This is a genomic window from Aristophania sp. ESL1142 (assembly GCF_058107345.1).
The window spans coordinates 341,805-399,475 of sequence record NZ_JBYLUH010000002.1; the positions used below are offsets into that span (position 1 = coordinate 341,805).

The following is a 57,671-nucleotide window of genomic DNA, read 5'->3' on the forward strand; positions in this document are numbered from 1 at the left end:
GTCCTCATTATCTTTGGTGCTGATGAATGTGGCTGCAAGGGCAGATAATGGTCTGCATGTTACTTCTGGGACTTCATATGATCTGAATACTGTCCAGGTTTATACTGGAGATACAGTTATTGATGAAGGAGCTGCACTAAATCTGATAGGTGAGGCGGCGATCGATAGATCACATAATGTTATTAATGATGGTACATTAAATATTTCCGCTATTAATGACATAGCTCAGATTAATGCTCTTTCAGGGAAAGGGTCAGTAGATCTTGGAAATAAAGTCCTGCATATAAGTGGAAATTCTTCAGAGAGTCATTATTTTTCAGGAGTAATCTCAGGAGATGGAGACTTATTAATCTCTCGAGGTGAAGAAATATTTACAGGACATAGTAATTATACTGGAAAAACAACCATAAAAGATGGTGCAAATCTTGCCCTTAATGATGGTGGATCATTAAATGGTGTTTCTGCTATTACGAGTCAGGGGGATCTATCCTTAAATAACGGTCATATTATAATGCCTTCAGCACCTACGGGTCATACAGGTGATGATTCAGGTTTATTCTATATAGGCGCACAGGGTGGCAATGTAGCCCATCTGACACTGACCAATGGTAGTTCCATAGAGGGTGTTAGGAACGATGGAAGCGGGGTCGCTCTTACATTTGGTAATTTAAAGGGAGATTCTGGTGAAGCTATAATTGATCATTCTACGGTTGAGGTTAGTCAGCTTACAATAGGGGAAGAGGGACAGGGCAAAGTTACCGTTACTAATGGGGCGAATGTTGATGTGCATAACGGTTTGGTGTTAGGCAACCATGGTGCAGATGAAGGTGCCCATGGTGAGCTTGACATCACGGGAAATGGAACGGTTTTCTCTACTGAAAATGGTGAATTGTCAAAAAATCTTGCCGCAATTTATATGGAAGGAAGCTCTATTGTTAATGTTGGTGATGGTGCATCTTTTTTAATTACACAAAATTATAAAAATAATAGTGTAAGTTTATCTGACCATAGCTCTATAAATATTGGAAATGGTGGTTATGTGCAGATAAACTCAGCGTCAGGTAATCAGTCTGTAATTAACCTGCAAAATGGCAGTCATATAAATGTTAATAATGGTTCGCTATTATCCTATCAGGGAAATGACAGGATTAATACGGACTCTGATAGTTCCATACAAATTAATCGTGGTGGTGTGTTTGATGCGAGTGGAAGCTTAACGTCTATTGGTTCTTCTAGTAGTGCCGACATTGTAATGAATGGTGGCACTTTTGAGAATAGAAATGATTTTGATACTAACGCTAAAATAGAACTCGCTTCCGGAACTAAAAATACATTTGATATTGAGAAAAATTCTGCATTTTCTGGAGTTATTAATGGTGCTGGTGGAATCGACAAAATCGGTTCTGGTACAATGAACCTGAGCGGTAATAATACTTATACAGGCGAGACTGATATTGATAAAGGAAAGTTATCTCTTGTATCTGGCTTGGATTTGCAGAATAACTCTGTTGATGGAAGTATAAGTCAGTCTAGTGTTATTAATATAGCAGCTGCTGGTGAATTTGATATTCAAGGGATACAGAATAGTGGGACATCTGTTAAAGGGATTGCTGGTCACGGGGAGGTAATACTCGGCAATAAAATATTAACAATTACTGATGCAAATCCTGCTAATGTCTATTCAGGTACTATATCGGGAGCTGGTGGTTTAACCATCGCGGGTGGCACAGAAGTTATAGCTGGTGTTAACCGCTATACAGGCCAGACGACAGTTAATGAAGGAGCAACGCTTTCATTGACAGATCGTGGAGATATCAGCAAGTCATCAGGTGTTCAGGCTGATGGAATATTGGATGTATCAGGTAAAATGGGCAAAACTGATGTCATATTGAACTCTCTTTCAGGGGGTGAAAATGGTCAGGTTATAATTGGCGATCATAATCTGATTCTTACTGGGGAAACATTACATAATGGAAATCAGTTTACTGGTGTAATCTCTGGTAATGGTGGCGTAACCATCGGAGATAGTCGTTCGACACATAGTGAAGAGAAAGAGGTTTTCTCTGGAAAGAATGAATATCTAGGCCAGACAACGATTAAAAATAATGGGACACTAGCTTTATCGGGAGATGGGTCTATTGACCGGTCATCGGCTGTTAAAATCGATGGTATATTTGATATTTCAGGTGTAACTCGAGACAATGTTGAGATTAATTCCATTGCAAAAAGTGGAGGGAAAGTCTTCCTGGGGGATAAGACTTTAGTCCTCACTCATGCTAATGGGACTGGTAATAATTCATTTAATGGTAGTTTGTCAGGTTCTGGAGGGCTTATAATTGCCGGCGGTGAGCAGGCTCTCAAGGGGGTCAGTAGCTATACTGGTAAAACAAAAGTCAGTCAGGGGGCGGCGCTTTACTTAACTAATGATGGGAATGCCATTAGTGCATCATCTGGTGTGCAGGTTGATGGTAAATTTGATGTTGCCGGTGTGAATTCTTCTGGTCACGTATACCCTAATGGCAAGGATTATTTAATATTACCTAACGACGTTAATATCAATTCACTTTCAGGCAACATGAATGGTAATGTTGAGCTTGGAAGGCATAATCTGGTTATTAATCATGCGAATGAAGAAGCTGGAAATGAATTTGATGGCGTAATTTCTGGTAGTGCCTATCACATAGGGAACATTGAGGTTGGTGGTGTTACCATTGCTGGTGGGAAAGAAATACTTGGTGGAATTAATAGTTATACTGGTTCTACGACAGTTAAGGATGGTGCTGTTTTAGCACTTACGGGACGTGGTTCCATAAGTCATTCCTCCAATCTTCAGGATGATGGTCATTTTGATATATCAGGTTTAACAGGTAATGCAGAAATTAAATCACTTTCTGGTTCGGCAAGTGGCTCTGTGAATCTGGGTGAGAACAACCTCATAGTGACAGAGGCAGGTGGTCAGTTTGACGGCAGTGTGTCTGGTAATGGCGGTATTACCATTGCTGGTGGGCGCGAGGCATTTACTGGTGTCAATGATTACCATGGGGAAACGGTTATTGAAAATGGAGCAACATTTGCACTCTCTGGTAATGGCTCTATTGCCCGGTCAAACAATGTTCAAGTAAATGGCTTCTTTGATTTGTCAGAAGTAGCAACAGAAAATACTGAGATAGAATCACTTTCAGGTGGTGTTAATGGTTCTGTAAAACTTGGTGATAATAATCTGACAGTAACTAATGCCAATAATGGTAAGTTTGAAGGATCTATCTATGGTAATAGTGGTTTCACTGTAGCTAAGGGAGTTGAGACCTTTACTGGCGTTAATGATTATACTGGCAAAACTATTATTAGAAATGAAGGGACCCTTGCTCTATCTGATGGTGGTTCTATTTCTCAATCCAGTAATATCCAGGCTGATGGTTTATTCGATTTATCAGGTCTGGTGACAGGTAACACCGATATTCAATCACTTTCGGGGGCGGCAAGTGGCTTTGTAAAGCTGGGCGGTAATGATCTGACTCTTGTTGTTGCTGCTGATAAATTTGAAGGCATTATTTTCGGTGATGGTGGTGTTACGCTGAACGGTGGGAATGAAGTCTTCTCCGGTAATAATATCTATAAAGGAGACACGATTCTAAATGGCGGAAATCTCGAGATTGATGGGGATCAGAGTGGAGCAAATGGGGCTGTATATGTTAATAATGAAAGCACTCTGAGCGGTTCTGGTATAATTGGTGGTGCTGTTGATGTACAGGAAGGTGGTACATTATCTCCTGGCAATTCTGGTGGGGCTGGTCTTGGCAATTTACAGATCATGGGTGATTTGACACTGCATGATGGCTCATATCAAAAATTCTCAATGGGACAATCTAATGTAGCTGGCGGTTCTTATAACGACCTCGTGACAGTGCATGGAGATCTAAGTCTGGGTGGAATATTGGAAGTAACAAATTCCAATGGCTCATCCAGGGAGTTGGGGGCGGGTGTCTATCGTTTATATAGTTATGATGGACAGTTGCATAATGAAGATAAGCAACAGATTGCCGGTTTACCAGTTGAGGATGGAGTTAGTTTGTCACTTCAGACATCTCGTGAACATCAGGTGAACTTGGTTGTTAACGATAAAGATCTTCAATTCTTTGTTCCGGAAACCAATGGGGCTAAGACTCATGTAAAAGTTTCGATAATGGATGTGCCGTTACCTACTTATGAGTGGAGTGCTTCTGTAAATGGTGTAGGGGTTTCGAGCTGGACAAATGCTGATGGGCAAGATAGGGGGTCGTGGAATAAGGGTAACATGGCGATCTTCCAACAAGATGCGAGTATCGTTGTTGTCAAGGACGAAAAAGATGGTTTACCTGCCCGTGTAAAAGTCAGTGGCATGCAGTTCATGAATGATGATGGGAAGTCATATGTTATAACTGGCGGGGAATTATATAGTACTGGGTTTCAGACAGATATTATAGTTGGCGATACAACTGGTAGACCTAGTACAGTCACGGCAGAGTTGAATACGGCGATTGATGATGCCTATGTTACTGATGCTTCTGGTGAGAAGGGAGTAAGCGATCTGGTCAAGAAAGATGGGGGTACATTACGCATTACGCATGATCAGAATTATCATGGCGAGACAATTATTGAAGGTGGTAACCTGGAGGCGGATGCCGATCTTAGAAATTCTTCATCTGTGTCTGTTGAGCAGGGTAGCATGTTATCAGGAAATGGTGACGTCAATAGTGTTACTGTAAAAACTGGCGCTGTCATTCAGGCTGGAAGTTTAAGTGATCCCACAGGTTCATTGAATATTAACGGCGACCTTAATATGAAAAACGACTCTCATATTCTGGTTAATATTGCCTCTGGATCGGATAGTTTGTTGAGAAATAAGACTATCAACGGGGATAATAGTAGTAATACAATTTATGTCAATGGAATGGCTGATTTGAGAAATTCCAAGATTGACGTTAATTTTCAGCGTGGAATGGATTTACGTTATGGGCAATCTTATACATTTCTGGTTGCTAATAACGGGATAAAGAGTGAAGGAAGTTCTTTGGGTAATACAAATCTTGAAGATAGATATGCCTTCCTTGATCCTAAATTAGGATTTAAACCAAGTAATGAGAGTAAAGGTAATGAAAATTCTCAGAATGGGATTTCAACGCAGGAAGATAGATCGTCACCAAATGATGTAGATAATGAGGGCTATATTTATATGGCTCGTAATGCCAGGGGGTTCGTCACCACGGCATTGACACGTAACGAGCGGGAAGTCGCCCATGCTCTTGACAGACTTGATAAGTCCAGGGCTGGAAACCATCTGACAGCTGAAAATCCTGTGCTCGCAGCGGCTGAGCAGATTTATAGAGGGGAAGAGAGAAGAAGTCTGAATTCATTCTCTGGCGAGATACATGCTTCTGCAAGGACTGCCCTTATTCAGGATAGTTTCTACGTAAGAGAAGCAGCATTAAACCGCCTTGCTATGGCTGACTGTGATGATGTCAACGGAAATAATGGTATCAGCACTGCAGATGCCAAAACAGGAAAAAGAATTGACGGTAAATGTGAATCTTCTTCTGTAGTTCTTTGGGGGCAGGCTTATGGAAGCCGTGGGAATAATTCAGGCGATGGCAATGCTTCGAGGATGAATCATTCCAGCACGGGGTTCATCATGGGGGCTGATGCTCCGGTATTTGATACATGGCGTGTTGGTGGTCTGATCAGCTACGGACGTTCAATGTTCAGTACCAAAAACACATCAGCAAATGGTTATAGCAATAATGCTACTGTTTCTGCCTATGCAGGCACACATTGGGGACATGTCTATCTCCGTATGGGGGTAGCCTATAGCTGGAATATGATGAATATGCATCATACAGTTACTTATGCTGATGTGCGCAAGAAATTAGATAGTAATTATCGTGCAGGCACGGCCCAGACATTTGCAGAACTTGGTTACCGGTTCCGGTTAAAAAATGCGACAATTGAGCCATTCGCCAATGTTGCTTATGTCAATCTGGATACTGATAAATTCAAAGAAGGTGGTGGACTGGGTATTCGTGGAAAGAACTCTGATACAGGTGTTACGTTCTCGACTTTCGGTGTTCATATGATGACCAGTTTCAAGGCGACACAGCATATGATGGTGAAGCCCTATGCTACAATCGCTTATAGACATGCCTTTGGGCTCTTAACACCAACGGCGCATGAAATGTTCAAAAATGGTAGAGATGGTGGAACAATGGATATTGCCGGTGTCCCACTATCTAAGGATTCAGCATTGATTGACACTGGTTTCTCTCTGAATGTTACGGATAGCCTGGATCTCAAACTCTCCTATATTGGTCAGTATGGCAACCAGTCTGTTGATAGTGGGGGAAGAGCAGAACTTTCAATGAAGTTCTAAGACAGTGAAAGGAAAGAGTTTCAGGCTCTTTCCTTTTCTCCTTTATGGAAAGGAAGAGGTCTCTATACCGTTAATGAATACGGGATAGAGACTTTTTTTTATAAATAGTCTGAGGTTAATGCTTTCTTCTGCAATTGTCGTTTGAGAAAAGTCTTTTGAATAAGAAGGAAAATCGTTAGACTGCCCCCGTATTTTATAACATTGGTACAGATGAATTCATGAAGCTGTCATATCCTGTTTCCAGTCGTCTTCTTGTAACAGGGAAGACAGTTTTACTGATTTCCTGTCTTGTTCTTACGGGACAGTTCTGTAATGCACAGGCTGAAGTGAGCCACCATCACATAGGGTCGAAAAAAGCAGTTCATAAAAAAACTGCTGGAAAAATGTCGCACAGACATGAGGGTAAGCGCACTCACGCAAAAATTGCGAAACAGCATAAGGCTGCAACGTCCTTAAAGGTCCCCCTCGCAGCTGGTGCTGTTGCCGGGGCGAGTGCGGGGACTGCTGTCGGAGCGGCGAATAAGACACAGCAGCCAGACAGTCTGCCAATGAAGTCGGCTCAGACAGAACAGGAAAAAGGGACTGATACGGGGTACCCTATTCCCCGTTTTGCTTCTTTGAGGGCAGATCGTGTTTATCTGAGGCGCGGTCCCGGTGAGCGCTATCCGATTGATTGGGTTTATCATCGTCGGGGCCTGCCCGTAAAAATCGAGAGAGAATTTGATGTCTGGCGCCTGGTCGAGGATTCAGAAGGCCAGAAAGGCTGGGTACATAGAGTTACTTTAAGAGGGAACCGTACATTTGTTGTCGTGGGGCAGGAAGATAGCAAGGCCCAGGATACTAAAAATTCTTTTTCTAAACACGCTGATCCCTATGTGATAGGTTACGTTCCGCCGCAGGAAATAAGCAATCAGAAAGGCGATCATACTTACCTTTTGAATTCAGCAGGGACAGATCAACGGGTTATTGCTTTGTTAAAGGCTGGAGTGGTTGGGCAGCTTATAAGTTGTCCTATGAAGACTGCCTGGTGTCATGTCAAAGTATCTGATTATGAAGGTTGGGTGCAGCGTAAATATATCTGGGGGCTTTTCCCTGAGGAGATTATAGAACCAAAATAATCAGAATTGAGGATATGATGACTAATATTGCACATGACAGGCGAACAAAGATTGTTGCGACCCTAGGGCCATCTTCATCATCGCCAGAAGTCATTTTATCTTTGGCACAAGCTGGCGTAAATGTTTTTCGTCTTAATTTCTCCCATGGGTCACATGAGGAACATGCCGCCCGTCATGGAGCAATCCGCCAGGCTGAAAAAATTATAGGCCATCCTTTGGCTATTCTTGCTGACTTACAGGGTCCTAAATTGCGCGTAGGTGTTTTTGCAAATGGCCCCGTTATATTAAAACAGGGACAGCGCTTCCGTTTCGATATGGATAATAAGCCAGGCGATGAAAAACGTGTCTGTCTGCCTCATCCTGAAATTATTCAGGCTGTTGATGTCGGACATCGTTTGTTGCTTGATGATGGCAAACTAGCTCTAAAGGTCCTCTCCAAAACAGCTGATTCCCTTGAAACCGAAGTGCTTATTGGTGGTAAATTATCAGAACGTAAGGGAGTGAATGTCCCTGATGTTATTCTGCCTATTCCTGCCTTAACAGAAAAAGACAGGGATGATTTTAATTATGCTCTCTCTTTGGGGGTAGACCTTGTTGCTCTATCTTTCGTGCAGAAACCGGAAGATGTTATGGAAGCACAAAAAATAGCCAAAGGTAGGGCGTGGATTGTTACAAAACTCGAGAAGCCACAAGCAGTTGATTGCCTTGAAAAGATTATTCACCATTCAGATGCTGTGATGGTTGCCCGTGGAGATCTTGGGGTTGAGCTTCCTGCTGAAGAAGTGCCAGTCACACAAAAACGGGCAATTGCAGAGGCGCGCAAGCTCGGTCGTCCTGTCATCGTAGCTACACAAATGCTTGAAAGCATGATTGAAAGCCCAACTCCAACTCGCGCAGAAGTATCAGATGTTGCAAATGCTGTTTATGACGGTACTGATGCTGTTATGCTCTCAGCTGAAAGTGCAGCAGGGCGTTATCCACTCGAAGCAGTACAGATGATGGTTCGTATTGTAACGCGTGTTGAGCATGACCCACAATGGCGTGCGCGTATGGATAAAATGCGTCCTCCAGTAGAACATACAATTCAGGGGGCCTTGGCGCAGTCTGCCTGGGATACAGGGCATACGCTAAATGCAGCAGCGCTGGCGGTTCATTCCAGGAGTGGACGTGGGGTTATTACCGTTGCACGTGAACGGCCTTATAACCCGGTTGTTTCTTTAAGCGATCGTACAGTAGCGCGTCGTTTATGTGTGGTTTGGGGTGTCTTCCCGGAAGTCCATCCTATGACTGACGAAGCTATGGGGATTGAAGATCTTGATCTTCCCGTAGCAAAAATCATGAAAGAAAGATCCTTAGCTAAAGAAGGACAGCATGTCATTATCCTGGCAGGGCTACCTTTCGGGCGTGCAGGCAGCACAAATACCCTGCGCGTCATAAAGATCTGAAAATTTAATTGGTAAAAGAAAGCCCGGATGATGAAGTTCGGGCATTTCTGTAAGAATTATCAGACCTGATCTTTATCGATTAAAGTCTGCCTGATTTGTTTGCCACGTTTGACACGGTCCGTGATGGCATCGGCATCACGGTCACGAATTGCTTTGGCCATTTTTTCTGTTTCATCCTTGAAGCGGTCAAGTGTTTCAAGGATAACGTCACGATTAGCGAGAAAAATATCACGCCACATAATAGGATCAGAGGCTGCGATACGCGTAAAATCGCGGAAACCAGAAGCGGCATATTCCAGAACGTCAGCGCGTAAATCGCTTGAAAGATGGTCCGCAGTGTCACAGATTGTGAAAGCCAGAAGATGGGGAAGGTGGCTTACCATGGCGCAAATGCGGTCATGATAGGTGTCTGTGATGGCGCGCGTTTTGGCACCACATCTCTGCCACAATGCCTCAACCTTCTGAATGGATGATTTTTTGGCCTGTGGGGGAGGGGTTAGCAGGCACCAACGATTTTCAAAAAGAGTTGGGAATCCCGCATCTGGGCCAGAGAATTCAGTGCCAGCCATTGGGTGAGCAGGAACATAATCAATACCTAGCGGCAGGGCCTTATTGGTGATTTCAGTACCTAACTGCCCTCTTACAGAGGCAACGTCACTAAGAATAGCGCCGGGTTTCATGAGAGGGAGAACCTGAAGCGCTACTTTTTTGACAGCACCAGTAGGAATGCAGAGAATGACAATATCTGCATTTTTGACGCCTTCAGCAAGGTCATTGGTGCAGAAATCAGCAATTCCAAGCTCTCTAACGCGTTCAATAACCTTTTCATTATGGTCAATGGCAGTCGTATAGCGTGCCAGATCTCCGCTTTCTTTTGCCCGACGTAGAATGGATGACCCAATTAAACCTGGTCCTATTACAACGAGCCGCTCAAAAAGGGGAGAATGATTTATGCTCATGGTAACTGCTTTACTAAAGAGTTTTTTTCAGATTACGGAGTTCAGAAAATTGCCACAATATCAGCACGGGGACACCGATTGTAATATCTCGTCCGCGCCTTAACAGGGAAAGGGAAAAAGAAATATCTGTGCTAATGCCAAAAATAAGTCCTAAAGCGATATAAGCACCTTCTTGCACGCCTAAGGAACCTGGGACCAGAAAGCCAACAGTCATCATGCCGCAGACAACGCCTTCAATGGCAACAGCGTCAAAAAATGAAATTGAAATGCCTAGATAATAAAGTGCTGTCCAGGTAATGCCGGCACTGGAAATCCAGAATATGAGATGTAGGAACGCACCGCAGGCTATGCGACCGGGAGTATCCCAAAGCTTCTCCAGAGAAGTCTGAAAGGATGCTGTATTATTATGGAGAGTCTCTTCCCAGCTCGCAGCAATGTGACGTGAAAGGAATATTCCTATTTTACTGAGGATATTTCCGCTTTTTTTCTGGCTCCAGATAAAACCGGCAATCCCGGCTGTTAGCAGGGCCAGACCAATAATAAGAGGGGCGATAAACTGCCCAGCTTCCTGATGGCCAAGAAGGCATAAGAGTGCGAACAGAATAAAGACGATCTGAGCAAGCGTTTCACACGTAATATCAACGATATTGGCTGCAATTGCTTCAGCCCAGCCAATCCGGGGTAGGGATTTGTTTTTCTCATACGATGAGGGAGGAGGAACGGTCGCCTTTAAGCCGGCAATCATGCCTCCTAATTGTGAAAATGGGAGGCAAGCACCTGCGGCATCTCTAACGAAGCGAGCAAAAATCAGGCGTTTGCATGATATTTCTGCGACACTTCCTTTCCATGAAAATCCTAATCCGAAATTAATGATCAGCTGAAGAAAGATAAGGACCAAGAAACCAGAGAATCCAACTTTAGAAAGTGCTGCTTTAATAGGTCCGATTCCTGCTTGAGCAGTCAGATAGGCAAAAAGCAGGATGCCGATAAAAGTCAGGCCATAAGGGATGATTTTTTTTAAGGTTGGTGTCATGAAAAGAATAAATTTTTGTTCTCTAGAGTGAGAGATGAAACAGTTTCTTCTCTTTGGGGTATTCTTTTTACAGGAGAGTGATTTCGTATTATACCCCCATAAAGATTTTTCATGGGGTGGAACTGGCAAAACATGGCTTCTGACAAAACGTTGATTACGGGTGCAACCGGGTTTGTTGGTTCAGCGGTAGCGCGTGTATTGCAAAAAAGAGGCCATAAACTGCGCCTTCTGGCTCGTCCTTTTTCAGATCAGACCAATATTGAAGGGCTGGAAGCAGAGGTTGTTTATGGAGATATTTCTCACCCTGAAACGCTTATAAAAGCGTTTGAAGGGGTGCGTTATCTTTTTCATCTTGCAGCGGATTATCGCTTATGGGTACCAAACCCCGATGAGATGATGCGTGCCAATGTTGAGGGAACGCGCCAGCTTATGAAATTGGCACAGAAAGCAGGTGTCGAGAAAATTGTCTATTGCTCCTCAGTAGCAGCCCTGGCAACAGCCCATAATGGGATTCCCGCTGACGAAGCAAGCCCTGTGACTGAGGACCAGATTGCCGGGATTTATAAACGCTCCAAATATCGTGCTGAGCAGGCTGTCCTTCAGATGATTCGGGAAGAAAACCTGCCTGCGACAATTGTAAATCCTTCAACGCCTATCGGTCCGCGCGATATTAAACCAACCCCGACAGGTCTGATGATCTGGGACTGTGTTCGCAAGCGCATGCCAGCTTATGTTGATACAGGACTGAATATCGTACATGTTGATGATGTAGCAGAAGGTCATGCCCTTGCTCTGGAAAAAGGGAGAATAGGTGAGAAATATATCCTCGGTGGCGATAATATTATGTTGAAAGATTTATTTGATCTCATCAGCAGGGAAGCAGATGTGGCTCCACCGAGAATCAGGCTCAGTCAGTCAGTTCTTTATCCTGCAGCCATTGTGTCAGAAGGTTTGTACCATCTTTTTAAAATTGAGCCACGCGTTACGAGAGAAATGCTGGCAATGTCAAAAAAATTGATGTTCTTTTCTTCACTTAAAGCGCAGAAAGAACTGGGTTATACATACAGACCGGTTGGAGAGGCTGCTGCTGATGCAGTTGCCTGGTTTCAAAAGAAAAAGTAATAAATACCGTCATAATAAATGAACAACATAAACAACGGAAAATCAAATCATGGCCGCATTATTTGCCTTTTTTGTGTGGTTGTATCTTATATTTATGCGTGGTTATTATTGGCTAGGCGGTCCCTGGCTGCAAAGGGTTAAAGGAGAAGATACCCAGTTAAAGTTATCATCGCTGCCGTCTGTGTGCATTATCGTACCTGCACGTGATGAAGAGGCGACAATCGATGTTGTCCTAAGATCCCTTTTATCTCAGGATTATAAAGGGGATTATAAGGTTATTCTTGTGAATGATGAAAGTCGGGATGCAACCTCTCTGATAGCTGAGACTGTTTATGACCCTTATAAACGGCTGACCATTATAGAAGGCAAACCCAGGCCAGAGGGTTGGAGCGGTAAATTATGGGCCGTATATCAAGGTCAGGAAAAAGCTTTTGAGGTCTTGAAGGAAACGGATTTTATTTTTCTGACTGATGCCGATATTATTCACGATCCTGACCATTTATCCTCTTTGGTCGCTAAGGCCGTCGAACAGAAGTTGGACCTTGTTTCCGAGATGGTCATGCTGAATTGCAGCGGATTCTGGGAAAAGTTTCTGGTGCCAGCTTTTGTTTATTTTTTCGCATTGCTTTATCCGTTTCGCAAAGTGTCAGATCCAGACTCTCCTATAGCAGGGGCAGCAGGGGGAACGATTCTGCTGCAATGTGGCAGATTAAAGAAAATCGGTGGGATACAGGCCTTACGTGAGGCCCTGATTGATGATTGCACATTGGCAGCGCATGTCAAAAAAAGCGGTGGAAAACTCTATCTTGGATGTAGTGAGCAGGCCAGGTCCATCCGCGGCTATCATTCACTTTCTGAAATCTGGCATATGATCGCCAGAAATGCTTATGTCCAGCTTCAGTTTTCTCCTTGGCGTTTTGCCTTGTCTGTCATAGGCATGTGTCTAATCTGGCTAGTGCCTATATGTAATTTTATATGGGGGAAGGGAGCGAAACGCTGGATAGGCGGGAGCGTATATGCTGTCAGTTGTCTCAGTTTTGTCCCAACCCTCAGATGGTTTAACCTTCCTTTTTGGCGTGCTCTGCCACTGCCTTTGGTGGCAACGTTTTATATGATGGCAACGACAGGCTCTGTTATAGATTATTACCGGGGGGTAGGTGTACGCTGGAGAGGGCGTTCTTATGATAAGCGTTCATGAAAAGCAGAAGAAAAGAGCATAATGACGAAAGAAATCAGCGAGATAAGTGTCTGGGGTGATGAGGATGTAACATCGGAAAAGACCATGGGTGATGAAAATTTTCCTGTTGGGTCTTTCCTGATTGCACCTGTTCACCGTCCGATTATCCATGCTTATTATCATTTTGCACGTGTTGCTGATGATATGGTGGATAATGAGAAACTGTCTTCCCAGCAGAAAAAAGACCGTCTTTTAGCTCTGAGGGAAGTACTGATGGGGGAAAGACAGGCTCCCATGAGGGCTGATGCTCAGACTGCGGTCCGTCTTCGTGCTTATATGCTTAAATCAGGTCTCCCATTGTCTCTGGCGGGAGATCTGATCACTGCTTTTGTTATGGATGCTGAAAAAAACCGTTATCAGAGCTGGGATGAATTACTGCATTATTGTCGTTATTCAGCTAACCCTGTAGGGCGCTTTTTATTAGCCGTGCATAAAGAAGGAGAAGAAACGTCTGAAGCTTCAGACGCACTTTGCACGTCTTTACAGATTATCAACCATCTTCAGGATGTTTATGATGATCTGACAAAACTTGATCGGTGTTATTTACCTCTTCCCTGGCTTGAAGAAGAGGGCGTTACCATAGATGATTTACGTCTTGCACGTTCGAAACCTGGGGTTCGACGCGTGTTTGACAGGGTTCTGGCGAAGGTTGATGGATTAAATACCAGAGCAAAACGCCTGCCTTCTCTGATTCGTGATAGGCGTATGCGTCTTGAAGCTGCTGTGATCGTCAATTTATGTCTGAAACTGACAGAGTATCTGCATTATCAGGACCCGATTGAAAAACGTGTTGCTTTAAAAACAATAGATGGTATTGGTGCCCTTGTTAAAGCTCTTTCTTATTTTTCGTCGCCAAAAGCTGCGCCTTCCTCTATGAAGAGACAATAGAGGTCACATAGTCGTTTAGAGCATATGAGGCAGTAAAGATGAGGGAGCAGAAGAAACGATAATGAGTTTTTCCCATAAAAAAGAAGCGCTAGGTCTGGTTTGCGCGCCTTCTGACTTGCTTGCTGTTCAGGAAATTGTTGATCGGTCTGGTACGTCTTTTGGAAAAGGGATGCGGATTCTTACGCCTTTGCGTAGGCAGGGTATGTACGCTGTCTATGCCTTTTGTCGGATTGTCGATGATATTGCCGATGGTGATACAGGTGATAAAGATCCGGAACAGGCCCTGATGGCATGGTTTGACCGTCTAAATGCCTTATATGAGGGAAAGACTTCTGGTGCCCTGGATAATGTGCTGGTTGCTGCTATTGAACGTTTTCATTTACGAAAAAAAGATTTTGATGACGTCATAGAAGGCATGTTGATGGATTGTCGAGGGCCCATAATAGCGCCTGACGAAGCAACACTTGATCTTTATTGTGATCGTGTCGCTTCAGCCGTCGGGCGTCTATCTATCAGGGTATTCGGGACACCACATCATGAGGGTGCAGTTCTTGCCTATCATTTGGGTAGAGCGTTGCAACTAACAAATATTCTTCGTGATATTTCTGAAGATTCCAGGAAGAACCGCCTTTATTTGCCTAAAGAACTTCTTGAGCGTTTTGATGTTCCACTGGACCCATCTGAGGCAATTTATGCACGGGGGTTGGATCCTGTCTGCCGAATATTGGTAGGCAGGGCCAGAGATCATTTCCGGGAAGCAGATAAAGCCATGAGACAATGTCCTTCAGATACTGTGAAGCCAGCCCGTCTGATGGCGGCTTCTTATAAGGTCACGCTTGCGGCTTTAGAGAAAAGAGGGTGGCGTAATCCCGAAGTTCCTTTAGAGATTAATCCATTACGCAAGAGATTTTCCATTCTTCGGGCTTTTGCAGGGGTGTAATTGTGGGGCATGTTCATATCATAGGAGGAGGGCTGGCTGGCCTTTCCGCGGCCATAGAGCTAGCGCCGCAAGCCCAGGTTACGATTTATGAGGCGGGTCCCGTTTGTGGAGGACGTGCACGTTCTTTTTATGATCGTGCCTTGGAAACAACGATTGATAATGGCAATCATATGTTATTATCAGCCAATCCTTATGCCTTCCGCTATCTGGACCTGATCGGTGCGAGAGATACGCTGAAAGGGCCGGGGAGACCTATTTTCCCATGGTATGACCTGGAAGACAGTCTGGGATGGTGCTTGCGTCTTTCAAAAGGGAAGATTCCTTTCTGGCTTTTGAATCGCCGGGCACGCGTCCCTGGGATGGCTTTAAAAGAAATTTTTGTCCTCAGTCGCCTGATAAAAGCTGGACCTGATAAAACAGTAGCTGAATGTCTGGATGGGGGAGAGTTTACACGGCGTTTAGTGGCTCCCTTTGCGATTTCTGCCTTAAATACGGATATTGAGAGTGGCAGTGCGGCATTATTGGGTAATATTATTAAAAAGACCTTGGCGCAGGGTGGGCATGCCTGCTGCCCATGGATAGCGAAAAATGGTTTATCAGAAACATTCGTAAATCCTGCTTTATCCTATCTGGAGAAGTTTCATAGTAAGGTGCTTGTCGGCACACGTGTAACGTCTCTGAAGGAAGAGGATGGTCGTCTTGTCTCTTTCATGACAACCGATGGTATGGTCACTCTGGAGCCAGAAGATTCTGTTATTCTGGCTGTGCCGGCCACTATTGCAGGAGGGTTGCTTCCTGATCTAGTGGTGCCGACAATGTTTGAGTCAATCGCCAATGCCCATTACAGGCTGCCTTATACATTAAAGCTTAAAAGTCCCGTGAAAGAAGCAGGGTTTGTCGGGCTGGTAGGCGGTATGGCTGAATGGCTCTTCATCCATGATAACGTGTTGTCTGTAACAGTAAGTGCCGCAAATCGTTATACTGATTATTCCAATGAAGCGATGCTTGATGTGATTTGGGAAGAGATTACCCAGGCCTTGAATACTGTTATTGAGGGTGTTCTGCCGCTGGCAACACCTGCGAGCCGTCTTATCAGGGAAAAAAGAGCAACTTTTGCTGCTACACCGGAGCAGAATAAGCGTAGGCCAGGTGCCGCAACGCTATATGCAAATCTTGCGTTGGCAGGGGATTGGACAGATACGGGACTGCCTTCCACAATTGAAGGGGCCATCCAATCCGGCCTGGCAGCTGTGACTGCTTTAGGATATCGTTCTGCTTTCAAAGCAGGCCAGTGATTAGATAATTTTTGAAAATTTCAGTTCTTAAGATGAATCAACAAAACCGAGTAGGGAGGAACCAGTGAGCGAGACTTTGTCTGATCTAAGTGACTTTGGCGAAAAACTTGACCACTCTATTGAGAAAGGTCATTTCGCCTTGGGGCATCGTCAGAAAGAAGACGGCCACTGGGTCTTTGAGCTGGAAGCCGATGCAACAATCCCGGCAGAATATGTTTTGCTTGAGCATTTTCTCGATCGTATTGATCCAGAAAAGGAAGAAAAAATAGGTCATTATCTCAGGCGTATTCAGGGTGTGCATGGAGGGTGGCCTCTTTACCATGACGGCGATTTTAACCTTTCTGCATCAGTAAAGGCTTATTTTGCACTTAAAGCACTTGGTGACGACCCCGATGCGCCCCATATGCGCGCAGCAAGGGCTGCTATTCTGAAACATGGCGGGGCTGAAAGAAGCAACGTTTTCACGCGTATACAGCTTGCCCTTTTTGGTGAAGTGCCCTGGGATGCTGTACCGGTCATGCCTGTTGAGCTGATGCTGATGTCCCGGAAAGCCTTTATTTCTTTATGGAATATGTCTTACTGGTCACGTACAGTAATTGCGCCCTTGCTTGTTCTGGGGACGTTTAAACCTGTTGCCATCAATCCCCGTAAGATTCATGTGCAGGAGTTATTTGTAACACCTCCGCAGAAGATTACAGACTGGATTAGAGGGCCTTATCGTTCCCAATGGGGCCGCTTTTTTAAATATCTTGACGTTATATTACGCAAGGCGGAACCTTATTTTCCTAAAAAAACACGGAAGAAAGCTGTCCAGAAAGCCATTTCCTTCATTGAAGAACGCCTGAGTGCTGGTGGTTTGGGAGCTATCTATCCTGCAATGGCAAATGTTATCATGATGTTCCGAACCATTGGTGTTTCAGATGATGACCCCAAAGCTGTTCAGGCATGGCAGGCTGTTCAGGACCTTCTTGTCGAGAAAAATGGTGAAATTTACTGCCAGCCTTGTGTGTCTCCTGTCTGGGATACAGGTCTGTCAGGTCTGGCTATGCTTGAAGCAGCTTCTGGCCCTAAGGCTGTAAAGCGTGAAGAGACGATAGCTGCCTTGAAAAAGAGTGCAGCCTGGTTAAGAGAACGTCAGATTCTCAATGTTAAAGGAGACTGGGAGATTAATATACCCGGCTTACGACCAGGTGGCTGGGCTTTCCAATATGAAAATGATTATTACCCCGATGTTGATGACACGGCGGTTGTCGGCATGCTTCTCCACCGTCTTGATGCGGTAGAAAATAAAGAAGCAATTGAGCGTGCCCGTGAATGGATTATTGGCATGCAAAGTACCAATGGAGGCTGGGGCGCTTTCGATATTGATAATAATATGGACTTCCTGAATTATATCCCCTTTGCTGATCATGGTGCCCTGCTTGACCCACCAACAGCAGATGTCTCTGCGCGTTGTATTTCGTTCCTGTCTCAGCTTGATCATATTGAAGACCGTGCTGTTATTGAGAAAGGCATAAATTATCTTCGTCGGGAGCAGGAACCTGAAGGAAGCTGGTTTGGTCGTTGGGGCACGAATTATATTTATGGAACATGGTCTGTGCTCTGCGGCCTGAATATTGCCGGTGTGTCTCATTTTGACCCCATGATTGTCCGTGCGATTAAATGGCTGGAGTCAGTACAGCGTGAAGATGGGGGCTGGGGTGAAGATTGCGCCAGTTATGAAGGGGCTAAGCACGGCATTTATAAGACCAGTCTTCCTACACAGACAGCTTGGGCTGTATTGGCTTTAATGGCTGTTGGTCAACGCGATTCAGAAGCGGTTAAACGTGGTATTGCCTATCTTGCCAAGGCTCAGGATGAGAATGGTGAATGGCATGAAGAACCCTATAATGCTGTAGGATTCCCAAAGGTCTTCTACCTGCGTTACCATGGTTACAAACAGTTTTTCCCCCTTATGGCGCTTTCACGCTACCGTAATCTCGGCAGCAGTAACTCAGGCCATGTAGAGTTCGGGTTTTAATGCTGGGAATCCTGACCGGCCTGGCAGCAGAAGCAAAGCTTGCTGCCAGGGCTTTCCCAGAGGCGAAGATAGCCTTGAGCCATGCCTGCGAACAGCAGGGTAAAAAGGCTCTACAGACTCTTATACAGGCCGGGGCAACGGAATTATTATCATTTGGCTGTGCAGGGGGATTGGATCCAGCTTCCCCTCCAGGCACGATAACTGTTCCAGACTATATTTACGCCGAAGGTAAGAAATATTTCTGTAATAGTGAACAGGTAAACCGCTTTAGGAGTGAAAAGGTCCAAGGGGGCGGGATTTTCCATAGTGCCGTCATGATTGAGACGTCATTGCTGAAAAAACGGATATGGGAAGAGACGGGGTGTAGCGCTGTTGATATGGAAAGCGGCCTCGTGGCTCAGTCAGGTCTGCCTTTTGCGGCGTTGCGTGTCGTTTGTGATGATGCTTCTCAGGATTTGCCTCCTGCAGCTTCGGCCGGTTTAAGGGATGGAAAGATTTACATTCCCGGTCTTATGAACTCCCTGTTTCGTCATCCTTCCCAGATATATGCCTTGATCAAGTTAGGGCAGAATGCTGCCAAGGCGCGAAATGTCATGGCGGTGTTTCTGTCTGAACATTTTTGAAACAGACTTGCTATTTTCGGGATGAGAAGATAGAAGAAATTACCTTTCCTGTTGAGGGAAAGGTGCTATCTCGCACGTATGATCCAGACTTTCTGGTGCCTGGGAACAGGCCGCATCATGCGGAGGATTAACCAGATTATAAAGGTTGCTTATTATGGCAATGCCTCAATTTACAATGCGTCAGCTGCTTGAAGCTGGTGTTCACTTCGGTCACCACACACGTCGCTGGAATCCAGCGATGGCTCCTTATCTTTTTGGTGTCCGTAATCAGGTTCATATTATTGATCTTCAGCAGACAGTTCCTTTGCTGGATCGCGCTCTGAAACAAGTCCGTGATACCGTTGCTGCTGGTGGTCGTGTACTTTTCGTGGGAACGAAACGCGCTGCTTCCGAGCATGTTGCTGAGGCAGCACAGCGTTGTGGGCAGTATTACGTCAATCACCGTTGGCTCGGTGGCATGCTGACAAACTGGAAGACCATCACCAACTCCATTAAACGTCTGCGTTCAATAGACGAAATGCTGGCTGGTGATACAACGGGTCTTACGAAAAAAGAGATTCTTGATATTACTCGTGATCGTGAAAAACTTGAGCGTTCACTTGGCGGTATCAAGGATATGGGCGGCCTTCCTGACCTGCTTTTCGTCATTGATACCAATAAGGAAAAGCTTGCTGTTGAAGAAGCTAACAAGCTTGGTATTCCTGTTGTGGCAATTCTTGACAGTAACTCAGACCCTAAAGGTGTGAATTTCCCTGTTCCTGGGAATGATGATGCCATTCGTGCAATCACCCTTTATTGTGATCTGGTGGCTGGCGCTGTTCTTGATGGTATTTCTGCTGAACTGGCCGCTTCCGGTCAGGACATCGGAGCCTCTGAGGAACTCCCTGTTGAAGCAGAAATCACCGAGGCTGTTGCCTCCGCTGAAGAAGCTCCTGCAAATTAATGAAAGCAGCTTATATTCCTTGAAATGATTGTTTCAGGAACTGCTTTTTTGAAAATTAGACCCATGCAGTTAGGGAAAGGAACCTGACTGCATGGATTTTTATATAAAAGGTGATGATATGGCTCAGATCTCAGCTGCCCAGGTTCGTGAACTCCGTGAATCTACTGGCGCAGGCATGATGGACTGCAAAAAAGCCCTGACTGAAACTGACGGGGATATGGAAGCCGCCATTGACTGGCTTCGTAAAAAAGGTCTTTCCCAGGCTGCGAAAAAATCAGGTCGTGTAGCCGCTGAAGGGCTTGTGGGCGTTGCTTCTGGCAAAAATAAAGCCGCTATGGTTGAAGTAAATGCCGAGACAGACTTTGTTGCCCGTAACGAAGCATTCCAGAATGTTGTTGAGCAGATTGCTCAAGTGGCACTGGAAGTTGGTGATGATCTTGAAAAAATCAAGGCTGCGACTTTACCTTCAGGCCGTACAGTCTCCGATGAACTGACACATCTTATCGCTACAATCGGCGAGAATATGTCTCTGCGTCGTGCTGTTGTGCTGACTGTTCCTTCTGGTGTCGTTGCAAGCTATGTTCATGGCGCTCTGCGTCCAGGTATTGGTCGTATCGGTGTGCTTGCTGCTCTTGAAGCTCCATCTGAGAGTGAAGCAATCGAAACACTAGGCCGTCAGATTGGCATGCATGTTGCTGCAACACGTCCAGCCGCGCTCGATATTTCTGGTGTTGATCCAGAAGCCCTTGAGCGTGAACGCGCTGTTCTCATAGAGCAGGCTCGTGCATCCGGGAAGCCAGAGGCAATCATTGAGAAAATGATTGATGGGCGTATTCGTAAATTCTACGAAGAAGTTGTGCTTCTGGAACAGGTCTGGGTGCATGATGGTGAAACACGTGTTAAAAAAGTAATTGAAAAAGCTGCTGCGAAGCTCGTTGCTTTTGAACGCTTCCAGCTTGGTGAAGGCATTGAGAAACAGGTTGATGACTTTGCCGCTGAAGTTGCGAAAGCTGCTGGTCACTAAATTCCAGTCAGAATTTTCTTGACCTTATAAAAAGGCTCTCATGAAATATGAGGGCCTTTTTAATTTTTAGGAGAGAAATGTCATGGAATGGGAAGCTCCAGCGATTGTCCTGCGTGCAGAAGCGCTGGGAGAAAGCAACCTGTTGGTAACAGTCCTGACACAAACCCATGGCGTGTGGAAAGGTTTATGCAGGGGGGGGAATTCAACCCGGCAGCGACCTCTCTGGCAGGTTGGTAATATCCTAATGATACAATGGAAAGCGCGCCTGTCTGAGCAGCTAGGTCTTTTTAGTGGTGAGATCGTAAAGACGATCAGCGGTTACTTGCTGGATTATCCTCTTTCCTTGGCATTAATGACAAGTGCGTGTGCAGTCTGTGCCAATGGTGTGCCGGGAAAAGAGTCTTATCCTGATCTTTTTATTGAGCTGGTGAAATTTCTTAACAAGCTTTCTGTCTTTCCCCAGAGTCCTGCCTGGGCAGATTATATCCGGTGGGAAGGGCTGGTTTTAAGGCAGCTTGGTTATGGGCTTGATCTTTCATGTTGTACTGTAACAGGGAAGCATGATCATCTGGCCTATATTTCTCCGCGCACGGGGAAAGCAGTCAGTGCAGAAGGAGCAGGGGAATGGAAAGACCGGCTTTTCCCGTTGCCACATTTATTGCTTGATGCAGAAGATGAAGGTTCAAAAGAACAATGGCAGCAAGGTCTGAAGATTACAGGACATTTTCTTGAAAAATCTGTTTTCGGCGTTTTGAACCGTCCTTTGCCTTCTGCAAGGAAAAGACTCTCGGAACAGCTGGAAAGCCTTTAGCTACCTGGTTCTTTTTTCTTTAAAAGAGAGAAGAGAAATATGGAAAATGTTCTCTTCTCTCTTTGAGTATGGTTTTATCCGAACTTAATGCCGAGATGTTGGAAAAGGACGACAATGACCGCCATCAGACAGGTAAAGAAGAGGCTATGTTTGATGGTCTTGGCAAGAACAATGCCTTCTTGACCCTTCAGGGTTGTGACGGAAACGCCTGTGGCGATATTCTGGGGTGAAATTGTTTTCCCCATACCGCCTCCTGCTGCATTGACCGCAGCAAAAAGTGTCGGGTCCATATTAAGCTGATGTGCCGCTGAGACTTGGAGATTGCCAAAGAGGGCGTTGCCGGCCGTATCGCTTCCTGTGAGGAAAACACCAATCCATCCCAGAAAAACAGAGACCAGTGGGAAGAATGCACCTGTTGAAGCGATCCCGAAGCCAAGGGTATATGTCATACCCGAATAGTTCATCAGGAAGGAAAATCCTACTGTCAGGGCAACGGTGATGACAGCAAGCCATCCCTGTTTGGCCGTAATGAAGAGGGCATTTTTGAACTGATGGAACGAGGCTTTCGTCAATATGGCAGTAATCAGGGCAGAGAGGAAAATGGCCGTTCCTGTTCCAAGGGGTTCCAGATTCCAGATGGCGGCATAGGGCTTGTGATAAAGGGTAATGAAAACCTTATTATCAAGACCGGGCCAATGAATTGTCAGGGCACCTATTTTGGAGATGTGGAAAATATTCCAGATAATGACCATGATAGTCACGACAACCCAGGGGATCCAGCCATGCCATTGAGGGATGGAAACTTCGTTCTGTGTGGAGGAGTGATTTACATTGTCTGTTACAGCATAAGCTGCGTCAGGTTTCGGTTTCCAGATATGAAGAAAGCCGATTGTTATGATGAGAGAAATGCAGGCTGAAAGGACGTCCGTCAGGTTATAAGACACGAAAATAGTGACAATAACCATTGACAGTGTGAAGCTCAGACTTGCTACTAGCAAGACCGGCCAGAGTTGTCTGACAGATTTCCAGCCCCCATAAAGTACCATGACATAAAAGGGCATCATCGCTGAAAGGGGTGCCATCAGAAGTCCCGAAGTGCTTGCCAGGATAGGTGCAGGCAGACCCGTTATGGAGCCCAGTACTGTAACCGGGATACCCAGGGCACCATAAGCTGCGGCGGCCGCATTAAAAATCAAGACGTATGAGATGGCTTCAAGGGCAGGGAAACCCAGCATGATGAGCAGGGCACTTGTAATGGCAATAGGGCTTCCAAATCCGGCAATTCCTTCCAGGGCTGTGCTGAAGCAAAATCCGATAATAATGAGCATAATGCGTCTGTCATTGGGGACATGGCTTATGATCCACGAGCGGAAAGCGTCAAAACGTCCTGTTTCCTTGGCGATATTAAAAAGAAAAATCGCACTGATAGCGATCCACATAACTGGAAAGACTGCAAAGACCATTCCATTAGTCAGACTGGAAAAGGCAGTAGAGATGGGCATACCCCAGATTGTGATAGCAAGGACCAGACAGACAGCAAGCCCCCCAAGAGTAGATTGCCACGCCGGACGTCTTAAAACACCCATCATGATAAGTGTGACAAGAATGGGCGCCGCAGCGAGAGAGAAGGATAAAAAGAGGCTGTTTCCAGCAGGTATGATAGTTTGTGAAAACATGTTTTTTTACTTTGTAAAAAGAAAGTGTCTTCACGGCGAAATATGACATCTCATCCATGAAAAATTAGGATTATAATGAACATTGTATTTTGGAAAGCAATCTATATATTTTCGTTTTTTGTTCACAGATTCGTCAATGAAATATGTTTCTGTAGTTTTATAAAGAGAAAATTAGTTATTACAGAAAATTGTTACGCATATATTTAATATATATTCACAAAGTATATTTTTTACATATGATTATATATGTTTGTATCTAACTTTTATATCTTAATATAAGAAAAATGATTATTAGATATATATATTTATAATATATGCACATATATAAAGACAGCGATAAATAATTTATGGGATGATTTGTTTTTTGGGAGGAGGGGATCACTTCTTCGAGAGAATTTCTTGAGGTAGATCAGGAATATACTCCGAAGGACCGAAGAAAATTGATTATATTCTGTGAATTATAAAGCCCGTCCTAAGCCATACGTAGTGCTCGGGGAAGGAAAATTCAGGTCGTTTTTTTTCTGGATATGGCGGAAAATCCCTTTTGGCATATTTTTAAATTAGGGGAAAAATCAGAACACGCCAAAATTTTATGTCCGCCATGGAAACATATCAGAAATTGGATTTTAGACAGGATAGAGTCGCTTTGAGAGGAAACGATGGTAAAGGAAAGCGACAATAACAAGCGCACTGGTCCCGATAAGGATGGGCGCAATAAGAAAAGACCAGCTGGCACCTATGAGAATCACGACTAACGGATCACCTCCAGCAGGAGGGTGAATGGTACCTGTCAGTTGCATGATTGCGATGGCCAGACCAACCCCAAAAGTCATTGCAAAAACACCATCACCGATAAAGTGGAGTATGAGCAGCCCCACCAGTGATGATAAAAAATGCCCTCCAATAACATTACGTGGCCGTGCAAGAGGGCTCTGGGGCAATGCAAACAGGAGAACACAACTTGCGCCAAAAGGGGCTATTAGCAAAGCGTAATGAAACCCCACTGTCAGCTCAATAAGCGGAAAAATAGCAAACATGCCTCCAAGACCAGAAATGGCCGAAGGGAGAAGGTTCTTTTTTACCGATTGTAAATGCGCGCTTATTGTAGAGATAGCGGCTGAATTATTGGCGTCTTGGGACATCATCCATTTCCTATGGATAAAAAATGACCCGCGTAATTTATAACTGCGCGGGCCAAAATAATCAGGCTTATTTGACTTTTTTGAAGCGTGCTGCTTCTTCAGAGCCACCAGTTGCATTACCTTTTGAGTAAGAGCGTGCACCTGTTCCAGCCAAAGCACCGCCATCAACGATCAGATATTCGTCGCGGATTGGACGTCCCTCGAAATAACATTCGAGGATTTCACGTGTTCCAGCTGCATAACGGGCCTGTGCTGACAGGGATGTCCCGGAGATGTGCGGTGTCATGCCGTTATGAGGCATTGTGCGCCATGGGTGATCCTGCGGAGCAGGCTGTGGGAACCAGACGTCGCCGCCATAACCGGCAAGCTGACCAGATTTAAGCGCTGCGACGATAGCGTCACGGTCGCAGAGTTTACCACGGGCAGTATTGACTAGATAAGAGCCACGTTTAAAGAGCTTCAGTGTCTTTTCATTGATCATATGCTCTGTTTCAGGGTGCAGAGGACAGTTCAATGTGACAATGTCACAGGCAGGATAGAGATCTTCACGTGTAGGATGCCAGGTCAGGTTCAGTTCTTCTTCAACTGATTCAGGCAGACGTTTACGGTCTGTGTAATGTAGATGGACGTCAAATGGTTTCAGAAGGCGCATAATGCGCAGACCGATACGGCCAGCAGCAACTGTTCCCACATGCATGCCTTCAATGTCGTATGAACGTTCTACGCAGTCAGCAATATTCCATCCGCCTTTGACAGCCCATTCATGGGAGGGAAGATAGTTGCGAACCAGGGCAAGCATGGTCATGACAACATGTTCTGCAACTGAGTGAGAGTTACTATATGTAACTTCTGCGACCGTGATTTTGTGGTCGATAGCAGCCTGGAGGTCAACGTGGTCAGAACCGATACCAGCTGTCAGGGCCAGTTTCAGTTTTGGAGCACGGGCAATGCGGTCAGCTGTAAGGTAAGCAGGCCAGAACGGTTGTGAAATAATAACTTCAGCATCGTGAAGATGTTTTTCCAAATCACTATTTGGACCATCTTTTGAAGATGTTACGATCAGTTCATGACCGTGTGATTCCAGATATTTACGTAGACCAAGTTCACCAGAAACGGACCCAAGCAAAGTGCCGGGTTTGAAATCAATGCCTTTGGGGCTTGGCAATTTCTGTCCGTCTGGAAAGTCCTTAACAGTTGGCAGGCTATCGCGTGCATAGGATGTGGGATAACCATCTACGGGATCGTCGTAAAGAACACAAACAACTTTAGCCATAATAAAAAATCTTTCGATCGCGAGGCATCCAGCCTTCTTCCCATTTAGTAAATTTACAGAATTATCTGATAGATTTTCCGAATATTCGGACGATATCTTGGGAGTCCTTTTCTGGATGCCTCTGAGTAAATGAGGTGTCTTTTGAGACGAAAAGAACGATACACATGGTTCTTAAAGCTGATCTAATGGGAGTTTCTTATGGATCAATAGATAAATTTGATAGAGCGATACGTAATTACGGATTTTCCAATGAAATGTAGCTTTCATGTGATGGGTTATGATAGAAATAACGTTTTCGTGTAATGATAAAAAATACAATAAAAATACTTTTTTATGTTCTTTTGTGATTATGATATATTTTATAATTACTTTAATTTATTAATGTCTGCTCCTGCGTGTCAGGCTTCAAATTTCTGTTCGATATTAATATTCTGAGCGCATTTCTGGAGGGCAATTGCCATTGGTGACTGTGGCATACGGTCTGTTAAAACCAGGCCGATTGTCTGTTCAATAACGGGTTTTACCATTTTAACCATGGCAATATCGCCTGTAGGATCAAAAATAAGTCCAAAAGCACGAGGGACGATTGAGCACCATTGGCCGGAACGTATATGGGAGGCAATTCCGAGAAAAGAATTACTGACAATCTGTGGTGAGAGTTCCAGACCGACGCTCGCTGTGATGCCATTTATGATTCTGCGATTCTGCATATCGCTGGATAAAAGACATAAAGGTTCTTTGGTGGCCTGAGCCCAGCTGATGCTTTCTTTGTCAGCCAGTGGATGCTCTTTGCGACATGCAAAAACATATTGTTCATGATAGAGCGGAAAACACCGGACATGTTCGAGCGGTTCATTATCGAGATATGTAATGCCACCATCAATTTCGAAATGTTCGAGAGATTTCTCAATCATCCGTGATGACATGGCATGGACTTCTATGTGAGCATGAGGATTCTGTTTGGCAAATAACTGCGAAATAAACGGAACTGAGGGGATAGCAGCAGGGATAACGCCGAGCCTTAAGGTCCCTTTGAGGCCATCTTTGTTCTTGTCGTTTAAATCATCGCGAAGGCTTTCATAGTCAGAGAGAATCTGTCTGGCCCAGTGTAGTACTTTTTCTCCTTCAGGCGTTAAGGAGACGAAACGATGCCCTCTGACGATAAGGGCTATATCAAGATCTTCTTCAAGCTTGCGGATTGCCTGGGAAAGTGTAGGTTGTGTCACGCAACAGATTTCAGCTGCATGGCTGAAATGTTGTTCTTCAGCGAGAATAACAAAAAATTTCAGATGTCGGATCAGCATCATTTGCCTCATCACTTGTGACTTCTGAAATTCAGAATTAACAGATTTTGTTATTTGAGGCGACGATAAAAAACATCAAAATATTGTTTGTAGTCGTCATCTTATGGTCTTTTGATTTCCTTTTGTTAGGCCATAAGGATTTATTTGATTAATGCGTTCCATTTATAAAGCTGAACGATATTCTATGGAATTTCATTTGATAAAAGAAAAAGTTAGCATCATTTCTTAAAACAGATTGGTAGCAGGTTACAGAGTTTCTGCTACGATCATGAGTCATTAAGCATAAAAAAACTGTAAAATATGTTTTTAAAATTAATAGAATATTTCATATTTGTCTAAATAGAATGGACTATTATTGTGATGTATATAATAACTTTGGTATTTTATTATATAATTATTTTTTTAACGAAAAAATCATGGCTGGCAAAGATGATCTTTGCTGATTTATCTTGCTATGGCCAAACCAGTCTTTGCCTCTGGACACGTTTTGTCACTCGTTTAAAATAGTTTCCTTTAGCAGAAATAAGGCGGAAGTGTCAGGGTATGGATCAGGCAGGTCATATAGAAGATACGCGTTTGGCAGAGGCCCTGAGTGAACGTTACGTGGCATATGCGTTGTCAACAATCATGGCGCGTTCCTTGCCTGATGTGCGTGATGGCCTCAAGCCTGTCCATCGTCGCCTGCTCTTTGCCATGCAACAGCTTAAGCTTGATCCGAGCTCAGGCTTTAAAAAATGTGCGCGTGTTGTTGGTGATGTCATTGGTAAGTTTCATCCTCACGGAGATGCGTCTGTTTATGATGCGCTGGTACGTCTTGCTCAGGATTTTGCGGCACGATACCCCCTAGTAGAAGGGCAGGGGAATTTTGGTTCCATTGATGGTGATGGCGCAGCTGCCATGCGTTATACAGAGAGCCGGATGACTGAAGTTGCCAAGGTCATGCTTGAAGGCATCAATGATGATGCGGTCGATTTCCGTCCGACTTATGATAATGAAGATCAGGAACCTGTCGTTTTGCCAGGTTTTTTTCCTAATCTGCTTGCCAATGGAGCAGCCGGGATTGCCGTTGGCATGGCAACTAACATCCCTCCTCATAATGCAGCAGAAATTTATCGTGCTGCTCAGATGCTTATTGAAAATCCGTCTATCGAGGTCGGTGAGCTTCTTACAGTTATGCCAGGTCCAGACTTCCCAACGGGTGGAATATTGGTTGAAGACCGCGCAGCGGTGTTGCAGGCTTATGAAACAGGGCGCGGCTCTTTCCGTACCAGAGCGTGCTGGAGTGTAGAAAAAGCACGTGGTGGGACCTGGAGTATCATTGTAACGGAAATTCCTTATCAGGTTCAGAAATCAAAGCTGATTGAGCAGATCGCTACCTTGATGGATCAAAAGAAATTACCGCTTCTGAGTGATGTCAGGGATGAAAGCACGACGGATATAAGACTCGTTCTGGAACCTAAAACCAGACAGTGTGACCCGGAATTATTGATGGAAATGCTGTTCCGTAACACGCAGCTTGAAAATCGTTTCAGTCTGAATATGAATGTGCTCAATGAAGAGCGTGTTCCTGGTGTTATGTCACTGAAAGACGTTCTGAACGCCTGGCTTGGCCATATTCATGAAGTGTTGATTAGACGTTCCCAGCATCGGCTGGACGCTGTGTTGAAGCGCTGTGAAATACTTGATGGTTTTTTGCTTGTTTATCTCAATCTTGACGAAGTTATTCGTATTGTCAGGGAAGAGGACGACCCCAAACAGGCTCTGATCGAAATTTTTTCCCTTACCGAACTTCAGGCAGAATATATTCTGAATATGCGCCTGCGTTCCCTGCGCAAGCTGGAAGAAATGGAAATCAGGCGCGAACGCGACAGTCTGGGTAAAGAACAGGCTTCATTGGAAGCGTTGTTGGGGTCGGAAAAAAAACGCTGGAAAAATATAGCCGGGCGGTTGCATGAACTCGAAAAACATTTTGCAGAAGGGCCTTATGGACCTCGTCGCACAAAGATTGCTGAACCACCAGCCGAGATTGATACCTCTTTAATTCTGGAAGCTGAAAAAGAGCCTGTGACAGTTCTCCTCTCAAAAGAGGGATGGATCAGAACCATGAAAGGGCACGGTGTTGACCCGTCAACATTCCGCTTCAAGGAAGGGGATGAAGCAGGATTTTCTCTCGAATGTCAGACTACGGACAGGCTATGCCTAATGGGGAAAGCAGGTCGAGCCTATACGCTCAAGGTTTCTGACCTGCCAGGTGGAAGAGGGTTTGGTCAGGCAATCAGGACTTTATGTGATCTGGCTCAGGATGACGTGGCCATAGCTCTCTTTATTCTGGGTGATGAAGAGGAGAAATGGCTTTTGGCCAGCCAGGAAGGACGCGGTATGGTGGTTGCGGCTCGTAATCTAGCTGCTGAAAAGAGAACAGGCAGGCAGGTTTTTAACCTTGCTGAAGGGGAAGAGCTGTTATCATGTCTGAAATATGAAGGAAGCCATGTCCTATGTCTGGGAGAGAATAAAAAAGCGCTTATATTCCCATTGGAACAAGTGCCTGAAATGAATAGAGGGCGTGGTGTCTCCTTACAAAAATTAGGTGATGCGCATCTTAAAATGATACGTCTTTTTACACTTGAAGAAGGTTTATTGTGGAAAGAGGGTCAAAGGGTGCGCCCAGATTCGGATTTGATGCCTTATCTTTCTCGTAGAGGAGGGGCTGGTAAGCTGGCACCACAATGGATGTTGAGAAAATAATCACTTTGTAAATAATAAAATCCAAGGGAGGGTTATGTCTTATATCGCGCTACTGACTGTTATTTATGGGTTTTTAGGATTCATTTGTTCTGTCAGTGCGACGGTTCATATTCTTCTTACCAAAAGAGAGCCCGCGGCAGCGGCGGGCTGGATCGGTGTCTGTTGGTTGATGCCTTTTTTTGGCACAGCCCTTTATCTCATGCTTGGAATTAACCGTGTCCATCGTCGTGCACAGAAGATGGTGGAGCCTGAGATCATAAAAGAGGATATGCCCCTTAAGGAATTACGGCATGATCCTGACAGGCAATTTCTCCCCCTGGCACAAATGCTGGACCGTCTAACAGGGCGGCCCTTATTGTCAGGGAACAGCATTACCTGTCTGCATGATGGGGATAATGCCTATCCAGTCATGCTGGAGGCAATTCATCAGGCGAAAGAGTCTGTTTTGTTATGCTCTTATATTTTTCGTCATGATTCCCTGGGTGAGAAATTTGTTGATGCGTTAGCTGAGGCCCGGAAGCGTGGTGTCGAAGTGCGGGTGCTGGTTGATGGTATTGGGAGTGGTTATTTATATAGCGCCATTCTGCATGCCCTTCAGGCTAAGGCTATAAGCTGCGCGCGATTTATGCATTCATTTCTGCCATGGCGGATGCCTTTCATCAATATGCGTGATCACCGGAAAATTCTGGTTATTGATGGGGCTATAGGCTTTATGGGAGGGTTGAATATCGGGGCAGAGAATCTTCTGCGTCAGCCCTCTAAAGAGCCTGTTGCAGATACGCATTTCCGTCTAGAAGGGCCTGTCGTCCAGCAATTGACAGAGGCTTTTGCCAAGGACTGGATGTTCACAACCAATGAGCCTTTAATAGGGCCTCGTTATTTCCCTAAGCCGCAGATGAAGGGAAAAGTGCCTGCACGTGTTGTGACATCTGGCCCGGATTCAGATTTGGAAAAAATCGAATATACGATGCTTCAGGCTATTATTCTGGCAAAGAAGGAGATTTGGTTTATGTCTCCTTATTTTATCCCTGATAGCCGTTTTTCTACAGAGTTGGGACTTGCTGCCTTAAGAGGTATTGACGTTAATATTCTTGTACCCAAGAAAAGTAATCATCGCATGACAGATTATGCCCGTAATGCTTGTTTGCCGAGCCTCGTTGAGGCAGGGTGTCATATCTGGTTGGGTAAACCACCTTTCAATCATTCAAAATTAATGGTCGTTGATGATAAATGGAGCTTTGTTGGAAGTTCCAATCTTGATCGAAGGTCTTTAAGGCTTAATTTTGAAGTTAATGTTGAAATTTATGATGAGCAAATAGCTTCGCATCTTACGACTTTTATCAAACGTCATTCACATGAAAGATTGACAAAAGAGGCTTATAAGAGCTGGTCGGTGCCTGTTAATCTGCGAAATGCGGCTTTCAGGCTGTTTATGCCTTATTTATAAGTCGGATTCTGCAAAATATGTTCCCTTTGGTTCAAGGGTTACCAGGATAGGACGGTGGTCTGAGCCGAAACGAGGCAGAACGCGTGCCTGCAACCGTTCAAAGCCACGTACAAGACAGCGGTCAAGCCTCAGGGGAATATGGTTCAGCATTCTGTGGGTGCCTTCTCGTGGTCCGATATCCTGAAAATCTTTTAAAAGAGGGGGGCCGACTATATTAAAGTCCCCCATGATGATTGCCCTTTCACTCATGTGACTCCGGATTAAGCGTAATTGTCTGCGGTTAAGCATGGGACCGTGAGACAGGTGAACATTGGCAATAGAGAAAATCCCGAAATCAGCTTTGAATTGAAGAAGTTGTGCAGAACGATGAGCGCATAAACCAGGTTGAAGGGATAAAAGCCGGGGGGCTGCAAAAGGTTTAGGGCTCCAGCATGCTGTGCCATGGGGCCGACCTTCCGGGACTGAACGTGCATAATGGCCACCTATAAGACTGGGAAGCAGGTCAATCCCGGGTTTCACTTCCTGGAGTAAAAGGATATCCGGTTTTGTAACACGCACGAGAAGGGTGACATCTTCCACTGTTGCACCTTCTTTATGGAGAAGATTCCAACTGACAATGGTAAGAGATGAGGGATATGTTTCAGCAAACATCAGATTTTACTATGGAAACTGACGGAAGATCATAGTGTATATTACCAGTCTTCAGTAAGATAATTCAGATTGGGAGAGGGTAGCGTAGATGGCATTAAATAAAAATCAAAAAAAGAAAGGCTGGACTCATTTGGAGACTATTCTGGCGCATGAAGCCAGGCAGAAGCCCTCAGTTGAAGGGAATTTTGTCAATGATCCTCTCACACGAGGATCAACGGTTTTATTTTCAACGATTTCTGCGCTGAACGCCAATGAATCCTGCCGTTATGACCATCAACTGACTTATGGTGCTATGGGCAATGGTAACCAGTTTTCTCTCGAAAAGTTAATCGCCAGAATTGAAGGAGGAACACAGACGCAAATCGTAGGATCGGGGCTCCTAGCCTGTACGTTTGCATTACAGGTTTTTCTCAAAGCGGGGGACCATCTTTTGTTATCTGATTCGGTTTATGGCCCTACACGCCGCTTTGCTCTCAGAACGCTTTCGCGTTTTGGTATTGAGACAAGTTTTTACCCTCCATTATGTTCGGAAGAAGTGCTGAAACGATATTTCAAAGCAAATACGGCAGTCATTTTTGCTGAAAGCCCGGGAAGTCATAGTTTCGAAGTGCAGGATATCCCTATGATTGCCCGTGTTGCTCATGAACATGGTGCAAAGCTTCTTTTTGACAATACATGGGGAATAGGCGCTTTCAGTCCGTTTGAGCATGGGGTGGATGTTTCCATACAGGCTCTTACCAAATATCCCTCTGGACATTCAGACGTCGTACTAGGGGCGATTACGGTTGCCAATGATCAGGATTGGAAGATCCTGCGTGATGAAGCCATTTTTATGGGGCTTTGTGCCAGCCCAGATGATTGTTGGCTGACCGTGAGAGGGATGAGAACAATGGCAATAAGGCTAGAAGTTCAGTCACAGAAAGCATTGAAGCTGGCAGAGTGGCTGAAAACACGTCCCGAAGTAGCAAGGGTACGTCATCCTGCATTGCCAGACTGCCCTGGCCATGAGTTCTGGAAAAGGGATTTTACAGGTGCGGCAGGCGTTTTTGGGGTTGAATTACAGCCTCATATCTCTCCTGAGTCACTGGAAAAGATGGTTAATGAACTCGAATATTTCGGAATAGGTGCGAGTTGGGGAGGATATGAAAGCCTCATCCTGCTGACCCAGGGAACAATCACGCGTTCTTTTAAAGATAGTCTGCCAGTTGGTCCGGCTTTCCGTCTGCAGATCGGGTTGGAAAATTATGAAGATCTGCGGGCGGATCTGGAAAAAGGCTTAAAACAGTTAAGCTTGTTATGAAAAAATTAATAGCCCCTTAGGCGGTAACTGAGTGCCTCAGCGACGTCTTGTCGGCGGATAGATGTTACGGCGGCTAGATCAGAAATTGTGCGTGCTACACGAAAAAGTCGTGTGATACCACGATTGGAAAGACGCATTTTTTCAGCAGCCTGCTCAGCCAGTATCTGAGCATCTTCTTCCAGTTCGAAACTTTCTGGAGAGGCAATTGCATTGCACATATTCTGGCGTTTGATCTGACGTTCCCTTGCTTTACAGACGCGTTCCCTTACGTCCGCACTACATTCTCCTTTAGGAGCACGGCTGATTTCAATGGGAGAAAGGGGCTTGATTTCCACGCGTAGATCTATGCGGTCAAGCATAGGGCCTGAAATTCGGGAGCTATATTCTGAGGCACAGCGTGGCGCTTTATGGCAGGCTCGTTCACTATCGCCCAGATAGCCACAACGGCAGGGATTCATCGCAGCAATAAACTGAAACCTAGCGGGATATGTTGCATGGCGCGCTGCCCTTGCAATGGAAACTGTGCCTGTTTCAAGAGGTTGCCTCAGGGATTCAAGACAGGCACGGGAAAATTCTGGTAATTCGTCAAGAAAAAGGACCCCGTTATGGGCCAGGCTGACTTCACCCGGTTTGGCCTTTGCACCGCCTCCAATCAGGGCAGGGAGGCTGGCACTATGATGGGGGGCCCTATAAGGTGGGCGGATAACAAGTCTGCCTGCTTCAAGTAGACCATTGATGCTATGGATCTGGCTTGTTTCGAGCATTTCTTCACGGGTAAGGTCAGGCAATATTCCCGGAAGGCGGCTGGCTAGCATGGATTTTCCTGCTCCCGGAGGCCCGCTCATTAAAAGAGAATGTCCTCCAGCGGCGGCGATTTCCAGAACACGCCGGCCAATTTCCATACCTTTAACATCGGCAAGATCAGGGCCGTAATCTGGCTCATATCCCTCCGGTTCTGGAATGGGAGGGAGAATTTGTTCCCCCCGGAAATGGGCTATCAGGGCAAGTAGGCTATCCGCAGCTAGAATATTGATATCAGGATGTCCCCACCGGGCTTCAGTACCCTGTGATTGTGGACAGATCAAGCCGAGGTCAAGAATGGCCGCTCCCAAGGCTGCACATAAAACGCCATTAACGGGGTTAAGTTTCCCATCAAGAGAAACCTCACCAATAGCAGCATAATCTATGATGCTTTCTGATGGGATAACCCCCATGGCGACGAGAAGGCCCAAAGCGATGGGGACATCAAAATGGGCACCCTCTTTAGGAAGGTCAGCAGGTGTAAGATTAACCAGTATCCTCTTGGCTGGAAGGGCTAATCCCATCGCGGCTAGGGCAGCCCTTACACGTTCCCGTGCTTCTCCGACAGCTTTATCAGCCATGCCGACGACCAGAAAAGAGGGAAGGCCGGCTGATATCTGAACCTCAACTGTTACAGGAACAGCCTCAATCCCGGAGAATGAGAAGCTTTGTATCCGAGCGAGGCTGGGAGAAAGGGTGCCAGAACTCATTTCGTCCTAGCGTGTAACAGCACGGATAAGACGTGTACGCAGGGTTCCTTCCAGATTACGGAGTTTTTCAAGAATAGTCTGTTCAATTTCAGTCTTGTCCTGTCCGTCATAAGCTTCAGCCTCGACGACGACATAACCGATCTCCCCGTCTGTCTGTAGGAACTGAGCTGTAACATTGCAGGCAGCTTTGGCAAAAATATCGTTAATATGACTTAACGTGCCAGGGCGGTTTGTATGAACATGCATGAAGCGCATACCACCAGAACGCTCTGCAAGCTGGACTTCAGGGAAGTTCACAGCACCTAGTGTTGACCCCACGTCAGAATAATCAACTAGCTTCCGAGCCACTTCGACGCCAATCCGCTCCTGAGCTTCGATGGTTGAACCACCAATATGAGGGGTCAGCAGGACGTTTTCGAGGCCCTGAAGGGGAGAGACAAATTTTTCCTGAGCGCTTTTTGGTTCGACAGGGAAAACGTCAATCGCAGCGCCCATCAGATGCCCGTCTTTCAATGCAGCAGCGAGAGCATCGACGTCAACAACATTGCCCCGGGCATTATTCAGCAGAATGCTATTGGGCTTCATGGCTCTTATTTCAGCTTCGCCAATCAGATTATTGGTCCCTGGCGTCTGTGGGACGTGAAGTGTTACAATATCAGATTGAGAGAGCAGTTCATGTAGGCTCGAAACAGCAACGGCGTTTCCGTGTGGCAGACGTGGTACAATGTCATAATAAATAACCCGCAGACCAAAAGCTTCTGCCAGGACCGAAAGCTGTGAGCCGATGGATCCGTAACCGACAATACCGACCGTTTTGCCTCTCACTTCCCAGGAGTTTTCAGCAGATTTCTGCCAGCCGCCATTATGACATTCAACAGAGCGGGATGGGATCCGCCTGAGCAGCATAACAATTTCGCCCATGACGAGTTCAGCAACAGAGCGAGTGTTGCTATATGGCGCATTAAAGACAGGAACAGCAGACATCCGGGCTGCATTAAGATCAACCTGGTTTGTGCCGATGCAGAAACAGCCAATCGCCATCAGTCGGTCTGCAGATTCAATGACATCTTTGGTCAACTGGGTACGACTGCGTATCCCCACCATATGTACACCTTTGAGGGCCTCTTTAAGTGCTTCGCCTTCCAGTGCTTTTTTCAGGAGGGTAACTTCGGTGTAGCCCTGCTCATTAAGGTAAGTAACAGCACTTTGGGCAATCCCTTCCAAAAGCAGGATACGAATCTTGTTTTTAGGAAGTGAAAGTTGCTGCGCGAGGGGGGTACTCATGTTGGTACGTCCTTATAAAACGTGGTTCACAAGAACCTGTGGGGATGGATAACCAAGGCTTTTTTCGACCAGTTGACGATAAATTAAAGGATTGTTTCAGAACAGGAAAGAGTTTTTACAGCATCTTTCAGCAGCTCAGGGTTTCCACAGGCAAGAACGGAGCCGTCACTTTGAAGAGTCAGCTCGCGGCCATTCCAGTCGGTGATACTTCCACCCGCTCCCTTAATGACGGGAACAAGCGCCGCCCAGTCCCATGGTTTCAAGGTGTCTTCAGCGATAATATCAATCAATCCAAGAGAGAGTAATCCATAGCCATAAGCATCTCCCCCCCAGGAAGTACGGCTCACGGCTTTTTTGAGATTGCCGAACCGGTCTTGATAGTCAGGGCGGATAATATCAGGAGATGTGCAGGAAAGTTCTGCCTGTTTCAGTGTAGGGCACGGCCTTGTCCCGATCTTGCCAGAGAGCTGGGCAGACATGAAGTGGGTTTCCTGTCCCTCTATGCCTAGCCATCTCTCCTGTGTCACGGGTTGGTCAATAAGTCCCAGAACAGGTGTACCTTTATGAAAAAGGGAGATGAGTGTGCAAAAACTAGGGCGTCCTGTCACAAAGGAACGTGTTCCATCAATGGGATCGAGAATCCAGAGCCACTCAGCTGATAAATCACCTTCCTGTCCAGCTTCTTCTCCAAGAACGCTGTGATGGGGGAACGCATGGGCCAGAATAGAGCGCATGGCATGTTCTGCTTCACGATCTGCTTTCGTGACAGGGCTGTCATCACCTTTGGATTCAATGGCTAGATTCGTCCTGAAATAAGGGGTAACACATTTTTTTGCGGCTTCTGCACAGTCTATTGCGATAGCGGCCAAATGATCAGGATCATGGTATTTCATCAGGAAAAGCCTGTTCGTTGATAATATTTAAGTGAGTGTCTCAGACGTTGTTACGGTCTTAAGAAGGTTCTATGCGTCCTGTTATTGTAATTCCGAGCAGACTGGCCTCAACGCGACTTCCGCGCAAGGCCTTGGCCGATATAAATGGCTTTCCAATGATTGAGCAGGTGTTAAGGCGTGCTCTTGAGGCTGATTTGGGGCCTGTTATTCTTGCAGCTGGTGACCGTGAGATTATGGAAGCCGTAAGTCACATCAAGGGAGTCAGGTCAGTGCTGACAGATCCCGCCCTCCCAAGTGGATCAGACAGGGTATGGGCTGCCTTGGAACAGAGTGACCCCAGACAGGAACATGATGTCGTTATCAATTTGCAGGGTGATCTTCCGTTTATGGATCCAGGTGATCTCTCCATGGTCCTTAAGCCTTTGCAGGAAGACTTGGTCTCTATAGGGACGCTGGTGGCGCCTGTCAGGGATCGCACAGAAGCTGACCAGGATTCAGTTGTAAAGGTTGCTTGTGCTTTTTCCGAAAATGACCCTGTTGCACGTGCACTTTATTTTTCCCGCCAAAAAATACCGTGGGGGGAAGGGCCTTTATGGCATCATGTAGGGGTTTATGCCTGGCGGAGAAAAGCGCTGACTCGCTTTGTAAGCCTGCCTCCTTCTCCTTTGGAGCAGAGAGAAAAGCTTGAGCAGTTACGCGCGTTGGAAGATGGCATGGTGATTGGATGCTGTGCGATAGAAAATGCTCCGATCGGAGTTGACGTTGAGAAGGATTTGATGATGGCCAGGAAACAAGCTTTATGCCTGTAATTGCTTTTCAGGGGCGCCCAGGTGCCTATTCTGACCTCGCTTGTCGTTCTGCCCGTCCTGGATGGCACACTCTGCCTTGCCGTACCTTTCTAGAAACAATTGAGGCTGTCAAAAAAGGAGATGCTCAAGAAGCGTTACTGCCCTGTGAAAATTCACTTGCAGGGCGTGTGCCGGAAATCCATACCCTTCTTCCGGAATCCGGACTGGAAATTATTGGCGAGCATTTCCAGCGTGTCGAGCATGCTCTTCTGGGGGTTAAAGGAGCGACATTGGCAGATATAAAATCTGTTCATACCCACCCTGTCGCCCTCGGGCAGATCAGACTTTTCATAAAGCAGAATCATTTACAGGCTGTGGCTGAGTTTGATACAGCCGGGGCTGCTGAACTCGTTGCTTCCTGGAACAGGAAAGAAGATGCAGCCGTGGCCTCAACTCTGGCGGCGGAGCTATATGGGCTGACGATTCTGAAAGAGAATATTGAGGATGCAGCTCATAATACAACCCGTTTTTATCGCGTCGCTCAGCAAGGTAAAAATGAAGAGATGACGGTCTGCACGTTGCCAGAGACAGATGCTGTCATGACGACCTTACTCATTCAGGTGAAAAACAAACCTGGGGCCCTTCTTCAGGCGCTGGAGTGCTTTTATAAAGAAGGCATTAATATGACCCGTCTTGAAAGCTATATGGTTGGCGGGTCATTCACGGCAACGCAGTTTCTGATGGATATCGAAGGTGCTCCTTTTCAGGACCATACGAGGCGTGCCTTGCAGGCTTTAACAAATATTAGTGATAATTTGCGTATTTTGGGGGTTTACCCTCGTAGTCCTTTGCGTGAGAAACTTATATAAATAAGGATTCCGCTGTTAGGGATCGAATTAAGACTTGGGAATGAGGCCAGAACAATTATGGGACAGACAATTAACGATATTTACCGTGGTTCCTTCACGGCTCTGGCAACGCCTTTCAAAAAAGACGGTAGCCTGGACGAAGCGGCTTATACCAGGCTGATTGAGCGGCAGATAGAGGGGGGTACGACCGGTCTTATCCCAGCTGGAACGACGGGGGAAAGCCCGACTCTTTCCCATCAGGAACATGGTCAGATTATTGAGCAATGCGTCAAGATTGCCGATGGGCGTGTAAAAGTGATGGCAGGGGCAGGGTCTAACAGCACGAGAGAGGCTGTTACGATGGCAAAGCACGCAGAATCTGTTGGAGCAGATTCGCTTCTTGTCGTTGTTCCTTATTATAATAAACCCACGCAGGAAGGGCTTTACCAGCATTTCATGTCAATTGCTGATTCTGTATCCATTCCTCTATGGCTCTATTGTATTCCGGGGCGGTCTGTGGTTGATCTCACGCCTCAGACAGTGGCACGTCTTGCCCGGCATCCCAATATTGTTGGGACCAAAGATGCCACTGCCAATCTATCCCGTCCAATTGAAATAAGAAGAGTCGCAGGTGAAGCATTTAATCAGCTTTCAGGCGAGGATAATACAGTCATTTCATTCCTGGCTGCGGGTGGACATGGGTGCATTAGTGTCACGGCTAATGTGGTGCCGCATTTATGTGCTGACATGCATCTTGCCTGGCAGGAAGGGCGCGTACAGGAAGCGATTGACATTCAGGATCGTTTGACACCGTTGCATAATGCCATGTTCACAGAAGCGAATCCTGGCCCGGTGAAATATGCTCTTTCCCGTCTGGGACTGTGTGAATCTGTTCTAAGGCTACCTCTCTGTGAACCAACAGAAGCGACGCGGAAACAGGTTGATGAAGCTTTGAGAAATCTGGACCTCCTTGATTAAGAGGGATGTATGACAAATAAAAAAACAAAAGGAGGTATGATCTCTCACGGAGTTGCCGCCCAAAACCGGAAAGCGCGTTTTAATTATGCGATTAAGGAGACATTAGAGGCAGGGCTTGTTCTTAAAGGCCCTGAGATCAAAAGTCTCAGATTGGGAAGGGCGACCTTATCGGAGGCTTATGCTTCGGAGCGTAATGGTGAGCTCTGGCTTCTGAATGCCTATATCCCGGAATATCAGGGAGGTGTGCTTTCACGCTTTGAAACGCGAGCACCACGTAAGCTGCTAGTGCATAAAAAACAGGCTAACCAATTAATCGGTGCGATCACAAAAGATGGTGCTTCATTGGTCCCGCTGGATATTCATTTTAATGATCGTGGTCTTGCAAAGGTCACTTTGGGTTTGGGAACAGGAAAGAAAAAAGAAGATAAACGTCATGCAATTGCTGAGCGTGACTGGCAGCGTGACAAGGCTCGTCTCATGCGTAGCAAAGGGCGGGATTACGGCTGAACTCCTTTAAGAATTCATATAAACGGATATAAAAAACCCCTTGAGCGATAAACACTCAAGGGGTTTTTCTATGGAATAGTCAGATCTGCAAAATTAGGCGAGGGAAAGCTCAACAGCTTCAGGCCCTTTATTGCCTTGAACAACTTTCATGTTCGTGATCTGCCCATCTGCAAGAGCATTCAGCCCTGAACGACCGAGAGCAGATGCATGAACGAATACGTCCTTGCTTCCATTCTCTGGCGTGATGAAGCCAAAACCTTTAGTCGCATTATACCATTTGACAGTGCCACGCATTTCTTCAGCGTTGCTCATATCAGGAGCAGGGTATGAGCGATCCTGGCGTGGTTGGCTGGCACGAGGTGGTGGAGCAAGCTCAGCTGTGCTGGTATCGACAGACAATACTTCTGCCACCTGGCGGCCTTTTGGTCCTTGCCCGATCCGGACGACAAGAGTCGTGCCAGGGGCAGGGGCTGTGTGGCCACTATCGGTCAGAGTGTTGGCATGAAGGAATACGTCGCCGCTTCCATCACTCAGACCAACAAAACCGAAGCCTCTCTCTGTGTTGAACCATTTAACGGTTGCACCAATTTCAGGTCCCATAGGAGTGACAGGGGCACTCGGTCCACGGCTATTGTTGCCAAAGCGTCTAGGGCCATTGCTTCCACCACGTGGAGCACCATATCCACCCCTATCGTCAAAATAGGAGGGCTGGCTCGTAAAATCGCGGTCAAATCCGCCGCGGCGAGGAGCATAGGAGCCGCGGTCCGTTCTATTATTTCTCAACTGTTTCGTCCCGAAATACTGGGTCATAAAAGGCACAAAACGAAAAAGATTCGTTCTGCATTTTGTTTTTGTTTTAGAAAACCGGAGATGTTTTCCAGAATTTACACTAGCACGCTTTTTTCTTTCGTCACTATCTAAATTCAAAAAACGGGGTAATAGCCTGATAAATTTTTCTTTATCTGACGAACGTCTTTTTCACGATCACGATAAGTTTATTAATAGCGTGTTAATAAAGTCATAATCTATATACGAAAACTTAACCTGATCTTATGATTCTCTCAGGGTTTGCGCGGTCAAAAAGATGTACAAGTGCTTCTTGTGCTATTTTTGATTTATCATTTTCTTGACACTTTTTTGCCATCATCTTGTTGGCTTGCTGATTCATTGCCCTGATTATTAAGGGTAATCTTATTTCATTAGCGAGCCTGAATCCTGGTAGTCCTGATTGTCTGTTCCCAGCCAGATCACCGCCACCCCTGATCACGAAATCCTGATCAGCAATTAAGAATCCATTATCTGTTTCCCGGAGTAAACCAAGGCGTTTCCTAGCTGTGAAGGAAATTTCATGCTTATGTAAGAGCAGGCAGTATGATGATTCGCTTCCACGCCCGATGCGTCCTCTTAATTGATGAAGCTGAGCTAGGCCGAAACGTTCAGCCTCTTCAATGATCATGATTGTAGCATTGGGAATATCGACCCCGACTTCAATGACAGTCGTAGCGACAAGAAGCTGCGTTTTCCCTTCTTTAAAGTCACAAAGAGCCTTTTGTCTTGTTGCGCTATCCTGCCTGCCATGTGCCAGTCCAACAATGGGGCCGAACTGCTTTGTCAGCATAGTCCAGCGATCTTCTGCTGCTGCTGCACTTTGTGTTTCGCTATTTTCTATAAGAGGGCAGACCCAGAAAATTTGTTTGTTCTGGTCAAGACTCCGTTTGATGCCGTCAAGGACATCATCCAGCCGATCCATATCGTGGAGAGTTGTACGGATGGGTAAACGATTTGCGGGTTTTTCCTTGAGGAAGGACACACCCATTTGTCCCCATTCAGCAAGAAGCATGGTGCGGGGGATAGGAGTCGCTGTCATGACAAGGAGATCTGTCTGTGCGCCTTTCTTGCCAAATTTCAGGCGTTGTTCAACACCAAAGCGATGCTGCTCATCTATTATAGCTAATCCAAGGTCGGAAAATTCTACGCCTTCTTGAAAAAGGGCATGGGTCCCAATGATTATTTTCGCTTCCCCTGAGGCGATTTGCGACATTATTTTTTTGCGTTCTTTGCCTTTAATGGCACCACTGAGAAAAACAGAGGAGACAGGGCATAATTGTGAAATGGTTTCATAATGCTGACGGGCAAGAATTTCCGTTGGCGCCATAAGTGCTGCCTGTGAGCCGGCTTCAATTGCCTGAAGCATGGCCATCATGGCGACGAATGTTTTCCCTGATCCTACGTCTCCTTGTAGGAGACGCACCATTGGGTGGGGGGCGGTCATATCCTTGCTTATTTCAGAAATAGCCTGCTCCTGGGAGCTGGTTGGCACATATCCAAAGCGTTTTCTGAGTTCTTGCTGATAGTGGCCGGTTGCTCTTAGGGATCTTCCCGTAATTTTTTGAATGGTCTGTCTTGCCATGTTGATACAAAGCTGATCGGCGAAAACCTCATCGGCTGTGAGGCGCATACGGGCTTTTTCAATCAGGGAAGTAAAATCAGCTTTGTCTTTCAATGATGACGGCTCATGTAAAATGGTCAGGGCTTGTTTAAAATCCGGCCAGTTCTTTTCAGAGATCAAGGCAGGGTCATGCCATTCTGGAAGGTCAGGAACCAGTGACAGGGCCATCTTCATGGCGCGTTTGACAGTAGAGGGGTAAAGCCCTGCTGTCAGAGGCCATATAGGTTCTATCAGAGGAAATGAGAGGCGTTTTTCCCAGGGGAGAAAATAGTCTGGCTGTGAAATGACAGGCTTATTTTGATAGAAGCTGATTTTCCCGGACAAAATCATATCTGTGCCCATTTCTGGGAGTGCGATGCCTTTTTTCTGGAATAAGGCAATGTCGAGACGGCCTGTTTCGTCTCCCACCTGCACTGTTATTGGCTGTGAGGGGCGTTGAGGGCGCCTGAGGCTGAGAATTGTGACGCGAGCCGTAAAAATATTTCCCTGCTCAAGATTCTGTGCGTCACTGATATGAGAAAGTTTTCTGCGGTCCACATAGCGCTCGGGCACAGTGAGAAGCAGGTCTATAATTTTTTTACCATTGCTGATTTTACTTAAAAGTCCGGCATGATAAGGGCCGATGCCTTTTAATGATGTCAAAGGTGCTAAAAGAGGCTCTATCAAGGAAGGAGGGGAGGATACAGACATTGAAAAGGCAATGATGGTGCTCTTGAGGCTGACAGAAAAGACCGGCAAAGTTATATGATAATGTGAGAGCATCCACGACACTAGTAAAAGAGTGTATCTTTTTGTCAGACTGACGATTTTTCATGACAGGACTTTGATTAATGGTACAAGAGAACAGGTTTATGGCTTCATTCGGTCCGACCGTATGGGGAGTTCCTGATGGAAGTATCGCTTTTCTCTTAAGACACCGTTTGTCTGAACATTCTGGGCCATTACTCCATGTTACCCGTCATGATTCTGATCTTGCTGCCTTAGGTGATATGCTGGAATGGCTTATGCCGGAAGTAGAGGTGCTGCGTTTCCCTGCATGGGATTGTCTGCCCTATGATCGCGTTTCTCCCAATGTGACGATTATGGCAGAACGGGCAGCTACTTTAAGCCGTCTGCTGGAACCGGTGTCGCCTACAGGGCGCATTGTCCTGACTACGCTGAATGCTCTGGTTCAACGTGTGCCTCCCTGTAAGAGTTTCAAGGGACAGTCTCTCAACATCAGGACAGGAGAGAATCTTGAAGCTTCGTATCTGGTCAATCTTCTGATCGGGCGTGGCTATGGTCGTGTTGATACAGTGATGGACAGGGGTGAGTTTGCCACAAGAGGGGGGATCTTTGATTTATTCCCTGCAGATGCGCAGGATCCGGTCAGGTTGGATTTTTTTGGTGATGAAGTTGAGCATATCCGCCATTTTGATGTGACAACGCAGCGCTCTACACAAGAGCTGAAATCATTTATGCTTGGACCAGTTTCTGAATATTCCCTTGATAAAGAGAGTATCAGCAGGTTCAAGAATGGCTGGCGTGACTCTTTTGGCGTTGGTGCTTTGCATGATGTTCTGTACCAGCATATTATCGAGGGCAGACGTGCTTCCGGGGCTGAACATTACCTTCCTTTATTTCATGAAGGTGATGGCGGTCATATGGGCACGCTCTTTGACTATCTTCCCGGTGTAGAAGTCAGTTTCGAGCGTGATGCTCCTGAAATGCTTAAAGCTCGTTTCGAGATGATTGCAGATCATTATCAGGCGCGGTTAAGTGCTGTTCGTGAAGGGGAGTTACCTTACAGACCCCTGCCGCCTCATCGTTTTTACCTTGACCAGAATGGATGGGAAAGTTTGCTGGCATCAATACCGAAGATGCAGCTCAGCCCTTTTGCAAAACCGGATGGGCAGGAAGGTGTTGATATTGGTTATCGGCCTGCACCTGTTTTTGCGACTATGGGAGGTGCTGCGCGGGATAAGGTTTTTGATGTATTTTCTGAACAGGTAAAAAAATGGTCTCAGGAGGGCAGGCGCACATACGTAATGGCCTGGAGCCGTGGGTCACGTGAAAGGCTGGCCCATATGCTTGGGGAGCATCAGTTAGAGATACAATTATTTGATGACTGGCCTCATGCAGCAGGTATGTCACGGCAACATCTTGGCCTGGTTGTTCTCCCTCTCGAACGTGGTTTTGTTACGGATCGTCAGGCTTTTGTTTCAGAGCAGGATATTTTAGGTGAGCGCCTTGCACGTCCGCCGCGGCGTAAGCGCAAGACAGGTGATTTCATCACGCAAATTGGTGAAATTGCTGAAAATGATCTTGTTGTGCATGAAGATTATGGAATTGGCCGTTATGTTGGCCTCGAAACGGTCAAAGAAGATTTGGTCGCTCATGATTATCTCTCCATCCTTTATGATGGCGAACAAAGACTTTTACTGCCTGTAGAGAATATTGATCTTTTAAGTCGTTTTGGTTCTGAAGGTGATGGCGTACAGCTGGACCGCCTTGGGGGCGCGTCTTGGCAGAATCGTAAAGCGAAAATGAAAGCCAGACTGCGTGAAATGGCAGGTGAGCTCATTCGTACAGCCGCAGCACGTGCGATGAAAGAAGCGCCTGCAATGCTCCCAGCAGAAGGGCTGTGGGACGAGTTTTGTGCGCGTTTTCCCTATATTGAAACTGATGATCAGTCTCGTGCGATTGCTGATGTTCTTGACGATATGGGGAGTGGGCGTCCCATGGACCGTCTGGTCTGTGGGGATGTCGGGTTTGGTAAGACAGAAGTTGCTCTGAGAGCAGCATTTGTGGCGGCTCTATCTGGAATGCAGGTTGCTATTGTCGTCCCGACAACCTTGCTGGCGCGACAACATTATTTAAGCTTTACAAAACGTTTTGAAGGATTGCCAGTTAAAATTGCCCAGCTCTCACGTCTTGTGACAGCCAAAGAAGCAAATAGGGTAAAAGAGGGGTTAGCTGACGGAACGATTGATATCGTTATTGGGACACATGCCCTACTGGCCAAGTCGATTTCATTCAACCGTCTCGGCCTTCTCATTATTGATGAAGAACAGCATTTTGGCGTTGTTCATAAGGAAAAACTGAAGGCCTTGCGTGAGGATGTTCATGTTCTCACACTTTCAGCGACACCATTGCCCCGTACATTACAGCTCTCTCTTTCAGGTGTGAGAGAAATGAGTCTGATTGCAACGCCTCCGACAGATCGCCTTTCTGTCAGGACATTTATCACACCTTTCGATCGTGTCATGATTCACGAGGCCATCCAGCGTGAACGATTTAGAGGGGGGCAGATTTTCTGTGTTGTTCCCCGTTTGTCTGATATGGGACCCATGGCAGAACGGCTGAAAGATATTGTGCCTGATGCCCGCATTGCCGAAGCCCATGGGCGTCTGACCCCGACTGAGCTTGAAAAAGTCATGACGGAATTTTCGGACGGTAAATATGATATTCTGCTTTCAACGAATATTGTTGAAAGTGGTCTCGATATGCCCGGTGTTAATACGATTATCATTCACCGGGCAGACCGTTTTGGTCTAGGCCAGCTCTATCAGCTTCGTGGGCGGGTCGGACGTGGTAAGCAGCGTGGCTATGCGTATCTCACCTGGCCTCAGACCCAGCCTCTTTCGGCTAATTCGATCAAACGTTTGGAAATTATGCAAACACTTGAATCCCTTGGCGCAGGGTTCATCCTTGCTTCTCATGATCTGGATATGAGGGGCGCTGGTAATCTTCTGGGAGAGGAGCAGTCAGGTCACATTAAGGAGGTTGGTATAGAACTTTACCAGCAAATGCTCCAAGAAGCGGTGATTGACCTGCGAAAGGAAAGAGGAAAAGCGCTTGCTGCCGAGGATAAATGGTCACCCATTATTTCTCTTGGTTTGGCTGTGCTACTGCCTGAAACTTATGTGAAGGATCTTTCTGTCAGATTAGGGCTATATCGGCGTATTGCTGCTTTGAAAGATGAGACCGAGCTTGAGGCCATGCGTGTGGAGCTTGTTGATCGTTTTGGTCCGTTACCGCAGGAAGTACAGAATCTTCTTGAGATTGTCCTGCTCAAAAAATTATGCCTTGAAGCAGGGGTTGAGCGTGTTGAAACCGGTCCGAAAGGGATGGTTATCCAGTTTCGTCATAATCGCTTTGCCAATCCTGAAGGTTTGTTACGCTGGGTAGACCGCAATCAGAAAGCAGGCGTTAAGATACGCCCAGATCATAAGCTGGCTATGGTCCGGGAAATGAAAAATGCAGTGAGAATTTCACTTGCGAGGAAGGTCCTGACATCTTTGTGCAAACTGGTACAAAAAGCGGCGCCTGTTGATGAAACAGACGCCGGATAAATCTCTTCAGGAGAGGAGGTACCTCTCCTGATCTCAGTGGCCAGGGGAGTCAGATGCCTGCAGTAGAAAGATAGCCATCCGAAGCTGAACCAAACATTTCATAACGCACCTGCTCATCAGGCAGGTTGTGGGCTTTTAGAAGCTGAACCGTATCACGCATGAAATTGTCAGGGCCACAGATATAATAAAGAGCATTTGGGTTGATCTGAGCTTTGATCCAGTCTTGCGAAATACGTCCCTTATGAAAGGTTACGTTGGGAATTTCTTCTGTTCGTTCTCCGGATGTATAGAATAAATCCGCAGATATCTCTCCCTTGGAAGCAAGGTTTTTAATGCGACTGGTAAAAATGTCGCTTTTTATATCATGGGCGCCATGTATATAGCGGATGGGAGGATGATCTTTCTGGGTAATGAGCATTTCCATCATGGAAATCATCGGCGTAAGACCAACGCCGGCACTCAGGAAAATAATGGGTTTGTCCGAGGTTTCATTTAAATAAAAATCTCCCGCCGGAGCAGAAACGTCAATGACTGTCCCTTCATTGGCTGACTGGTGAAGCCAGTTTGAAACAACGCCTTCTTTGTGACGTTTTACAGTAATCTGGTAGTGGTCATCTGAGGGGATGGATGAAATTGTATAATTCCGGCGTTGCGAGCCGTGTCCTGGAATTGTGAGTTTAAAGCTGAGATACTGACCAGCCTTGTGACGCATGACAGTTTTCCCGTCTTCGGGAACCAGGGTGAAGGATGTGACCTCGGGCGTTTCATCATGACGATGGGCTATTTTGAAACGGCGCCAGCCTTTCCACCCTCCGGGGAGGGCTTCATGTGCCTGATAAATTTCGGCCTCACGATTAATCAGTACATCTGCCAGAAAATTATAGGCTTCTGTCCAGGCTGCCATGATTTCTGGGGTAGCAGCCTCTCCCAGCACATGAGCAATTGCTCCAAGAAGGGCTTTTCCGACAAAAGGATAATGTTCGGGAAGGATATTTAGCCCGACATGTTTTTCAGCAATCCGCTCCAGCATGGCTTTGAGAGCACCTGGGTTATCTATATGGCGCGCATAGGCAAGAACAGCCAGTGCTAAAGCTTTAGGCTGCTCACCGTCCTTTTGATGAGACATATTGAAAAGGTCTCGGATTTCTTCGTCTGAAAGAAGCCTTTTGTACATTTCATGTGTAATATCTAGGCCTTTTGCCTGTAGGGCAGGGACGCACGCTTTAACAATTTCACGCGTCTGGGATGAGAGAGGTTGAATCATTTCCGACTCCAAAGGTGTATAAAAAATACATCTTTGAGATGCTGCTTCTTTGTTAACGTTGTCAATGTATAAATGTCATTTAAGAAATAATGTGCTAGATAATAGATGGCTTGGAGAAGAGGGAAAGAGAGGAAGGTGCTATGCGCTTAACTCTGCATACAGATTACGCATTGCGTGCGCTGATTTACATGACAGTGAAAAACGACCGTCTGGTTTCGATTAAAGAAATTTCAGAAATGTATAAAATTTCTGAAAGCCATTTGGTAAAAGTCATTCATCGTCTGGGGAAAGGCGGTTTTATTAAAACCGTGCGCGGTAATGGCGGCGGAACCCGTTTGGCGCATCCGCCAGAAAAAATCTGTATTGGTGATGTCATCCGTTATACAGAAGAAGAACTTGCGGTCATGGCCTGTATGAATAAAGACCATAAAGCGCAGCATTGTCTGCTTTCGGCAGGGTGTGTCCTCAAAAGGGAGATGGGCAAGGCCCAGGAGGCGTTTCTATCCGTTTTTGACTCTCTTTTCCTTTCAGATGTCGTCACACCTTTTGAGAGGTTGAAGATCAGGAAGGCTGAAGAGGACGGATCTGTGAAATTAAACTCTAATTCCGTCCTTTAAAGCCTATGGCAATCACGTAAAGCTCGCTTGATTCTTTACGTGACGAAGGGGGTTTGACGTGCTTGATCGTTGAGAAATTCTGCTTCATGACATCAAGCATATTTTTTTCAGACCCCCCCTGAAAAACCTTTGCAATAAAGACACCTTTTTCAGCCAGGATCTGTAGTGCAAAATCAAGCGCGTTTTCGGCCAGAGCCATAATACGCAGATGGTCAGTAGCAGCATGTCCCGTTGTGTTGGGAGCCATGTCAGACATGACGATATCAGCCTGTCCACCGAGCATGGATTGTAATGTTTCAGGCATGGACGGGTCCATAAAATCGCCGATAATGATTTCCGCTCCTGGCACGGGGTCGACGGGTAAAAGGTCGACGCCAACAACTTTATGAGCCCCTCTTTTAAGAGCGACTTGCGTCCAACCGCCTGGTGCTGCGCCAAGGTCGACGATCTTGCTATCAGCCTGAATGAGATGGAAACGATCATCAATTTCAATCAGTTTGAAAGCGGCCCGCGAACGCCATCCTTGTTGCCGGGCGGCTGCGACATATGGGTCGTTCAGCTGTCTGTTCAACCATCTTTGCTGGGAAGGTGTTTTTTTGCGTGCTGTCTTAAGCTTTTCCGTTTTTGTTCGGAGCGTCCGTGATGCACCCGCATCATCTGAGCTGAGACGCCTGCCAGGAGTTGCTGATTGTTTGAGAGGCTTGCCAGCAATACGTGTTTTGGCTGAAGACGGTTTCGATTTCATAGCGGAAGGGCCAAAGCTCCTGAACTCATAGATAAACCAGGGACAGGCCGCAAAGCATTTTCCTGGCGAAAACGTAATTTGTTATGTTCTCGAGCCATACGCATAACCATGCCATCACGCAAGCCCCTGTCTGCTATGGTGATGCGCTCTATTGGCCACATGGATTGTATGGCCTCATAAATGGCACACCCCGCGAGTACGAGACTAGAACGGCCATTCCCTATACATGGATGCTGCTCCAATGCAGAGCGAGACATTGTCCTGATCGAGGTAATAGCATGGTTTACTGCTTCAGTACTCAAAATAGTGCCATCTATCCTGCAACGTTCATAACGTTTCAGGTTTAAAGCCACGCCTGCGATCGTCGTTATCGTTCCCGATAGACCGATCATTCTTACATTCTGCCGCGCGACTTCCTGCTTGATGCAGTAAATTTTCTCAAAATTTTCCAATTTGTCGCGCATAAATTTAAAAGCAGCCTGATAGGATTCTTTAGGGGAGAGATGTGCAAAAAGCTCGGTCAGGCTGACAATACCCTGTTTCAGGCTGGTCACGCCTGTCAGATAAGATTTTTGGGACAGACTATCTGTTCTGACCCATGAAAGTTCTGTTGAGCCGCCCCCTATATCGAAAATCAGGGCACGTTCTGCAAACTCTTCTTCTGAAGAAGAAAGCAATGAGCGACAGCTTTCAAGAGCAAGTTCTGCCTCTTCCCTGTCTGAAATAATCTGAATTCTGAGACCTGTCTCATCATAAACTCTTTTGAGAAATTCATGAGAGTTCTCCGCCTGACGACAGACTTCAGTTGCAATGGCGTATGTGGACGAAACAGGCCAGCATCTTATTTTTTTTGCAAAGAGACGCAAACTTCCGAGAGTACGTTCAATAGCCTGCTCATCCAGTCTGCCGGTCAGACTTAGTCCTTCACCGAGTAGGACAGAGGCGCTGAAACGCTCTATGATCTTAAATTTTCCACGAAAACTTTTCACGATCAGCAAGCGGCAGCTTGTTGTTCCCAGGTCAATGGCTGCGTAATAGCAGGGTTTTTCTGAAGTCAACGGCAAGGCTTCATTTTTCGTCAGGGAGACGGTTTGATGCGCGTTCTTCTGCGATATATAACGCATTTTCATCATGTCTCTCCTTTCTACAATGATTAATGCAAGTTGTCTTTTATCGGAGTCATTTTAACGCAATCTGTGAGCAATAAGGTAAATTTTTTCAAATTTCCCTCTTGTATTATGTTCAAGATACCGTTAGAAGTCCGCCAACCGCTTGGGAGATAGTTTAGCGGTAGAACTACCGGCTCTGACCCGGTCAGCCCTGGTTCGAATCCAGGTCTCCCAGCCATGTTTCATTTACATCACATTAGAGTCTCTAGAACTTTAACGGGTTTGCTCGTTAGCGGGAGCTATGCTGTGTGCATTCTGCTTTTTTGTAAGGCTATAGGGCGGCAAAGCTAAAATTCTTTTCAGTTATGAATTATTCTTCCCTTCAAGTGGAGAATTACGCTATGTAGCCTTGCCAACAGCCGGTGAGGCTTATGGCCCTCCGGATTCTGAAGATAATAGTGTTATGGACGTGACGGGGCGATCTATGAATAATTTCCTGAATAATAATCCACTTTATAGTCGTATCCGCGATGCGTTAGCTTTTGATGATGTTCTTGTAGAACCTGCGGCGTCATCGGTTCTGCCAGCACAGGTTTCTGTTACTACAAAACTGACTCGTAAGATCCAGCTCAATATTCCGCTTTTATCCTCAGCGATGGATACGGTAACAGAAGAAGCAATGGCGATTGCCATGGCCCAGCAGGGTGGGCTTGGTGTCATTCATAAAAATCTTACAATTGACGAGCAGGCAGAGCAGGTTCGTAGAGTAAAGAGATTTGAGTCCGGTATGGTCGTGAACCCCGTGACGGTCGGGCCGGATCAGACGCTTGAAGAGGTTCACGCTATTATGGCCAGACACAGGATTTCTGGTTTGCCTGTTGTCGAGGCTGACGGGCGTCTTGTTGGTATTTTGACAAATCGGGACATGCGCTTTGCCAAAGATCGCTCGACGCGTGTGCGTGACCTTATGACGTCAGAAAATCTTGTTACTGTCAGGCATGGTGCACCAGCCGAACAGGCTCGTGACCTGCTTCATAAACATCGTATTGAGAAATTACTTGTGGTTGATCAGGCCGGTCGCTGCGTAGGCTTGATTACGGTAAAAGATATGGACAAAGCGATTGCTCATCCTTTGGCGGTCAAGGACCAGAGAGGGAGCCTCCTTTGTGCTGCAGCTATAGGGGTTGGGGAAGATGGTCTTAAAAGAGCCAAAGAGCTTGTCGGAGCAGGGATTGATGTCCTCGTGGTCGACACGGCGCATGGCCACTCCCAAGGTGTTCTGAAAACAGTTTCTTATCTGAGAGAGCAATATGATGAGGTTCAGATTATTGCTGGCAATGTCGCAACACCAGAAGCAGCACAGGCATTGATTGAAGCTGGGGCCGATTGTATCAAGATCGGCATTGGACCAGGCTCAATCTGCACGACGCGTATTGTTGCTGGCGTTGGTGTTCCCCAGTTCTCTGCTGTATTGGAAACGGCAGCTGCTTGTCATGAAAAAGATATTTCGGCTATTGCTGATGGCGGGATCAGAACATCTGGCGATATCGTCAAGGCCATTGGGGCTGGGGCAGACGTGGTGATGGTCGGTTCTCTTCTGGCTGGCTGTGAGGAAAGTCCGGGTGAGACATTCCTGCATCAGGGACGCACCTATAAGGCATATCGCGGTATGGGGTCTCTCGGGGCAATGGCTCGTGGATCGGCTGATCGTTATTTCCAAGCTGAAGTCAGTGATAGCCTGAAGCTTGTGCCTGAAGGAATCGAAGGACAAGTACCTTATCGTGGTGCAATGGCAGCAGTTATTCACCAGCTCGTTGGGGGACTGCGTGCAGGGATGGGATATACAGGTTCAGCTTCTATTTCTGAACTTCAGAAAAAGGTGCAGTTCCGCCGTATCACCAATGCCGGCTTGAGAGAAAGCCATGTTCATGACGTAACAATCACGCGTGAAGCACCTAATTATCGTTTTGAATGAGGCTTTACTCTTTTCATTCACCCTTGAAATAGGGTAGGCGAAGGGGCATGACCCCTTCTGCCCGTATTTCCGGGGCTATTGATCTGCTTTGTGCGATTCAGAATGCCCCATTCCGTCCAGCTGATGCGACTGCCAATAATTTTTTTCGTGAACGGCGTTATATAGGTGGCGGCGATCGCCGTGCGATCTCTTCATTAGTATGGGATATATTACGTAACTGGCGGCGTCTTCACTGGCACTTGAGAGCCAGAGAAGATGAACGTCAAAGTGATATATCACCGAGATTGCTGTGTGGTGCCCAGCTTTTCTTTTCAGGACAGTCCTTAAATTCAGTAAAGGCGCTCTTTAGCGGGGAGCGTTACAGCCCTGACAGTCTGACTGAACGGGAGACCTTGATCCTTGATTCCTTGCAGGGAAAAAGCCTCAGTGATGCGCGCCAGTCCAGGGCTGTAAGACTTGAAGTGCCGGATTGGCTTATGCCTCTTTTTGAAAAGGATTTTGGAGAGAGAGTTGAAGAAGAGTTGCAGGCCCTTTTAACGCTGCCAACACTTGACCTCCGTGTTAATCTGCTGAAAGCGACGAGAGAAAGTGCGAAAATTGCTCTTCGGAAAGAAGGGTTTGAAGCACTTGATACGCTGTATTCTCCCTGGGGTTTACGTCTGAAAGGGCGGCATCCTGTCACATCCACAAAGGCTTTTCAGAGCGGCTTGATCGAAATTCAGGATGAAGGCAGCCAGTTGATCGCTGCGGCAGTTGAAGCGAAAGCAGGGCAGCGTGTTCTGGATTATTGTGCAGGAGCCGGTGGAAAAACGCTGGCTTTAGCTATGACGATGGAAAATAAAGGCCAGATTATTGCCTGCGATGTTTCCAGACCAAGACTTGAAGGATCCATAAAGCGTTTCCGGCGTGCTAGTGTTCATAACGTGACACGGCATCTGCTTGAGGAAGGTGATAAATGGGTCAAAAGACGTGAAGGGAGCTTTGATACCGTTCTGGTTGATGCACCTTGTTCTGGAACAGGAACATGGCGGCGTAACCCGGATGCACGACTGCGCTTTTCAGAGCAGGATCTTGAAGAGCTTGTGGTAAAGCAGGCCCAGATTCTTAAAACTGCTTCCAAATTAGTAAAACCAGGGGGAAGACTGGTTTACGCGACATGCTCTCTGTTATCAGCAGAAAATGATTGTCAAAAAGACCGTTTCCTGACTGGGAATGAGCAATTTGCTCTGGAAAAGCCATCTGAAATGTCAGTATGGTTACCCAGTGAGTTGAAGCAGCGTGCCAGTTTTTCCTTAACGCCTGGGACAAATGGTACTGATGGTTTTTACGTTTCCGTTTTCAAAAGAAAGTCGTGATATTAATAAAAAGGGTTCGCCCCTAATAATAATTTTAAGTCCATAAGCAGAAATGTCTGCTTTCAAAGGAGCGTGCTGAGATGAATTATGATGTTCTGCTTGGACTGGCTACTACCTTTGGAGCGGGCGTTTTGGCCCAGTGGGTGGCCTGGCGTTTTCGTCTTCCGGCAATCGTGTTGCTTTTTGGGTTGGGGTTGTTATTTGGTCCTCTGCTGGGATGGCTTCACCCTTCCGAGACGATGGGGTGGGCGTTTCGTCCCCTTATTTCACTTCTGGTTGCTCTTGTCGTTTTTGAAGGCGGGATGGTACTTGATATCCGGCAATTACGCGAAGCGGGAGAGGGGATATCACGCCTGACGAAAATAGCCCTTCCTGTTAACTGGGCCTTAGGAAGTATTGCTGCACATTATGTAGCCCATTTTGATTGGGGGACAGCCTGTCTTTTTGGAGCGATCGTTGTTGTGACAGGCCCAACAGTGGTATTGCCGCTTTTGCGGCATAATAAATTACAACCCAGAGTGGCTGCCTTCTTGCGCTGGGAAGCGATCGTCAATGACCCGATTGGTGCTATTCTAGCGGCCATTATCCTGCAAATTGTGCTCTTTAAGACCGATAGTGGCATGGCTCAGTTCTTTGCGCAGACTCTGCCAAATATTTTGATTGCAGGAATTGAATCAGTTGTTGCAGGGATTATTCCGGCTTATCTGGTGCGTTATCTCTTTACCCGTGATCTGATGCCGGAGTCTCTTAAAGTACCGCTCCTTCTAACGATTGCTCTATTAATTTTTCAGTTATGTACAATCGAAATGGAAGGTGCAGGACTGATTGCTGTTACTATTTTTGGTATGGCAATTACCAATCTGCATATTCCCGGCGGCAATGAGCTGAAACGAACCAAGGAATCACTGGTGGTTCTGATCGTTTCTATCCTGTTTATTCTTCTGACAGCCGATCTCGAACGCTCTGTATTGGCTAAAGTTTCCTGGTCCATCGTGTTGCTGACCTTGGTTATGCTCCTTGTTGTCAGACCGTTAGGGATATTTATTTCAACGATCGGTGCGAATATGACCTGGCAGGAACGACTCTTTGTCGGGTGGATCGCTCCGCGCGGGATTGTCGCAGCCTCTGTCGCGGGGGCGATTGGGATCAAATTATCAGATGCAGGCTTTGAGTCTGCCGAGCTTATTATGCCGGCTGTATTCATGCTGATTGCCGTGACTATGATCTGTCACGGTTTTACTTTGCGGCCTTTGGCGCGACGGTTGAAACTGACCTTGTCGGATGAGCCGGCTCTGGCCATCCTTGGTGCCAATCCGATTTCCGTTAATTTGGCAGACTGCCTTAATAAAATATCGGTCCCGGTTCTGTTGATAGATAATCAGGCTGACGGACTGAGAGATGCGGCTAATCGTGGGATTCCTGTTTTAAAGGCAGAACTGCTTTCGACGCATGGTCAGGTTTCTCTGGAAGAAAGACCTGCTGATTATCTTTTAGCTATGACAGCTGATGTCATTTATGACGGGATGGTGTGCGGTCTTCTGGCTCCTTCAATGGGCAGGCAAAGGGTTTTCCAGATTAGCCCAGGTGTTGCGAAACTTGATAATTATCGTGGTTTGTCAAGAGATGCCCGGGGTAAGGTCCTGGGAGAGCCTTCATGGAGTTTTTCTTTTTTTGAAACGCTCTATCAGCGTGGATGGAGGTTCGTTACAAAAAGCGTGACACAATCAGGCTATGATTTTGGAGCGGATGAAAATCGTTATGATTTGATCCTTATCAGGCGTGGTGTTTTCATTATTGTACGTTCTGCCGAAGATTCGATTTCAATTGTTCCACAGTTGGATGACATCGTGATCAGTTTATCCCCGGTTGAATAACAGGTGTTAAAAAATAAAGAATGTCATAATTAACTAGTGTCTTGTTTGTGATATGGTGGTAGATATCTGAGAAGATTCTACGCGAGATGGACCTTTTTTGTCCTTGGTCATACTTATATCTCAAAGTGAGGTCGCGGACGTCCCTAATGGTTCTATCTCAGATTTCAACAATAAAGCTACGCTTCTAACTTTCATATAGCCAGTTATAGAATGCCGAGGCGTAATTTTATTTATAGGACTGGATTTGTTCATGGCTGGTGGTCGCCCCATTCTGGTTGTTGATGATGATGAGACACTTTGTCACCTTTTAGCTGAACAATTACGGACAGGAGGTGAGTTTCTCCCGACTGAAGCAAAAACATTGAAAGAAGCGCGTGAATATTTCTCTTCTAAGGATGCGCGCTATGATGCCGTGCTTCTTGACGTAAGTCTGCCAGATGGAGACGGGCGTGATTTTTGTGCTGAGCTACGCAAAAAAGGCCTAAAAATGCCTGTAATCATGCTTACAGGTTCAGATGCGGAGCATGATATTGTCCGTGGCCTGGATTCGGGGGCGAATGATTATATTGCAAAGCCATTTCGTCCTGCCGAGCTGATGGCCCGTTTAAGAGCCCAGTTAAGGATTTTTGAGAGCAGTGAAGATGTCGTCTTCGAAATTGGGGACTATATTTTCAGCCCTTCCCGCAAGTTGCTGACTGAAAAAGCAAGCGGCCAGCGTATCCATCTGACAGAGAAAGAGACTGCTATTCTCAAGTTTCTTTATCGTTCTGGTGAAGAGCCTATTATCCGTCAGGTTATGCTTAACGAGGTGTGGGGGTATAATGCTGGCGTGACGACTCATACGCTGGAGACTCATATTTATCGTTTGCGTCAGAAAATTGAAAAAGATCCTGCCCATGCAACCCTTCTGGTCACAGAAGGCGGCGGTTATCGTTTAAATGTAAATCATTGACAGCTAAAAAAGAGGAACCCTTTTTATAGTGAAAAGGGTTCCTCTTTAATCAGGGCCGCTTTAGTCGGCAGTGATTTTTCATAATGTCAATTCAGCCAGAACTGGAACGTGGTCCGAAGGGGGCTGCCAGTCTCGTGCGGCAGAGAAGATGTCTATTCTTTTGAGAGCAGGGCGTAAATCGGGAGTGATCCAGATATGATCCAGTCGTCTTCCCCGGTTTGATTTTTTCCAGTCACGGTTGCGATAGGACCACCAAGTATAAAGTTTTTGTGGTTCTGGTGAGAGAAACCTCATTGCATCTATAAAGCCCTGTTTTTCCCATTCATTATGCCGGGTCGTTTCAGGAGGTGTATGGCTTACGACTTTTAGAAGCTGTTTGTGACTCCAAACGTCATGCTCCAGTGGTGCTGTATTAAGATCTCCTACAAGGATGCTTCTCTGGGGGGTGTTATTTTTGAACCAGGCCGTGGCTTCCTCAATAAATTGCAGTTTATGGGCGAATTTGGGGTTGGTGTCGGGGTCAGGAATATCCCCTCCAGCTGGGACGTAAAAATTATGAATGGTGACATTTCCTGATTCTGTCTGAATCTGTGCTGCGATATGGCGGCAGTCATCTTTTTGACACCATTGAGGCGTGTCTGTGACAGGCGTGAGAGGATAACGGGAGAGAATAGCAACGCCGTTATAGGATTTCATACCTTTGAAATGTGTATAACAGTAACCGATATCAGTAATTTCCTGTATCGGGAAAAGCTCATCAGGGACTTTTGTCTCCTGGAGGCAGATAAT

Annotated in this window: 42 protein-coding genes and 1 tRNA gene (2 of these 43 cut by a window edge); 27 read left to right on the top strand and 16 right to left on the bottom strand. The window is 46.1% G+C overall.

What is annotated here, in order from left to right; genetic code table 11:
• The 3 genes from AC3B6P_RS09235 to pyk form a co-directional block, all read left to right on the top strand.
• Nucleotides 1-6,403: the 3' portion of an autotransporter domain-containing protein gene (locus AC3B6P_RS09235; RefSeq protein WP_489805841.1), read on the top strand. 8 nt of this gene lie to the left of the window's left edge; 6,403 of the gene's 6,411 nt are visible here — the last part of the coding sequence; its start codon lies off the left edge, out of view; it ends in the stop codon at nucleotides 6,401-6,403.
• Nucleotides 6,404-6,621: 218 nt separating this feature from the next.
• Nucleotides 6,622-7,521 (top strand): SH3 domain-containing protein, encoded by a 900-nt coding sequence (locus tag AC3B6P_RS09240; protein WP_489805842.1) that lies wholly within the window; start codon nucleotides 6,622-6,624, stop codon nucleotides 7,519-7,521.
• A gap of 17 nt (nucleotides 7,522-7,538) precedes the next feature.
• The gene (gene pyk / locus AC3B6P_RS09245) at nucleotides 7,539-8,966 is read left to right on the top strand and encodes a pyruvate kinase (RefSeq protein ID WP_489805941.1); all 1,428 of its coding nucleotides are present in this window, start codon (nucleotides 7,539-7,541) and stop codon (nucleotides 8,964-8,966) included.
• A 59-nt stretch (nucleotides 8,967-9,025) separates the two neighbouring features.
• On the opposite strand, the gene AC3B6P_RS09250 is transcribed toward pyk, so the two are convergent.
• Together AC3B6P_RS09250 and AC3B6P_RS09255 are read right to left on the bottom strand one after the other, a co-directional pair.
• Nucleotides 9,026-9,925 (bottom strand): prephenate dehydrogenase/arogenate dehydrogenase family protein, encoded by a 900-nt coding sequence (locus AC3B6P_RS09250; RefSeq protein WP_489805843.1) that lies wholly within the window; start codon nucleotides 9,923-9,925, stop codon nucleotides 9,026-9,028.
• Nucleotides 9,926-9,938: 13 nt separating this feature from the next.
• Complete coding sequence (locus AC3B6P_RS09255; protein WP_489805844.1) at nucleotides 9,939-10,958, bottom strand: lysylphosphatidylglycerol synthase domain-containing protein; 1,020 nt, start codon at nucleotides 10,956-10,958, stop codon at nucleotides 9,939-9,941.
• A gap of 132 nt (nucleotides 10,959-11,090) precedes the next feature.
• On the opposite strand from AC3B6P_RS09255, the gene hpnA reads away from it, so the two are divergent.
• From hpnA to recO, 10 genes are all read left to right on the top strand, one after another.
• Entirely contained in the window at nucleotides 11,091-12,080 is a 990-nt protein-coding gene (gene hpnA, locus AC3B6P_RS09260) for a hopanoid-associated sugar epimerase (protein ID WP_489805845.1), read from the top strand.
• A 49-nt stretch (nucleotides 12,081-12,129) separates the two neighbouring features.
• Nucleotides 12,130-13,278: a glycosyltransferase gene (locus tag AC3B6P_RS09265; RefSeq protein ID WP_489805846.1), complete on the top strand. Its 1,149-nt coding sequence runs from the start codon at nucleotides 12,130-12,132 to the stop codon at nucleotides 13,276-13,278.
• A 21-nt stretch (nucleotides 13,279-13,299) separates the two neighbouring features.
• A complete protein-coding gene (gene hpnC, locus AC3B6P_RS09270; RefSeq protein ID WP_489805847.1) occupies nucleotides 13,300-14,205 on the top strand; it encodes a squalene synthase HpnC in 906 nt (301 codons plus the stop codon).
• A 61-nt stretch (nucleotides 14,206-14,266) separates the two neighbouring features.
• On the top strand, nucleotides 14,267-15,145 hold the full coding sequence (hpnD, locus tag AC3B6P_RS09275) for a presqualene diphosphate synthase HpnD (protein ID WP_489805848.1): 879 nt from the start codon (nucleotides 14,267-14,269) through the stop codon (nucleotides 15,143-15,145).
• Between the two features lie 2 nt (nucleotides 15,146-15,147).
• The gene (gene hpnE / locus AC3B6P_RS09280) at nucleotides 15,148-16,440 is read left to right on the top strand and encodes a hydroxysqualene dehydroxylase HpnE (RefSeq protein WP_489805849.1); all 1,293 of its coding nucleotides are present in this window, start codon (nucleotides 15,148-15,150) and stop codon (nucleotides 16,438-16,440) included.
• 76 nt (nucleotides 16,441-16,516) lie between these two features.
• Entirely contained in the window at nucleotides 16,517-18,460 is a 1,944-nt protein-coding gene (shc, locus tag AC3B6P_RS09285) for a squalene--hopene cyclase (RefSeq protein WP_489805942.1), read from the top strand.
• Nucleotides 18,460-19,083 (top strand): nucleoside phosphorylase-I family protein, encoded by a 624-nt coding sequence (locus AC3B6P_RS09290; RefSeq protein WP_489805850.1) that lies wholly within the window; start codon nucleotides 18,460-18,462, stop codon nucleotides 19,081-19,083. The genes shc and AC3B6P_RS09290 overlap by 1 nt, the downstream gene beginning before the upstream one ends.
• A 154-nt stretch (nucleotides 19,084-19,237) precedes the next feature.
• The gene (gene rpsB, locus AC3B6P_RS09295) at nucleotides 19,238-20,026 is read left to right on the top strand and encodes a 30S ribosomal protein S2 (RefSeq protein ID WP_489805851.1); all 789 of its coding nucleotides are present in this window, start codon (nucleotides 19,238-19,240) and stop codon (nucleotides 20,024-20,026) included.
• 118 nt (nucleotides 20,027-20,144) lie between these two features.
• The gene (tsf, locus tag AC3B6P_RS09300; protein ID WP_489805852.1) at nucleotides 20,145-21,050 is read left to right on the top strand and encodes a translation elongation factor Ts; all 906 of its coding nucleotides are present in this window, start codon (nucleotides 20,145-20,147) and stop codon (nucleotides 21,048-21,050) included.
• 82 nt (nucleotides 21,051-21,132) lie between these two features.
• Nucleotides 21,133-21,861, top strand: a complete 729-nt coding sequence (gene recO, locus AC3B6P_RS09305; protein WP_489805853.1) for a DNA repair protein RecO — start codon at nucleotides 21,133-21,135, stop codon at nucleotides 21,859-21,861.
• A gap of 74 nt (nucleotides 21,862-21,935) precedes the next feature.
• Here recO and AC3B6P_RS09310 read toward each other — a convergent pair whose 3' ends face one another.
• From AC3B6P_RS09310 to AC3B6P_RS09325, 4 genes are all read right to left on the bottom strand, one after another.
• Complete coding sequence (locus AC3B6P_RS09310) at nucleotides 21,936-23,537, bottom strand: L-lactate permease (RefSeq protein WP_489805854.1); 1,602 nt, start codon at nucleotides 23,535-23,537, stop codon at nucleotides 21,936-21,938.
• Between the two features lie 626 nt (nucleotides 23,538-24,163).
• On the bottom strand, nucleotides 24,164-24,682 hold the full coding sequence (locus AC3B6P_RS09315) for an HPP family protein (RefSeq protein WP_489805855.1): 519 nt from the start codon (nucleotides 24,680-24,682) through the stop codon (nucleotides 24,164-24,166).
• A 64-nt stretch (nucleotides 24,683-24,746) separates the two neighbouring features.
• The gene (locus AC3B6P_RS09320) at nucleotides 24,747-25,952 is read right to left on the bottom strand and encodes an NAD-dependent formate dehydrogenase (RefSeq protein WP_489805856.1); all 1,206 of its coding nucleotides are present in this window, start codon (nucleotides 25,950-25,952) and stop codon (nucleotides 24,747-24,749) included.
• Nucleotides 25,953-26,350: 398 nt separating this feature from the next.
• Nucleotides 26,351-27,259, bottom strand: coding sequence for a LysR family transcriptional regulator (locus tag AC3B6P_RS09325; RefSeq protein ID WP_489805857.1), 909 nt, complete (start codon nucleotides 27,257-27,259; stop codon nucleotides 26,351-26,353).
• Nucleotides 27,260-27,799: 540 nt separating this feature from the next.
• On the opposite strand from AC3B6P_RS09325, the gene parC reads away from it, so the two are divergent.
• Both parC and cls read left to right on the top strand, forming a co-directional pair.
• Entirely contained in the window at nucleotides 27,800-30,001 is a 2,202-nt protein-coding gene (parC, locus tag AC3B6P_RS09330) for a DNA topoisomerase IV subunit A (RefSeq protein WP_489805858.1), read from the top strand.
• Between the two features lie 34 nt (nucleotides 30,002-30,035).
• Nucleotides 30,036-31,448 (top strand): cardiolipin synthase, encoded by a 1,413-nt coding sequence (gene cls, locus AC3B6P_RS09335; protein WP_489805859.1) that lies wholly within the window; start codon nucleotides 30,036-30,038, stop codon nucleotides 31,446-31,448.
• Here the strand turns inward: cls and AC3B6P_RS09340 are convergent.
• Nucleotides 31,443-32,099 carry an endonuclease/exonuclease/phosphatase family protein gene (locus AC3B6P_RS09340; RefSeq protein WP_489805860.1) on the bottom strand — a complete coding sequence of 219 codons (657 nt, stop codon included), beginning with the start codon at nucleotides 32,097-32,099 and terminating at the stop codon, nucleotides 31,443-31,445. The genes cls and AC3B6P_RS09340 overlap by 6 nt on opposite strands.
• 88 nt (nucleotides 32,100-32,187) lie before the next feature.
• Between AC3B6P_RS09340 and metC the strand changes: the two genes are divergently transcribed.
• On the top strand, nucleotides 32,188-33,399 hold the full coding sequence (gene metC / locus AC3B6P_RS09345; protein ID WP_489805861.1) for a cystathionine beta-lyase: 1,212 nt from the start codon (nucleotides 32,188-32,190) through the stop codon (nucleotides 33,397-33,399).
• A 5-nt stretch (nucleotides 33,400-33,404) separates the two neighbouring features.
• Here metC and AC3B6P_RS09350 read toward each other — a convergent pair whose 3' ends face one another.
• The 3 genes from AC3B6P_RS09350 to AC3B6P_RS09360 all read right to left on the bottom strand — a co-directional run bounded on the left by AC3B6P_RS09350 (nucleotide 33,405) and on the right by AC3B6P_RS09360 (nucleotide 37,087).
• Nucleotides 33,405-34,910, bottom strand: a complete 1,506-nt coding sequence (locus AC3B6P_RS09350) for a YifB family Mg chelatase-like AAA ATPase (protein WP_489805862.1) — start codon at nucleotides 34,908-34,910, stop codon at nucleotides 33,405-33,407.
• Nucleotides 34,911-34,916: 6 nt separating this feature from the next.
• Complete coding sequence (gene serA, locus AC3B6P_RS09355; protein WP_489805863.1) at nucleotides 34,917-36,194, bottom strand: phosphoglycerate dehydrogenase; 1,278 nt, start codon at nucleotides 36,192-36,194, stop codon at nucleotides 34,917-34,919.
• Nucleotides 36,195-36,277: 83 nt separating this feature from the next.
• Nucleotides 36,278-37,087 (bottom strand): inositol monophosphatase family protein, encoded by an 810-nt coding sequence (locus AC3B6P_RS09360; RefSeq protein WP_489805864.1) that lies wholly within the window; start codon nucleotides 37,085-37,087, stop codon nucleotides 36,278-36,280.
• 71 nt (nucleotides 37,088-37,158) lie between these two features.
• Between AC3B6P_RS09360 and AC3B6P_RS09365 the strand changes: the two genes are divergently transcribed.
• Genes AC3B6P_RS09365 through smpB form a run of 4 tightly spaced genes read left to right on the top strand, consistent with a single transcriptional unit; the run spans nucleotide 37,159 to nucleotide 40,208 of the window.
• Entirely contained in the window at nucleotides 37,159-37,896 is a 738-nt protein-coding gene (locus tag AC3B6P_RS09365; protein WP_489805865.1) for a 3-deoxy-manno-octulosonate cytidylyltransferase, read from the top strand.
• Entirely contained in the window at nucleotides 37,887-38,744 is an 858-nt protein-coding gene (locus tag AC3B6P_RS09370) for a prephenate dehydratase (RefSeq protein ID WP_489805866.1), read from the top strand. The genes AC3B6P_RS09365 and AC3B6P_RS09370 overlap by 10 nt, the downstream gene beginning before the upstream one ends.
• Nucleotides 38,745-38,801: 57 nt before the next feature.
• The gene (dapA, locus tag AC3B6P_RS09375; protein ID WP_489805867.1) at nucleotides 38,802-39,701 is read left to right on the top strand and encodes a 4-hydroxy-tetrahydrodipicolinate synthase; all 900 of its coding nucleotides are present in this window, start codon (nucleotides 38,802-38,804) and stop codon (nucleotides 39,699-39,701) included.
• Nucleotides 39,702-39,710: 9 nt separating this feature from the next.
• A complete protein-coding gene (smpB, locus tag AC3B6P_RS09380; RefSeq protein WP_489805868.1) occupies nucleotides 39,711-40,208 on the top strand; it encodes an SsrA-binding protein SmpB in 498 nt (165 codons plus the stop codon).
• 93 nt (nucleotides 40,209-40,301) lie between these two features.
• On the opposite strand, the gene AC3B6P_RS09385 is transcribed toward smpB, so the two are convergent.
• Together AC3B6P_RS09385 and recG are read right to left on the bottom strand one after the other, a co-directional pair.
• Nucleotides 40,302-40,991, bottom strand: a complete 690-nt coding sequence (locus AC3B6P_RS09385; protein ID WP_489805869.1) for a cold-shock protein — start codon at nucleotides 40,989-40,991, stop codon at nucleotides 40,302-40,304.
• Nucleotides 40,992-41,247: 256 nt separating this feature from the next.
• On the bottom strand, nucleotides 41,248-43,347 hold the full coding sequence (recG, locus tag AC3B6P_RS09390; protein ID WP_489805870.1) for an ATP-dependent DNA helicase RecG: 2,100 nt from the start codon (nucleotides 43,345-43,347) through the stop codon (nucleotides 41,248-41,250).
• A gap of 161 nt (nucleotides 43,348-43,508) precedes the next feature.
• On the opposite strand from recG, the gene mfd reads away from it, so the two are divergent.
• Nucleotides 43,509-46,991, top strand: coding sequence for a transcription-repair coupling factor (gene mfd / locus AC3B6P_RS09395; protein ID WP_489805871.1), 3,483 nt, complete (start codon nucleotides 43,509-43,511; stop codon nucleotides 46,989-46,991).
• A 49-nt stretch (nucleotides 46,992-47,040) separates the two neighbouring features.
• Here mfd and hmpA read toward each other — a convergent pair whose 3' ends face one another.
• Nucleotides 47,041-48,255: an NO-inducible flavohemoprotein gene (gene hmpA, locus AC3B6P_RS09400; RefSeq protein ID WP_489805872.1), complete on the bottom strand. Its 1,215-nt coding sequence runs from the start codon at nucleotides 48,253-48,255 to the stop codon at nucleotides 47,041-47,043.
• A gap of 140 nt (nucleotides 48,256-48,395) precedes the next feature.
• Here hmpA and AC3B6P_RS09405 point away from each other — a divergent pair, with 140 nt between their 5' ends.
• The gene (locus AC3B6P_RS09405; RefSeq protein ID WP_489805873.1) at nucleotides 48,396-48,872 is read left to right on the top strand and encodes an RrF2 family transcriptional regulator; all 477 of its coding nucleotides are present in this window, start codon (nucleotides 48,396-48,398) and stop codon (nucleotides 48,870-48,872) included.
• Here AC3B6P_RS09405 and AC3B6P_RS09410 read toward each other — a convergent pair.
• Together AC3B6P_RS09410 and AC3B6P_RS09415 are read right to left on the bottom strand one after the other, a co-directional pair.
• Nucleotides 48,856-49,617, bottom strand: coding sequence for an RlmE family RNA methyltransferase (locus AC3B6P_RS09410; RefSeq protein WP_489805874.1), 762 nt, complete (start codon nucleotides 49,615-49,617; stop codon nucleotides 48,856-48,858). The two genes, AC3B6P_RS09405 and AC3B6P_RS09410, sit on opposite strands and share 17 nt — an antisense overlap.
• On the bottom strand, nucleotides 49,614-50,750 hold the full coding sequence (locus AC3B6P_RS09415) for a Ppx/GppA phosphatase family protein (protein WP_489805875.1): 1,137 nt from the start codon (nucleotides 50,748-50,750) through the stop codon (nucleotides 49,614-49,616). The genes AC3B6P_RS09410 and AC3B6P_RS09415 overlap by 4 nt, the downstream gene beginning before the upstream one ends.
• 140 nt (nucleotides 50,751-50,890) lie before the next feature.
• Here AC3B6P_RS09415 and AC3B6P_RS09420 point away from each other — a divergent pair.
• From AC3B6P_RS09420 to AC3B6P_RS09440, 5 genes are all read left to right on the top strand, one after another.
• A tRNA-Gln gene (locus AC3B6P_RS09420) sits at nucleotides 50,891-50,964 on the top strand.
• A gap of 246 nt (nucleotides 50,965-51,210) precedes the next feature.
• Nucleotides 51,211-52,701: an IMP dehydrogenase gene (gene guaB / locus AC3B6P_RS09425; protein ID WP_489805876.1), complete on the top strand. Its 1,491-nt coding sequence runs from the start codon at nucleotides 51,211-51,213 to the stop codon at nucleotides 52,699-52,701.
• A gap of 47 nt (nucleotides 52,702-52,748) precedes the next feature.
• Nucleotides 52,749-54,056 carry an RsmB/NOP family class I SAM-dependent RNA methyltransferase gene (locus AC3B6P_RS09430; protein ID WP_489805877.1) on the top strand — a complete coding sequence of 436 codons (1,308 nt, stop codon included), beginning with the start codon at nucleotides 52,749-52,751 and terminating at the stop codon, nucleotides 54,054-54,056.
• Between the two features lie 80 nt (nucleotides 54,057-54,136).
• Nucleotides 54,137-55,930 (top strand): cation:proton antiporter, encoded by a 1,794-nt coding sequence (locus AC3B6P_RS09435; RefSeq protein ID WP_489805878.1) that lies wholly within the window; start codon nucleotides 54,137-54,139, stop codon nucleotides 55,928-55,930.
• Nucleotides 55,931-56,180: 250 nt separating this feature from the next.
• On the top strand, nucleotides 56,181-56,882 hold the full coding sequence (locus AC3B6P_RS09440; RefSeq protein ID WP_489805879.1) for a response regulator transcription factor: 702 nt from the start codon (nucleotides 56,181-56,183) through the stop codon (nucleotides 56,880-56,882).
• Nucleotides 56,883-56,960: 78 nt separating this feature from the next.
• Here the strand turns inward: AC3B6P_RS09440 and xth are convergent, their stop codons facing one another.
• Nucleotides 56,961-57,671 carry the 3' portion of an exodeoxyribonuclease III gene (gene xth / locus AC3B6P_RS09445; protein ID WP_489805880.1) on the bottom strand. It continues 84 nt past the right edge of the window, so the window shows 711 of its 795 coding nt (coding positions 85-795); its start codon lies beyond the right edge, outside the window — the gene reads right to left on this strand; the stop codon is at nucleotides 56,961-56,963.

Excerpts from the sequence above, each read along its gene's own strand:
- AC3B6P_RS09240 (WP_489805842.1), top strand. The coding sequence starts at position 6,622 with ATGAAGCTGTCATATCCTGTTTCCAGTCGTCTTCTTGTAACAGGGAAG.
- pyk (WP_489805941.1), top strand. The coding sequence starts at position 7,539 with ATGACTAATATTGCACATGACAGGCGAACAAAGATTGTTGCGACCCTA.
- AC3B6P_RS09250 (WP_489805843.1), bottom strand. The coding sequence starts at position 9,925 with ATGAGCATAAATCATTCTCCCCTTTTTGAGCGGCTCGTTGTAATAGGA.
- AC3B6P_RS09255 (WP_489805844.1), bottom strand. The coding sequence starts at position 10,958 with ATGACACCAACCTTAAAAAAAATCATCCCTTATGGCCTGACTTTTATC.
- hpnA (WP_489805845.1), top strand. The coding sequence starts at position 11,091 with ATGGCTTCTGACAAAACGTTGATTACGGGTGCAACCGGGTTTGTTGGT.
- AC3B6P_RS09265 (WP_489805846.1), top strand. The coding sequence starts at position 12,130 with ATGGCCGCATTATTTGCCTTTTTTGTGTGGTTGTATCTTATATTTATG.
- hpnC (WP_489805847.1), top strand. The coding sequence starts at position 13,300 with ATGACGAAAGAAATCAGCGAGATAAGTGTCTGGGGTGATGAGGATGTA.
- hpnD (WP_489805848.1), top strand. The coding sequence starts at position 14,267 with ATGAGTTTTTCCCATAAAAAAGAAGCGCTAGGTCTGGTTTGCGCGCCT.
- AC3B6P_RS09290 (WP_489805850.1), top strand. The coding sequence starts at position 18,460 with ATGCTGGGAATCCTGACCGGCCTGGCAGCAGAAGCAAAGCTTGCTGCC.
- rpsB (WP_489805851.1), top strand. The coding sequence starts at position 19,238 with ATGGCAATGCCTCAATTTACAATGCGTCAGCTGCTTGAAGCTGGTGTT.
- tsf (WP_489805852.1), top strand. The coding sequence starts at position 20,145 with ATGGCTCAGATCTCAGCTGCCCAGGTTCGTGAACTCCGTGAATCTACT.
- recO (WP_489805853.1), top strand. The coding sequence starts at position 21,133 with ATGGAATGGGAAGCTCCAGCGATTGTCCTGCGTGCAGAAGCGCTGGGA.
- AC3B6P_RS09310 (WP_489805854.1), bottom strand. The coding sequence starts at position 23,537 with ATGTTTTCACAAACTATCATACCTGCTGGAAACAGCCTCTTTTTATCC.
- AC3B6P_RS09315 (WP_489805855.1), bottom strand. The coding sequence starts at position 24,682 with ATGATGTCCCAAGACGCCAATAATTCAGCCGCTATCTCTACAATAAGC.
- AC3B6P_RS09320 (WP_489805856.1), bottom strand. The coding sequence starts at position 25,952 with ATGGCTAAAGTTGTTTGTGTTCTTTACGACGATCCCGTAGATGGTTAT.
- AC3B6P_RS09325 (WP_489805857.1), bottom strand. The coding sequence starts at position 27,259 with ATGATGCTGATCCGACATCTGAAATTTTTTGTTATTCTCGCTGAAGAA.
- parC (WP_489805858.1), top strand. The coding sequence starts at position 27,800 with ATGGATCAGGCAGGTCATATAGAAGATACGCGTTTGGCAGAGGCCCTG.
- cls (WP_489805859.1), top strand. The coding sequence starts at position 30,036 with ATGTCTTATATCGCGCTACTGACTGTTATTTATGGGTTTTTAGGATTC.
- AC3B6P_RS09340 (WP_489805860.1), bottom strand. The coding sequence starts at position 32,099 with ATGTTTGCTGAAACATATCCCTCATCTCTTACCATTGTCAGTTGGAAT.
- metC (WP_489805861.1), top strand. The coding sequence starts at position 32,188 with ATGGCATTAAATAAAAATCAAAAAAAGAAAGGCTGGACTCATTTGGAG.
- AC3B6P_RS09350 (WP_489805862.1), bottom strand. The coding sequence starts at position 34,910 with ATGAGTTCTGGCACCCTTTCTCCCAGCCTCGCTCGGATACAAAGCTTC.
- serA (WP_489805863.1), bottom strand. The coding sequence starts at position 36,194 with ATGAGTACCCCCCTCGCGCAGCAACTTTCACTTCCTAAAAACAAGATT.
- AC3B6P_RS09360 (WP_489805864.1), bottom strand. The coding sequence starts at position 37,087 with ATGAAATACCATGATCCTGATCATTTGGCCGCTATCGCAATAGACTGT.
- AC3B6P_RS09365 (WP_489805865.1), top strand. The coding sequence starts at position 37,159 with ATGCGTCCTGTTATTGTAATTCCGAGCAGACTGGCCTCAACGCGACTT.
- AC3B6P_RS09370 (WP_489805866.1), top strand. The coding sequence starts at position 37,887 with ATGCCTGTAATTGCTTTTCAGGGGCGCCCAGGTGCCTATTCTGACCTC.
- dapA (WP_489805867.1), top strand. The coding sequence starts at position 38,802 with ATGGGACAGACAATTAACGATATTTACCGTGGTTCCTTCACGGCTCTG.
- smpB (WP_489805868.1), top strand. The coding sequence starts at position 39,711 with ATGACAAATAAAAAAACAAAAGGAGGTATGATCTCTCACGGAGTTGCC.
- recG (WP_489805870.1), bottom strand. The coding sequence starts at position 43,347 with ATGTCTGTATCCTCCCCTCCTTCCTTGATAGAGCCTCTTTTAGCACCT.
- mfd (WP_489805871.1), top strand. The coding sequence starts at position 43,509 with ATGGCTTCATTCGGTCCGACCGTATGGGGAGTTCCTGATGGAAGTATC.
- hmpA (WP_489805872.1), bottom strand. The coding sequence starts at position 48,255 with ATGATTCAACCTCTCTCATCCCAGACGCGTGAAATTGTTAAAGCGTGC.
- AC3B6P_RS09405 (WP_489805873.1), top strand. The coding sequence starts at position 48,396 with ATGCGCTTAACTCTGCATACAGATTACGCATTGCGTGCGCTGATTTAC.
- AC3B6P_RS09410 (WP_489805874.1), bottom strand. The coding sequence starts at position 49,617 with ATGAAATCGAAACCGTCTTCAGCCAAAACACGTATTGCTGGCAAGCCT.
- AC3B6P_RS09415 (WP_489805875.1), bottom strand. The coding sequence starts at position 50,750 with ATGATGAAAATGCGTTATATATCGCAGAAGAACGCGCATCAAACCGTC.
- guaB (WP_489805876.1), top strand. The coding sequence starts at position 51,211 with ATGAATAATTTCCTGAATAATAATCCACTTTATAGTCGTATCCGCGAT.
- AC3B6P_RS09430 (WP_489805877.1), top strand. The coding sequence starts at position 52,749 with ATGACCCCTTCTGCCCGTATTTCCGGGGCTATTGATCTGCTTTGTGCG.
- AC3B6P_RS09435 (WP_489805878.1), top strand. The coding sequence starts at position 54,137 with ATGAATTATGATGTTCTGCTTGGACTGGCTACTACCTTTGGAGCGGGC.
- AC3B6P_RS09440 (WP_489805879.1), top strand. The coding sequence starts at position 56,181 with ATGGCTGGTGGTCGCCCCATTCTGGTTGTTGATGATGATGAGACACTT.